The sequence below is a fragment of the Streptomyces sp. NPDC090499 genome (assembly GCF_044769305.1).
Classification (GTDB): Bacteria; Actinomycetota; Actinomycetes; order Streptomycetales; family Streptomycetaceae; genus Streptomyces.
The window spans coordinates 500235-556849 of the sequence record NZ_JBIVXP010000004.1 but is presented as its reverse complement, the minus strand read 5'-3'; the positions used below and the strand labels follow the sequence as shown (position 1 = coordinate 556849).

Here is a 56615-nt window from a genome sequence, read left to right as displayed (position 1 = left end):
GGCGGTACGGCGCTGGAGCTGCTGGGCGTCAACGGCTACGACATCGCCGTCCTCGACCGCGACATCCCCGGGCCGTCGGGGGACGAGATCGCCCGGCGCATCGTCGCCTCCGGGAGCGGGATGCCGATCCTCATGCTCACCGCGGCCGACCGCCTCGACGACAAGGCGTCCGGCTTCGAACTCGGCGCCGACGACTACCTCACGAAACCCTTCGAGCTCCAGGAACTCGTGCTCCGGCTCCGGGCCCTGGACCGCAGACGCGCCCACAGCAGGCCCCCCGTACGGGAGATCGCCGGACTGCGGCTGGATCCCTTCCGCAGGGAGGTCTACCGGGACGGGCAGTACGTCGCGCTGACCCGCAAGCAGTTCGCCGTGCTGGAGGTCCTCGTGGGCGCCGAGGGCGGAGTCGTCAGCGCCGAGGAACTCCTGGAACGCGCCTGGGACGCGAACGCCGACCCGTTCACCAACGCCGTGCGCATCACCGTCTCGGCCCTGCGCAAGCGGCTCGGCGAGCCGTGGATCATCGCCACCGTCCCGGGCGCCGGGTACCGCATCGACGCGCAGCCGGGCACCGGACGCACGGGACGGTGAGCGAGCCGGTTCGCGGGGTCAGTTCACGGTGAAGGAGTAGTAGTAGGTGGCCAGTTGGATGCCGGAGCGGGTGGTGGCGTAGACCTGGAGGCCGTCGGGGCCGGCCGAGTCCGGAGCCCAGTCGACGCTCGCGGTGCCGTCGGCGCCCGCGGCGACCGTGACCTCCGGCTCCGAGTCGAAGGCGTACGTGTAGCTCACGACGCCCTTCGCCTTCGGCGTGAACGTGAAGGTGCCCGGGACGCCCGCACCGCCGCCGGAACCGTTCTCGGGGTAGACGTCGGAGGCGACGGTGGGAGTCGTGTCGTAGTCGATGTCCCAGAACGCCGGATCACTGACCCAGCCGTCGGCGCTCTTGCTGGTCACCTCGACATGCTCGCCGTTGATGCCGTCCATGGTGAGCTCCGTGGTCGCCGTGCCGTCGGCCGCCGCGGCGACGTCGAAGGTCCTGTCGCCGTCCGGGCCGTTGACGGTGTGCACGGAGTAGCTGACGACCGGGCTCCTCGACTGGAGCCCGGCGTCCGGCCGGAGCGTGAACGTGGTCGTGTCGCCGAACTCGGGCGACGGGTCGGCCGGGGTGACGGTGGGCGACGTGGGACTGACGTAGAAGTGGTAGCTGGTGGCTTCCGACGGGTTGAGGGCCCGGTCGAGGCTGCGCACCCACAGGGTCACGGCTCCGCCGTACGGCGGAACCAGGTCGACCGTGGCCGAACCGCCGGTGGCGTCGGCGCGTACGAAGTGCCCCGGGTCCGCGTACGGGTCGCGGGGCTGCGGGATGTGGTGGTCGTCGAAGTCCGCGAGAACGATGGACTCGAACGACCCTGTCCAGGAGTACTGGAACCCGGCGACGTCGTCGGCGCCGTTGGCGTCCAACGTGAACCTGACCGGGTCGCCGCCCTGGTTCCACTGGTTCGGCGGGTAGTTCGGCGAGGCGATGGCCGGCGTGCTCGCGGGGCGGGTGTCGTCGATCGTGACGTAACAGGGGACGGACCAGTCCGAGGCCGCAGTCCCGGCCACGGTCTGCGCCCGCCACGCGTAGGTCTGCCCGTCGGCGAGCATGTCGCCGGGCAGGATGCTGGTGGCCTCGAACCCGGGGGTGGCGCGGTCACGGGTGACCGTCTCGGTCTGCGACGGGTCGGAGACCGGCCAGGCCTGGTACCGGACGCTGACCGGGGGGTTGCCGGTGGCGTCGGTGGTTCCGGGGACGCCCTCGACGACAACGTTGCCGAGAGACGGAAGGTAGGTGGGCCGGTCCGCGTCGGTCGAGCAGTTCCGGTAGCCGTTGAAGAGCTGGGTCGGTGTGGTGGGCGTCCCGTCGGCCGCACTCGCGGGCGAGGCGGCCGCGGCCAGTGACAGGCCGAGTGTGCCCAGCAGAGCGAGGACGGCACGCGGGCGCGCGCCGAAGGACATGGTCAAGTGATCCCTCCCGTTTGGATGCCCGCAACCGCGCTTGCATGCGCACTGGTGTACGGGCGGCGGGAGGATCGTATGGGTGTGCCGCACCAAGTTGCATGGGAATTAAGGAGAGTTGAGCGAGCTGCGCGACCGGCCCCCACCCGCCCGCGGCACAACGGGCGGCCCGAGCAGCGGAGCGCTCACCCGCCGTTCTGCTCGATGTCCAGATGGATCGGACCCCGGAGTACGGGGCTGCGCCGGTACGGCGGTGGGTCGGCGACGAGGGTGGGCCGGTCGAGGCGGCGGACCAGTTCGGTGAGGGCGATCTGGGCCTCGCGTCTGGCCAGGGGGCCGCCGAAGCAGAGGTGGATGCCGCTGCCGAAGCCGAGGTGCTGGTTGTCGTGCCGGTCGGGGTCGAAGCGGTCGGGGTCGTGGAAGCGGTGGGGGTCGCGGCTGCCCGAGGCCAGCATGAGCATGATCTGCGAGCCCTGGGGGATGACGGTGTCGGCGACGGTGATGTCGCTGTACGCGGCCCGCCAGGGGATGATGTGCACGGGTGGTTCGTAGCGCAGGAGTTCCTCGACCAGGGGCACGATCAGGTCCGGTTCGCCGCGCAGCCGTTGCAGCACGTCCGGGTGGCGCAGCAGGGTCAGCATGCCGTTGGTGATGAGGTTGACGGTGGTCTCGTGGCCGGCGATCAGCAGCAGGTTGGCGGTGCTGATGATCTCCTCGTCGGTCATCCGGCCGTCCGGCCCGTCGTCGTTGGCCAGCCGGGACAGCAGGTCGTCGCTGGGGTGGCCGTGGCGCTGCTCCACCAGTCCGCCGAGGTACTGGCGCAGGTCCTGGCGGGCCCGTACGCCGTCGTCGAGCTTCTCCTGCGGGTCGGTCCTGGCGTCGTAGTCGATCGCGTTGATGATGTCGTTGACCCAGACCCGGAACCGCGGTTCGTCCTCGCGCGGCACGCCGAGCAGGTGGCAGATCACCGTGACGGGGAACGGGTAGGCGAGGTCGTCGACGATGTCGATCCGCTCCTTGTCCGTGACGCCGTCCAGCAGCCCGCCGACGGTGTCGGCCAGGGCGGGTTCCAGGCCGGTCACCAGACCCGGGGTGTGCGGGGGGCCGAAGTGACGCATCGCCATCCGCCGCAGCCGGTCGTGCTGGGGCGGGTCCATGTTGATGAAGGCCGGCGTGGTCGTTCCCTCGGCCGAGGGCATCGGGTGCGCCAGGTTGCGGACGTCGGAGCTGAGGTGCGGGTTGTGCAGGATGTCCGCCAGCTCGCGGTACGTGCTGATGACGTAGCTGCCGTCGTCCCGCCGGGCCACCGGCGTCTCGCGCAGTTCGGCGTAGAGCGGGTAGGGGTCGGCGCGGGAGGCGTAGTCGAGGATCCGGCGCAGCGTGTCGGGCGCCTCGGTCGTGGTCATCTCGCTGTCCTTTCCTCGTCCTTTCCTCCTGACGGTGCGCTCCCGCCGCGGTGGACTCCTGGCGGCGGGGTCCTACCGGCAGTGCTGGTGCGCGGCCGTGACGCGTCGTTCGCCCGGGTCGTGTCCGGTGACGACCACGGTGGCGCCCTGGGCGAGCAGCGTGGGGCCGGGGAAGTCGACGGGCACCGGCTTGGTGTCGACGGGCTGGTCCGGCGTGGGGCAGGGCGGCGGGAAGGGCGCGGCCGTCTCGATGAGACGCCGGTAGTGGTCCAGCCACTTCGCGTTGTTGAAGGTCACCGCCGCGGTGACCCGGCCCTGGTAGCCGTACGCGGCGACGAAGCGCTGGTCGGACACCGATCCCTGGGTGACGACCACCTCGTCCGCGAAGGTCGGCACGCCCACGGACTTGATGTTGACGCCGAACTGGATCGACCAGAACCGCGGGATGGACAGGTGGGGCCAGCGCTCCGCCTGGCCGTTGACCATGTTGTGGGCGGCGACCTCGGCCTGCTCCACGGCGTTGGCCCAGTGCTCCAGTGAGATGAGCCGGTACTCGTACACCGGGTTCGGGCAGCGCGCCACGTCCCCGGCGACGAAGACGTCGTCGGTGATCAGCCCGTTGAGGTCCATGGCGCGGCAGCCCGTGTCGCAGGCTACGCCCCAGACGCCCGCGGCCAGTCCGGAGCCCTGCAGCCACTCGGTGTTGCGGATGCCGCCGAGTGCGACGACCGCCACGTCGGCGTCGACGGTGCTGCCGTCGTCGAAGTGGGCGCGGCGCAGCCGCCCCTGCGCGTCGCCCTCCAGCTGCGTGACCTTGACCCCGCACCGCAGGTCGACGCCGTGGGCGCGCTGCATCTCCGCCGCCACCTCGCCGACCATCGCGCCGAGCGCCCCGACCAGCGGGTACGGCGCGAGTTCGGCGACGGTCACCGGGATGTCCCGTTCCCGGCAGATGGAGGCGATCTCGGAGCCGGTGAACCCCGCGCCGATGACCAGCACCCGGGAGGGCCCGGCGGCCAGCGCCCGCTGCAGCCCCTCGGCGTGCTCACGGGTGCGGACGACGAACACTCCGTCCAGCGCCGCCTCGGCCTCCACGAACCACGGCCGGGCCCGCACCCCGGTGGCGATCAGCACCCGGTCGAAGGGAACCTCCCGCCCGTCCGCCAGCCGCACATGGTCGGTGGCCAGATCCAGACCGCTCGCGGGCACCCCCAGCAGCCACTCCGCATCGACGTCCCGCCGCCGCGGCAGCCTGGTACCGTCGGCCGGCACCCACCCCGTCAGGACCTGCTTGGACAAGGGCGGACGGTCGTAGGGCTCGCCCAGCTCGTCGCCGATCATCGTCAGCGACCCGGTGAACCCCTCCGCACGCAGGGACTCCGCAGCCCGCAGCCCCGCCAGCGACGCACCGACGATCACGATACGGCCGTCACGCCTGAACGCACGCAGATTGTCGGCGCTGGTCATGGCCTCGACGCCTCCAACGGCGCGCCCCGCCGCTCCGCCCGGCCCTCCAGCCGGTCGACGAGGATCGCCTGGACCGGACAGGCCGCAGCGGCGCGCAGCACCCGGTCGCGCTGGGCGTCATCGGGCTCGGGGTCGTACATCAACGCCTCCTCGCCGTGCATCCGGAACGCGTCCGGGGCCAGGAACGCGCACTGCGCATACCCTTCGCATCGGGAAAGATCGACGACGACTCGCATCCCGGCCTCCACAGGAAGAATTCGGTGCTCGCGAGAAGGAACGCGAGAGAAAAGCGAGAAAGATCGGTCGTCACGCAAAGGCGACCGGCGGTGCTGAGACCGCCTGTGAATCCTGCTATTTCACCCGCTCAGCGTATTCCGCGCGCACATCGCCCGCACCCCGGGAAGCCGGACGCCCGGGGCCCGGCCGGGCGAAGATCCTGCGCCGCGCGGCGCAACGCGGTCCGCCACGGCATGCCGCCGCCCGGCTCCGGTGCTTGGCTGAGGTCCGGATCTCCGGGCGACGGGCCCGGTGCAGGCGGGCACGCGGCGGAGGGTCAGGACATCGTGAGTTCCACCGAGGGGCCGTCCGCTTCCGCGGCGGCCAAGGGCGTCGTCCCCGCTCATCTGCTGCGCGGCCAGAAGGCCCTGGTGACCGGCGCGAACTCCGGCATCGGCAGGGCGACGGCCGTGGCCCTGGCCCGGGCGGGGGCCGACGTCGTCGTCAACTACGTGGCCGGCCGCGAGGAGGCCGAGGAGGTGGTCGAGGAGATCACCGCCCTCGGGGTCCGGGCCGCCGCCTACGAGGCGGACGTCTCCGACGAGCAGCAGGTCGTGGCCATGACGGACCGGATGGTCCGGGAGTTCGGGACCATCGACATCCTGGTCGCCAACGCCGGACTCCAGCGGGACGCCCCGGTCACCGAGATGACCCTCGCCCAGTGGCAGAAGGTCCTGGAGGTCAACCTCACCGGACAGTTCCTGTGCGCCCGCGAGGCGACCAAGGAGTTCCTGCGCCGTGGTGTCGTACCCGAGGTGTCGCGCGCGGCCGGGAAGATCATCTGCATGAGCTCGGTGCACCAGGTCATCCCGTGGGCCGGACACGTCAACTACGCCTCCTCCAAGGGCGGCGTGCAGATGATGATGGAGACGCTGGCCCAGGAGCTGGCCCCGAAGAAGATCCGGGTGAACGCGATCGCCCCCGGGGCCATCAGGACCCCCATCAACCGCAGCGCCTGGGAGACGCCCGAGGCCCGCGAGGACCTGCTGCGGCTGATCCCCTACGACCGCATCGGCGACCCCGAGGACATCGGCCACGCGGCCGTGGGCCTCGCCTCGGACCTCATGGACTACGTGGTGGGCACCACCCTGTACGTCGACGGCGGGATGACCCTCTTCCCGGGCTTCGCCACCGGCGGCTGACGCCGAGCGGGCCCGGCGGCAGACGGCAGAGAGCAGACGGCAGATCCCGGCGCTTCCGGCGCTTCCGGCGCTTCCGGCGCTTCCGGCGCTTCCGGCGCTTCCGGCGCTTCCGGCGCTTCCGGCGGGGCTACCCGTGCTGGACGAGCCCCGGTCGCCGGCCGTCGAGCGCCTCGTCGAGGGTGAGGGCCGAGTCGATGAGGGCGAGGTGGGTGAACGCCTGCGGGAAGTTGCCGAGCTGACGGCCCGTCGGGTCGATCTCCTCGGAGTACAGGCCCAGATGGTTGGCGTACCCCATCATCTTCTCGAACACCAGCCGCGCCCGGTCGGTCCGGCCCGCCCGCGCCAGCGCGTCGACGTACATGAACGTGCACAGCGAGAAGGTGCCCTCCGAGCCGCGCAGGCCGTCGGGCGAGGCGTCGGGGTCGTAGCGGTAGACGAGGCTGTCGCTGACCAGTTCGTCCTCCATGGCGTCCAGGGTGGTCGACCACATCGGGTCCCCGGGGGTGAGGAACCCGACCGTCGCCATCCGCAGCAGCGAGGAGTCCAGGACCCCGCTGGCGTAGTGCTGGACGAAGGCCCGCCGGTCCTCGCTCCAGCCCCTGGCCATGACCTGCTCGTAGACGGCGTCCCGTTCCGCCTGCCAGCGGCCGGTCGCCGCCGGCCACCCCTTCGACTCGGCGAGGCGCAGCGCCCGGTCGAACGCCACCCATGACATCACCCGGCCGTATGTGAAGTCCTGGCGGCCGCCGCGGGTCTCCCAGATGCCCTCCTCCGCCTGGTCCCAGTGGTCGGCCAGCCAGTCCAGGTCCGTGCGCAGCGAGGTCCAGCCCCGGTACCCGAGCGTGAGGCCGTGCCGGTGCGCGAAGTAGATGCTGTCCAGGGCCTCGCCGTAGACGTCCAGCTGGAGCTGGCCGGCGGCGCCGTTGCCGATGCGGACCGGCGCGGAACCGGCGTAGCCCTCCCAGTGGTCCAGGATCCGCTCGTCCAGGTCGGAGGAGCCGTCGACCTTGTACATGATGTTGAGCGGGCCCGTGGTCCCGTCACCGCCGGCCCCCTCCCTGACCCGGTCGCCCAGCCAGCCGATGAACGCCCTGGCCTCCTCCGTGAAGCCCAGTCCCAGCAGGGCGTACACGGAGAAGGAGGCGTCCCGAATCCAGGTGAAGCGGTAGTCCCAGTTGCGCTCGCCGCCGAGCTGTTCCGGGAGCGCCGCCGTGGGAGCGGCCACCACCGCGCCGCTCGGGGCGAAGGTCATGAGCTTCAGCGTGATCGCGGACCGCTCCACCACCTCCCGCCAGCGCCCGGTGTAGGTGGACCGTGCCAGCCAGGTCCGCCAGAACGCCGCCGTCTCGTCGAAGAGCTGCTCGTGTTCGGCCCGCCGGATCTCCCGGGGCGGGCCGTCGGCGCCCGTCTCCAGGACCAGCCCGCGCTGCTCACCGGCGGCCAGGGTGAGCGAGACCCGCAGGTCGGCGTCCTGGTCCGTCATGACGTCCGCGAGCCGGGGGTCCTCGGGCTCCCGGACGGGGTGCACGGTGAGTTGGGTACCGTCCTCCGCGGCGAAGACGGCTCCGTGCGGGGTGAGGTGCAACTGGTGTTTCATGAGCCCGTAGTCGAACCGCGGGGCGATCTCCACGTCGAAGGTCATGGTGCCGCGCACACAGCGGACCAGGCGCACCAGCCGGTGCCGGTCCGTGGCCGTCGTACCGGTCACGGGCATGAAGTCGACCACCTCGCCGGCGCCCGCCTCGGTCATGAACCGGGTGACCAGGATCGCCGTGTCGGGCAGGTACAGCTGCTTGGTCGAACAGGTCGGGTACGCCGGCCGGACCGTGCAGTGGCCGCCCCTGTCCTTGTCGAGCAGCGCCCCGAACAGGCTCGGCGAGTCGAACCGCGGGGAGCAGAACCAGTCGACCGCCCCGTCGGTGGTGACCAGCGCCGCGGTCTGCAGGTCGCCGATCAGCCCGTGGTTCTCGATCAGCGGGTAGTCGTCCATCGGGGCGCCCCTTCCGGTGTGCGAGTCACCCGAACGCACCCCCCCGGTCAGCGTATGCCGCGGCCCCTGCTCCGGCTCGTCGGGCGGGGCCCCGGACGCCGCCGGCCGGGGTCAGCGCTGCGTCGGCTGCCAGTACCGGGCCAGCGCCCCTTCGCGGTACGGGGCCGGGCTGACGCTGAGGTCGCCGGAGAAGGGGCGGTCCAGGACGAAGACGAGGAGCAGGCTGAAGCCGACGAGTCCGGCGACCGAGGCGACGAACAGGATCTGGACCCTCAGTTTGCGCATGCCGAACAGGAACGTGAGCGGGACCAGGACCAGTGCGCCCCCGACCGCCAGGGCCTGGAGCAGCGGGGGAAGTTCCTGGCGGGCCATGGTGATGCGGGCGCGCCGCTGGGAGGCGACGTCGTCGAGACGGCTGACGGTCTGCTCGTAGAAGACCTGCTCCTGCTCGCCTTTCGGGTCGTACGTCTGCAACACCTTGAAGGCGGCCTGGAGATGGGTCTCCGTGGTCCCGTAACTGGGGTGCCCCGCGCGCATCCGCGGCCACTGGTCCTCGACGACCGCGTGGACGTAGCCGCTCACGGCCGAATCGAGCCGGTCCCGCACCGCCGCCGGGAACGCGGCCGCGTCCCGGGTGATGAGCGCCGCGTCGGTGGCCTCGGCGGCGACGATGGTCTGGGTGTCCTCCAGCTGCGTCCACAGCGTGACGATCACGAACGCGAGGATGATCCCGTAGATGGCGCCGAACATCCCGAGCGTCACTCCGACCATGTCGTTGTGCTCCCCGCCGGCCAGTGACGGATACCTGCGCCGCAGCAGCACGCTGCCGGCGACGGCCAGAACGACGGTTCCGCCGACGGTGACGACGGCCAGCGTGAAGGTACTGAAATGGTTGAGCAGCCAGAGCGACATGGGCCCGGAGTCTAGGGCGGGCGCCACACCCCGAAACCCCGGCTCCGCAAGCAACTGAGGGCTCACCGGGGGAATTTCACACCACGGAGTGAGCGAGTCCTCGCGGTACGGAACCGAACGCCGGCGCCTAGCGGGCGGTGGGGTCGCGCAGCCGCAGGTGGGCGACGACCAGCTTGCCGGTCTCCTGCGCCACGGTGTTCAGCCGCCCGCACAACCGGGTGACCAGGTGCAGGCCGTGTCCGCCGACGCGGCCGGGGTCGTGGGCGGGCAGTACGGGCGGCCGGGGCGAACTGTCGCTCACGACGATGCGCAGCAGGCCGGCGTCGGGCGACACCTCCAGGGCCAGACCGCCCGGTCCGGGTGCGTGGCGCACCGCGTTGGTGACCAGCTCACTGACGACGAGCTGGGCGTCCTGGCTCGGCCGGTGGTCCGGTTGGTACCCGGCCCGCGCCAGCAGGGCGCGTACGGCGACCCGGGCGTCGGCGATCGGGCTGTCCGCGGTGTCCCAGGTGACGCGGTGTCGCAGCGGCGCCCCGGGTTCCTGTCCGTCCGAGGCCCGATTCTTCAGCGGGGTGACCATAGGGCTCTCCGTAGGCGTCCTTGTCGTCTCGTCACAGGCGATCTCACCGTTCTGTGCATTCGCCTACCCGCCGGTTCCCCGTTCATGAGGCGATCCGGCAAAGCGCCGCGATACCGGCACAACCGGTAAGGGCCTTCCCGGTTCGCTTCCGGGAAGGCCCGCTGTCATCACATACCGCATACCGCATACCGCATACCGCTGCCTTCTGTGCGGGTGCGGCCTGGGCTTCGTGTCGTGAACAGGACCACACGGCCCTAATCCGAGGGGCCCCTCATGTTAGCCTGGACGCATGAGCCAGCAGCACGTCCTGTCCGCGGCGAAGGCGCCGGCCAAGCCGCTGCGCCGTGACGCGCAGCGCAACCGGGACGCGATCGTGGCCGCCGCCCGCAAGGCCTTCGCCGAGCAGGGGCTGGACGCGTCCCTGGAGGGTGTCGCCCGCGAGGCGGGCGTCGCGATCGGGACGCTCTACCGGCACTTCCCCCGCAGGCTCGACCTGGTCGAGGAGCTCTTCACCGCGAAGTTCACGGAGCTGCTGGCCGCGGCCGAGGAGGCCGCGGCCATGGACGACGCCTGGGAAGGGTTCTGCCACTACCTGGAACGGCTCTGCGAGCTGCAGGCCTGCGACCGCGCCTTCAACGACCTGGTCTCGGCCCGGCTGCCCGTCCATGCGCTCGGCAGGGGAATGTTCGAGCGCGCGGAGGCGCAGGCCGCCCAGATCTTCCGCGCCGCCCAGGAGCAGGGCGCCCTCCGCGACGACGTCACCCCGGAGGACCTGGCTTTCGTGATCTGGTCCCAGGCCGGGATCATCCAGGCCACGCGCGCCGTCGCCCCCAACGCCTGGCGGCGCCACCTCCACCTGCTGCTCGACGCCTTCCGCGCCCAGTGCGCCCATGAGCTGCCGGAGCCGCCGCTGACCCCGCAGCAGTTCGACCAGACCCTCACCACACTCGAGTGCCCCGAAGAGGAATGCCACGAGTGCCACGAGGAGGCGTGAGCCGCCGCGGGTGAGCCATGAGCTGCCGCGGGTGAGCTATCAGCCACCGCGGGTGAGCCATGAGCCGCCGCGGGTGAGCCATGAGCCGCCGCGGGCGATTCATGATCCACCACGGGTGAGCTATCAGCCACCGCGGGTGAGCCATGAGCCGCCGCGGGTGAGCTATCAGCCACCGCGGGTGAGCCATGAGCCGCCGCGGGTGGGTTCAGTTCCCCGCCAGCAGCTGTGCCAGCTCCGCGTCCAGGTCGAGCCGGGCGGATTCGGACCCCGGCGGCACCGCGGACCACGTCTCGCGCAGGAAGGACTCCACGTCCTGCGCGGGGAACCGGAGCAGGGCCGATCCGGCCGGTGAGCTCAGCGCGACGTGGACCACGTCGTGTCCCGAGTCGGCGCCGGGCCACATGTGCACGTCTCCCTGCCCGGTGTGCCCGCTCAGCGCCTCGGCCAGCATGTCGCGGCCGAAGCGCCACTCGACCGTCCGCTCCTGGCCCGGAGGGTGGAAGACGGTACGGACGGCATAGGGGTCGTCCGTCTCGTACCGCAGTGCCGCGTGCATCGGCACCGACATCTCGGGTGACAGGACCAGCTCCACGGGGAGCTCGCACGCCACGGTTCTGACTGCTCTCACTGCTTCACTCCTGCGTCCCGCCGACGCCGGACCGGCGAACCGGCCGTGCCGGCCTGCGGCCGCATCAGCGCTGGTGGAGGTACCAGTCGAGCTGGTCCAGGTACCAGCGGTCGGCACTTACGGTGACCGCCGGCCGCGCGTGCTCCGCGGGGGCCGAGGTGGTCGCCGCCGACGCCGGGCCGACGGCTCCGAGAAGGGCTCCGCCGGCCACTGCCGTGGTAGCGACGGCGATCGAGACGCGCCTGATCCACCTGTTCATGGTCATTTCCTTGCCGTTTCCGTGTGCTGTGCGGCGCTCCGGAGATTCCGGAGCGGCCGTCGGGTGCCGAACCTCGGGGAGCATCCGGAGGGGTCCCTCATGTTCGACCTTGTCAGCGTACTTGAGGGGTGCCTCATGTTTGCGGTGAAGCCCGTCACAGCACGTCGGAAGCGCCCAGGACGGGGGTGTGCGGTCCGGTCAGGCGGGCCCGTCCGGGCCCCGGGAGAAGGCCGTGTCGCCGGCCGTCGCCACGATCGCGTCCTTGACGAGCAGCACCCGCGGCGGGTAGCTCTGCGCCTTGTCCCCGGGGTCGTCCAGTGCCGAGGTGCGCCAGACCTCCGCTCCGGTGCGGCTGTCCAGCGCCAGCAGCCGGCCGAAGCGGTTGGCGAAATAGACCCGCCGGTACGTCGCCGACACCGCGGGCGCGGACAGGCTCTCCACGTCCGTCACCTTCCGCCACAGCTCCCTGCCGGTGTCCGCCGACACCGCGGTGACCGACCCGTCGGACCGGACGAAGTAGACGACGCCGTCCACCAGGGTGGCCGCGCCGGTCAGCGGACGGGCCAGCGGTGTCCGCCTGACCTGCCCGGTCTCCGGGTCCACCCGCAGCAGCGCGTTGTACGGCCGTTCGTACCCGGACTCGTACACGTCCTTCGCGGTCTGCGGGGCGAGGAACAGGGGCCGCCCGCCGACGGCCCCGAGCGCCTCCGACTTCCTGGGCAGGGTGGCGGATTCGGTGAGGCTGCCGGGTCCGAGCCGCATCAGTTCGACCGGGGCCTGGCCGGCGTCGGCGCCCTGCGAGCACAGGGCGTAGGGGGCGCCGCCGAGCGCGGCCGGAGTGCAGTACTCGTCCAGCGAGGGTGCCCGCCACAGCTCCTTGCCGGAGGGCCCGTAGGCCACGAACGACGCGTAGTCGGGCGACAGGGTCAGCAGCCCGCCGTCGTACAGGACCGCCGCCTCGGACTTGTTGATGTCGCGCTGCCACCGCCGGTGCCCGGTGGTGGCGTCGAGGGCCACCACGCGCCTGGTCCTGTCGTCCGGGTCCTCGTACACGTAGACCAGTCCGTCGCGCACGCCGATCGGCTCAGCCCCCTGCGGGCGGGTGCCGGTCCGCCACCGGACGCGGCCGGAGGAGGCGTCGATCCTGGCAGCGGTGAATCCCGTACCGCCGCAGAACAGGGCGGTTCCCGAGGTCACGCATCCGGGGCTGTCGTAGTCGAGGGGGATGCCCTGCACGCCGTACCGCAGCGCCGTCCGCCACGGCCGCCAGCCGGCGGGCAGTGACGCGGCACGGGCGGTGGCCGTGGCGGTGGCGCCGGAGGCGGGGGCGGGGTCCGAGTCGGGCATGAAGAAGCCCGCTGCGACCCCCAGCGCCGCGACGGCCAGCACCGCGCCGAGGCCGGTGAGCAGCATGCGGGCCCGGCGTCGCCTGCCGGTGCCGGTAGCCGTTCCGGTCGCGCCGCCGCTGCCGGTAGCGGTTCCGGTCTCGGCGCCCGCGGACGTGGCCGCCGCGGAGGAGGTGCCCGCGGACGTGGCCGTGGCCGCCGGGCCCGGAGCGGCGGGGTGGTGCCCGGGCTTCGCGGACCGCCCGGTCGTCCGGGGCGCGGTGCTGCCGGACTCCGGCAGCGCCCGGAGCATGCGGTGAATGTCCGTCAACTCCGGCCGCGCGCCGGGGTCCTTGTCCAGGCAGCGCTCGACGATGTCCAGGAGATCACCGGGCACCCCGTCGAGGTCCGGGGTTCCGTGCACCACCTGGTAGCCGGTGATGTACGGGCTGTCGGCGTCGAACGGTCCCGTGCCGACGGCCGCGAAGACCAGCAGCGACCCCAGCGAGAACACGTCCGAGGCCGGGGTGACGTCCCGGGGGGCGGCCAGCTGCTCGGGCGACATGAAGGGCGGGGTGCCGATCATCCGCCCGGTCGTGGTGAGGCTCTGGTGGTCGTCGGCGCGCGATATGCCGAAGTCGATGACGCGCGGCCCGTCGTCGGTCATCAGCACGTTGCGCGGTTTGAGGTCGCGGTGCACCAGGCCCGCCCGGTGGATGTCGCGCAGCGCCTCGGTGAGCCCCAGCCCCAGCGCGCGCAGCTCCCCCGGGCTCAACGGGCCGTCCTTCTCGACGACTTCGGCGAGGTTGAGCCCCGGCACGTAGAGCGTCGCCATCCACGGCCGTTCGGCGTCCGGGTCGGCGTCCACGACCGGCGCGGTGAAGGCGCCGCTGACTCTGCGCGCCGCCGCGATCTCCTGCCGGAAGCGCGTCCGGAACTCCTCCTCCTGGGCATACGCCCCGCGCACCAGCTTGACCGCGACCTGCCGTCCCGAGGCGGAGACTCCCAGATAGACGACCCCCATGCCGCCCGCCCCGAGCCGGCCGAGCAGGGTGTACCCGCCTATGGACTCCGGGTCCCCGGTGCTCAGGGGCGTCATCGCCGATCATCCTTCCCAGCGCTCGCCTGCCTCACGGGGATCACAGTAGGGCCTGCGGCTCCGGCGGCGGAGCCGCGCCCTCGTGTCCCCGTGCCCGGCTACGACGGCACCGCCGCGGTCCCGACCCGAGGTCACGACGTTCCCCGGGACGTGCCGGCCGTCCCGTCCGGCCGGTAGGGCCACAGGGTGCCGCACATGCGTGGCGTCATCGAAGCGGGCCTGGGGGCGGCGAGTTCGGTCACGGTGGCCTGTTCCAGATGGGAGACGTCTCCGGCCGCCACGGCCTCGGCGCGCGCGGCGAGCCGGGCCAGTGACCCGGCGGGGCCCTCCGCGACGACCCGGGGCCAGGCGGCCGCGCGGTGCCGGACCAGGGTGGCCGCCCGCCGGTAGAAGGCCAGCAGCCGTTCCCGGCCGCGGTCGGGGGAGGCGTGCCAGGCGTCGACGAGCCCGGTGAACCCGCGTACGGCGTGGTCCCGGCGGGCGCGGGCCGCTTCGAGCGTGTCCGCCGCGGCCAGGCCCGCGTACCGCTCCGGGTCGGCCAGGTCCTCGTCCGGGAAGGCGAAGACCACGTCGCCCTCCTCGTTGAGGTGACCGTTCTCCATCACCACCAGGATGCGCAGGGCGGTCTCGGGCTCGGGGCCGGTGATCAGGCGGTGGATCGTCCCCGGAGTGAACTGCACCGCGTCGCCCGGCCGCAGTTCGGTGCGGTGGAGGCCGTCCGGGGTGAGGAACTCGGCGGCGCCCCGCCCTTCGAGGGCGACGTACAGCTCGGTGCAGGCCAGGTGCATGTGGGGGGTGCCGCCGCACTGGCCGTCGGGAGCCTCGCTGGAGTAGACGTGGACACGGGACATGCCGATACCGGCCGGCAGCGAGAAGGTCATGACGTGCTTCCTTGGGGCAGCAGGGAGGGGCTGGACCGGGACCAGGCGTGCAGCAGGGCCAGGTGGTCCAGGGCACGGCCGGGCGGCGCGGGGTTGGGGCCGCGGCCGCTGAAGTGGTCGGCGGTCCGGGCGAAATGACGGGCGAGACTGTCGTCGGCGACGGTGCGGACCGGCCGCCAGGCTCCGCCGGCCCGGCGGACGGAGACGGTGGCCGCGCAGCGCGGCAGCCCGGCGACCGGCTCGAAGGTGCCGACCACCTCCCAGGCGTCTCCCCGGCGGTCGGTGCCCCGGACACCGAGCACCCGGTGACGGGTCGTCCGGTCCTCGGCGGGCAGCCGTGGCGGACGCGGGGCGTGCGGACCGAGCGGGTGGCTGACGAAGCCCGCGACGGAGGTGGACAGGGCGACCTCCAGGCCCAGGGCCGTCGTGTACCGGACGTCGATTCCGGACCGCGGCGGGACGTCCGCCGCCGCCCTGTCGTGGAAGTCGATCCGCGGGGCGCCGGCCGGCCAGGGGTCGACACCCGCGGCGGCGCCGTACTCCGCGAGGACGGCGAGCAGATGGGGGCCTTCGTATCCGAGGGCTCCGAGGGACAGGTCCTGGAAACGGCCCGCGTGGATATCCGCGTCGCGGTGCTTGCTCATCTCCACCACCAGCCGGCGCACCGTCAGCCCCAGTCGCCCGGCGACCTGGGCGACCTCGGCGGTCACGACGGAGGAGTGGTAGTTCTCGCCCACCACGACCCGGCCGCCGTGCCCGGCGAGCAGGCCGCGCACCAGGGCCGTGTCCGACGGCGCGCACAGGGGCTTCTCCACGACGAGATCGGCGTTCCCGTCCAGCCCGCAGACCTCGGCGAGCACGCCGGCATGGGCCTCGGTGGGCACGCAGACGTCCCAGAAGTCCGGCCTGGCCCGCACCGCCTGTGCGGCGGTGGCGGCGACCGGCAGGCCGTCGGACTCCGCGCGGTCACCGGTCCGCGGATCCACCACGACGGCCACCTCGACCCCGAGCGCGCGCCACTTCGCGGCGTGCAGGCGCCCCATCCGACCGTACCCGACCAGTGCACAACGTAGCGTCACAGCGGATCATCCTAGGGTCCCGGTTCCTCTCAACTCCCTTTCTCTCCCACCCACTTGGCGCACACCTCGGCCGACCTGGACCCGTGCGGCAGCAATTCCCGGACTCATCACCGACCGGCCACCGGCCGGTCACCGCCGAGGGCGCCGTCCGGCACTCCGCAGCCTCGGCCACGGCTTCGCGACGCTGCGGGCGGACACCGCCTTCCGGTGGAGTTCCGGCACCGACGCGAGCCTCGGCCGGCCGATCGCCTGCACCGGCCGGGGCCCGCGCGCCATCGCACGGCGCACGTGACGCCCTCGGGCGGCCGTGCCGCGCTAGCGCCCGTCGCCAGGGGGACGGCGGCGACGCGGCGCAACAGCCCGAGCAGCGGCGGCTTCCCCGCCCGGCCCCGTGCCGTCCCCCGGCTTCCGCGGGGTCGACGGAACCGGGCTCGGCCGCCGTTCACCCGTACGGCGTGGTTCCGGTCGTGCGGGCAGGGGCACCGGGCGAGGGTGGCACTGGCCCCGGCCGTCCGGATGGCGGCCCACGCGGTGCCGCCGTCAGCGAGGGAGCCTCCCGATGTCCCCCCACACCGAGGCCGGGCCCGCCGAACCGGCCGTCGCCCAGGCCAACGCGGCCGTCCTGCGCCGGTTCCCCTTCGACGACACCCGGGACCTGGCGGACGCCCGCCGCGGCTTCCTGGGCACCGCCCAGGACAGTGTCGTCAAGGACGCCGACGGGCGGGTGGTGTGGGACCTCGACGCCTACGGGTTCCTGGCCGGGGAGTGCCCGGCGACCGCGAACCCGAGCCTGTGGCGGCAGAGCCGGCTGTGCTCGGACCACGGGCTGTTCGAGGTGACGGAGGGCATCTACCAGGTACGCGGCTTCGACCTGTCCAACATGACCGTCGTGGAGGGCGAGCGCGGGATCCTCGTCATCGACCCGCTGCTGTGCGCCGAGACCGCGGCCGCCGCGCTCGCCCTGTACCGCGCCCACCGTGGCGAGCGCCCGGTGACCGCCGTCCTCTACACGCACAGCCACGTCGACCACTTCGGCGGGGTGCGCGGTGTCATCACCGACGCGGACGTGGCGGCCGGCGTCCCGGTCCTCGCCCCGCGGGGCTTCCTGGAGCACGCGGTCAGCGAGAACGTGTACGCCGGTACGGCGATGGGCCGCCGTGCCGCCTACATGTACGGCGCCGCCCTGCCCAAGGGAGAGCGCGGGCAGATCGGCACGGGGCTGGGGCAGACCACCTCGACCGGCACGGTCACCCTGATCCCGCCGACCGTGTCCGTCACGCGCACCGGGCAGACGGAGACCGTCGACGGCATCCGCATGGTCTTCCAGCTCACTCCCGGCACCGAGGCCCCGGCCGAGCTGAACATCCACTTCCCCGACCGCGCGGCCCTGTGCATGGCGGAGAACGCCACCCACAACCTGCACAACCTGCTGACCCTGCGCGGCGCCCAGGTCCGCGACCCGCGGGCGTGGGCCCGCTACCTCACCGAGGCCGTCGACCTGTTCGCCGGCGCCTCCGACGTCGCCTTCGCCTCCCACCACTGGCCGACGTGGGGCCGCGACCGCGTGGTGGAGTTCCTCTCGACCCAGCGGGACCTGTACGCCTACCTCCACGACCAGACCCTGCGCATGCTCAACCAGGGCCTGACCGGCCCGGAGATCGCCGAGCGGATGGAGCTGCCCCCGGCCCTGGAGCGGGCCTGGCACACCCACGGCTACTACGGCTCGGTCAGCCACAACACCAAGGCGGTCTACCAGCGCTACCTGGGCTGGTTCGACGGCAACCCGGCCCACCTGTGGGAGCACCCGCCGGCCGAGGCCGCGAAGCGGTACGTCGACTTCATGGGGGGCGCCGACCAGGTCCTGCGCCGGGCCCGGCAGTCGTACGCCGACGGCGACTACCGCTGGACGGCGCAGGTCGTCGGCCACGTCCTGTTCGCCGAACCGGACCACTCCGAAGCCCGCGAGCTCCAGGCCGACGCCCTCGAACAGCTCGGCTACGGCAGCGAGAACGGCGCCTGGCGCAACTTCTACCTGATGGGCGCCTACGAACTGCGCAACGGTTCCGCCGGCACGCCCACCGTCACCGCGTCCCCGGACGTGATCGCGGCCCTCACCCTGGACCAGCTCTTCGACGCCCTGGCCATCCGGGTGGACGGGCCGGGCAGCTGGGACGTGGACATCGCCGTGCGCCTGCACATCACCGACGGCGACACCGTGACCGTGCGGCTGCGCAACGGCGTCCTCACCCACGTCACCGGCACCGGACCGGCCGCCGCCGACCCGGACGTCGAGATCACCCTCACCGAGACCGACCTGCGCGCCCTCCTGCTCGGCACCCTCAGACCGGCCGACCTGGCGGCCCGCGACACCGTCGAGATCACCGGCGACCCCCGCCGGCTGACCGAACTCGTCGGCCGGCTCGGCATGCCCGACCCGGACTTCGCCATCGTCACCCCGTGAGCCGAGCCGCCGGCGGAGCGGCCGTACGACACCTCAGCCTAACCACAAAAGTCACCTTGACAGGTTAGATCCAGCGTGCTCGACTGGCCATGTAACCACTCAGGCTCGACAGAAGGGTTAGGGAGATGACACCCGCGGCACCCGCAGTCCACCACCGCACCGCCACCGTCGACGGCCTGGAGGTCTTCTACCGGGAGGCCGGCGACCCGCAGGCCCCCGTGGTCGTCCTCCTGCACGGCTTCCCGACCAGCTCGCACATGTTCCGCAACCTGATCCCGGCACTCGCCGACCGCTACCGCGTGATCGCCCCCGACCACATCGGGTTCGGCCAGTCCGCCATGCCGGGCCCCGGGGACTTCCCGTACACCTTCGACGCCCTCACCGACGTCACGGCCGGCCTGCTCCGGCAGCTGGGCGCCGACCGGTTCGCGATGTACGTGCAGGACTACGGCGCCCCCATCGGCTGGCGGCTCGCCCTCCGGGCCCCGGACCGTGTCACCGCGATCATCACCCAGAACGGCAACGCCTACGAGGAGGGCTTCGTCAAACCCTTCTGGGACGGCGTCTTCGCCTACACCGGCAACCCGGGACCCGAGACGGAGTCCGCGATGCGGGGCGCGCTGACCCTGGAGAGCACCCGCTGGCAGTACGTCAACGGGGTCGCCGACCCCAGCCTGGTCAGCCCCGACAACTGGGTCCACGACCAGGCTCTCCTCGACCGGCCCGGCAACGACGAGATCCAGCTCGGGCTCTTCCGCGACTACCCGACCAACGTGGACCTCTATCCGCGGGTCCACCAGTACTTCCGCGACTCACAGGTCCCGCTGCTGGCGGTCTGGGGCGCGAACGACGAGATCTTCGGCCCCGCGGGCGCGGAGGCCTTCCGCCAGGACCTGCCCGACGCCGAGATCCACCTCGTCGACAGCGGCCACTTCGCCCTGGAGAGCCACCTCGGCGTCATCACCGAGCACATCCGCGACTTCCTCGCCCGCGTCCTCGCCTGACGCGCGGGGCACCGAGGCGGCCGCGTACCGCCACGGCGCCGACCGCGGCCCGGACGTCGCCGGGGCCGGAGCCCGCTGACCCGTACAGGCACACCGAAGGAGGGATTCCCGTGACAACAGCCTTGCGGAACAGGACGGTTCTCGTGGTGGGCCGCGGGAGCGGGATCGCCCGCGCGGTCGGTGACGCCGCCCTGCGGGAGGGCGCCCGCGTCATCGCGGCCGGGCGCAACCGGGCGGCCCTGCAGGAGAGTTACCGGCGGACCGCCGCCACCGTCGCCACGCTCGACGTGACCGACGAGGCGTCGGTCAGGGCCCTGGCGGCAGAAGCCGGCGGCGTCGACCACGTGGTCTGCGCCGCCTCCGCCCGAGCCCGCGGCACCGTCGCGGAACTGGAGGCCGACGCGATCCTGAAGTCGTTCCACACCAAGGTCGTCGGCCCGGTCATGCTCGCCAAGCACCTCGCGCCCGCCATGCCCGGGGACGGCTCCTTCGTCCTGCTCTCCGGGGTGGCCGCGCTCGAACCCGACCCCGGATTCCTCGCGGTCGCCGCGACCAACGGCGCGGTCAACACCGTGGTCCGGTCCCTGGCCGTGGAGTTGGCGCCGATCAGGGTCAACGCCGTCTCGCCCGGCACGATCGACACCGGCGCGTGGGACGCCCTCGGAGACCACGGGAAGGCCGAGTTCTTCGGCCGGCTGTCGGCGACCAACCCCACGCGCCGCATCGGCACCCCCGAGGACGTGGCGCACGCGGTCCTCTTCGCGCTGACGAACACGTTCCTGACCGGCGTCACCCTGCCCGTCGACGGCGGACAGCCGCTCGTCTGACCCCCGGTTCCGGTACCGAGCAGTCCCGGGCCTCCGTCCAGCACGAACGTCGCCCGGCCCAGGGCCATCGTGGACGGCCCGGGGCGCCCGCGCCCGCCTCGCGCCCGCCCCGCGCACGAAGCAGCAGCGGTCTCAGCCGATGGCGTACGCCCGGTACACCGTCTCCACCGAGCGGTCCCCGGCGGAGTCCGTCACCTCCGAGCGCAGGGCGACGGCGCCGGAGGCCGGGTTGTGGACGGACGCCTGCCAGGTCGATCCGGAGTGCTTGACGGTCGCCGCCTTCCAGGTCTTGCCGCCGTCGGCGGACGACCAGACCCGGACGGACTTGGCGGTCACCTTGGTGAGCTTGGTGTCGGGGCCCTGGGAGGCGCGCCCGGCGCTCACGTCGACCGTCGTGGTGCTGTTGGGCGCGGCCTGGTTGTGGCTGTTCAGCCCGGCGGGCAGGAAGCGGGTCAGGAAGACGGGCGCGACGATCGCCTTGGCCGGGTCGGCCACCTTGAAGTGCCAGTCGAGGGTCGCCCGCGGCGACAGCATGCCGGCCGGGAAGGTGATGCCCGGACGGTAACGGTGGGCGTCGACGGTCAGGCGGTACCAGCCGGCCGAGCGGACAGGGGCGTCGAACTCGGCGGGCCCGGTGCGCCAGTCGGTCAGTGTCTGCTTCTTGACGGTGGTGCTGCCCTTGGACAGGACCACCGTCTCCTTCGTCACGTCCCCCCAGCCGCCGCCGATGTCGAGGTCGCCGATCATGGCGTCCGGAGAGAAGGTGACGGACTTCCGCCCGAGCAACGGCAGATTCTGCATGGGGCCCCATGCGGCCCGGCCGAAGGACTGGGTGAGACTCTGCCCCGCCTTCAGCGTCCTGAGCTTCGGAAAGCCCCCGCTGACGTCGTCGCCGTTGCTGCCGAAGATGTCGTCGCGCGGCTGCCAGGTTCCGGGAGTCAGGTGGACGGTGGCGCTGTACGGGGCGTTGTCGTCGCGCACCTGGGCCATCAGGTCGGTCGTGCAGTCGTCGGTCTTCGGCATCGCCTGGAGCGCGGTGTCGACCTGCGTGCCCATCTGCGTTCCGGCGCGCACCGAGAAGCGCATCGTCGCAAGCCCCGACCGCTTGAACGACCCGCCGGGCGCCGCCGGGATGCCCGTGGTCTTCTTCACGGCGACATAGCTGTCGTTGCCGGACCACTGCGCGAGGTACCCGAACTGCAGCAGCTTGGAGGAGTTCGGGATGGCGTAGAGGGCGCCCTCGTCGTTCCAGCCGCCCGCGCTGTAGGCAGAGGGCATGCCCATGCCGGCGGCGCACACCTGCGCGCTGATCCGCGGCGGGCCGGTCACGTCGGCGGGCGTGTCCAGCGAGACCTTGACGGCCTTGCCCTTGCGCGCGTCGAGCGTCACCGACTTGCTGCCCGACACCTGTACGACCTGCGCCCCGATGGTGTCCGTACCCAGACCCTGTGCGTCCTGCTCCCAGATGTCGGTCATCGCGATGTAGCGCCCCGACGGCAGGCTGATCCGCTTGCCGGACTTGGCACTGTACGTCTGGCCGGACGGCACGGCGACGACGGTGACCGTCGTGGAGACCTTGCCGCCGTGCCGCCCCAGCGTGGTGACGGTCAGCGAGCCCGACGCCGCCTGCGCGGAGGCGGCGGAAGCGACCAGCGGTACCAGCACGGCCACACCGGCGAAAGCGAGCGACCTGCGTCGCGTCATCGACAACTCCCCCTTGAAACCCCGAAGTCGGCCAATCATAGGCACGTCACAGACACGCCGGGCCAAGCGAGGAGCTACTCCGGATCAAGGTGTGACAAAAAAGATCACGTGGGGCTGCATGACGGCGCCGACGAGCGCCGGACTCGCGCCGGGACAGCGGCACGCCGACCACCGGGCCGCGGCGGTGTCAGAGACTGCCGACGATCTTCCGCGGAGTGATCCGGACCACCACCCGCTCGGCGTCGTCGGCCGAGGCGGGGTTGAACTCCCGGTACTTCTTGCCGGTGTACTTCACCGACAGCTCGTCGATCAGCTCCTGGCCTCCCTCGGTGCTGAGTTCGGCCGTGCCGCGGATCTCGGCGTATTCGTACGGGCTGTCGAAAGGCTGGAGCACGACCGAGACGCGCGGGTCGCGCCGGAGGTTCGTCTCCTTGCGGCGGCCCACGGTCGTGGAGATGAGCAGGTCGCCGCCGTCCCGCTTCACCCAGACCGGGGACAGCTGAGGACTGCCGTCGGGCTGGACCGTCCCCACCGTCACGAAGACCGGACTGTCGAGGGACTGCTTGAGACGGTCGGAGAGCTCTGCGGTCACGAACGTTCCTTTCCACGGGCCGAACCCACACCTTGTCGATGAACATACCTACCAGAAACACCCTAAACGCCCCCACGCGACGCTGCCGCACGGCCCCGGCCGCGGCCAGCAGCCCGAAGCGGTCCGAGCGCCGTGGCATCCGGGTCCACCACTGGGTGCCGCCCGGCGTGCCGGACCGGCTCGCCGGCTTCCTGACCTCGTCGCGGCCCACTGGTGCCGACGTGTGAACGCCTCCCTCGCCGCCGCGCACAACTCGGGTGACGGCCGGCCCCGGTCGGCGCTAGCGTTCGGCGGTGATCAGCGATGAGGGAGAACGCCTGGGTGCGGACGCCGCACGCCGCCTGGCCCGGACGGGCCGCTACGCATTCGAACCGGGACTGACGGACGCCGAGTTCACGCGCATCGAGCGCGAGTACGGCTTCGAGTTCGCGGACGATCACCGGGCCTTCCTGGCGGCCGGGCTCCCGGTCAACGTCCCTCCCAGGGACGGGCAGGCCTGGTCCAGGCCCTGGCCCGAGTGGCGCGGCGGCGATCTGGACAGCTTGCGCAGTCAGCTCGACTGGCCGGTCGAGGGTGTTCTGCTGGATGTCGAGCACAACGGGTTCTGGTACGAGGGCTGGGGTGAGCGTCCGCCCGACGGGGCGGCGGCTCTGGATGCGGCGCGGCAGCACCTGTCGGGTGTGCCGGTGCTGGTGCCCGTGTACGCCCACCGGTACCTGCCCGCCGGCCGGGGAAGCTTCGGGCACCCGGTGCTCTCGATGTGGCAGACCGACATCATCTATTACGGCCTGGACCTGGCCGACTACATGCACCAGGAGTTCGACGAGGCGCGGGGCGAAGTCGACGAGACCTGGAACCCACGGGCGACGGCCCGCTTCTGGCGGGACCTCCTCTGACTCCTCTGACTCCTCGGAGCGCCAAGGCATGCGCCGGCGCCCCCGGCTCGGGAAGCGACGGCGTACGAGGGGCGCGGCCGGGCCGCGCCGGTTGCCGCCGGGCGTCCTCACGGCGGCAACCGGGCAGGGCGAGCCGTGCCGGTCTCGTGCGGTCCGCGGCTTCTTGCCGAACCGGCCGACCGCACGGGAGCGGGTTCACGTGTCCGGCCCGCTCACGGACCGGGTGCCAGGTCCTCGGCCTTTCAACCGACGAACGGCGCAAGAATGACCGTGACCCCGGAGAACGTCACCAGCCGAGCGCGTCCTCGTCGGCCCGCGCGCCCCGGGGCGGCGCCACCGGGGGCGCGTCGTGGCAGGTGAAGCCGAGCCGGGTCAGGGCGCGGCGCATCTCGAAGGACGTGAAGTCCCGGCGGTTCTGCCTGGTGATCACTTCCCCGACCTGCATCACGGGGTAGACCCGGCTCCCGATGGTCACGGACACACCGGTGACGGGTTCGGGCGTGATGCCGTCCATCGACTGCTCGACCTCGCTCTTGGTGAGGTCGAAGGGGAAACGGGCGATGACACAGCGCATGGATTCCTCCGCGGAGATGGGTGAGAACGCCGGAGAACGACTCCGGGACGGTCAGGGGGTGAGCGCGAGCACACCCAGGGCGTAGCCGTGGTCGTCGACCACGGGAGAAACGTGCAGTATCCGTATCCGCATGGCGGCTTCCGCGTCGCCGAGCACGGCCGTCGACGCGGTGAACGGACCGCGGTCGAGCGGGATGTCCCGCAGCCGGGTCCGGTCGCTGAACCACGAGCCGCCGCGGTGCGCGGTGAGCTGGGCCCGGGTGACCAGTCCCGCGCACCGCCCGTCCTCGTCCTGCAGGAGCAGGTGCGGGACGCGAGCCCCGATCAGCACGGAGAGGGCCACGTCGACCGCCATGTGGTCGTCGACCTGCGGCCCGGGGGCGTACAGCATGGCGTCGCGGGCGGTCAGACCGGTGCCGTCGTCGGCCTCGCCGGACCGGGGGGTCCGGGGCGGCGCCGGTGGAACCGGTGGAACCGGTGGAACCGGTGGAACCGGTGCCATCGGCGTACTCGGTGTACTCGGTGTCAAGGGCTTGTCCTCTTCGTCGGGGCGGGCGGGAGGGCGGCGTCTCGGCCCGAGTGCTGAGAGCGGGCGGGTTCCCCGTGGCCGGGCTATGCGGTCGGCCCGGGGGCGGAGCGCCGCGCGCGGGCCGCGGCACGGCCGTTCCCGCCCCGTCCGGCGGCCGGGCCCCGGCGGTCGCGGCCGGCGGCTCCCCTGGCCTCGCGTGGCCCGGCGGCCGGCGCGGGGACGGCGACCGGCACGCCGGACGGGGTCCGGGCGCCGGTGATGGCCTGCAGTTCGGCCGCGCCGGGGCGGACCCGGGCCGTACGCGGGGTGATGCCGGCGTCGGCCATCAGACGGTCCACCGCGCGGCGCTGGTGCGGCAGGACGAGGGTGACGACGGTGCCGGACTCGCCGGCGCGGGCGGTGCGGCCGCCGCGGTGCAGGTAGTCCTTGTGGTCGCCGGGAGGGTCGACGTTCACGACCAGGTCGAGGTGGTCGACGTGGATTCCGCGGGCCGCGACGTTGGTGGCCACCAAGGCCGTGACGTGGCCGTCCTTGAACCGGGCCAGCGTCCGGTTGCGCTGCGGCTGGGACTTGCCGCCGTGCAGGGCCGAGGCGCGCACGCCGACGGACAGCAGGTGCTCGGTCAGCCGGTCGACCGCGTGCTTGGTGTCCAGGAACATGATCACTCGGCCGTCGCGGGCGGCGATCTCGGTCACCGTGGTGTCCTTGTCGACGCCGCGCACGTGCAGCAGATGGTGCTCCATGGTGGAGACGCTGCCCGCCGGCGGGTCGACCGAGTGCACCACGGGGTCGTGGAGGTAGCGGCGCACCAGGAGGTCGATGTCACCGTCCAGGGTGGCCGAGAACAGCAACCGCTGCCCGCCCGAAGGGACTTGGTCGAGGAGCGTGGTCACCTGCGGCATGAAGCCCATGTCGGCCATCTGGTCGGCCTCGTCGAGGACGGTGACGGCGACCCGGTCCAGCCGGCAGTCCCCCCGTTCGATGAGGTCCTTGAGGCGACCGGGCGTCGCGACGACCACCTCGGCCGCGCCGCGCAGCGCACTCGCCTGACGGCCGATCGACATGCCGCCCACCACGGTGGCGAGCCGCAGTCCCAGCGCGCGGGCGTAGGGCCCGAGCGCGGCGGTGACCTGCTGGGCCAGTTCCCGGGTGGGGACGAGGACGAGGGCGAGCGGCTGCCGGGGCTGGGCGCGCCGCCCGTCGAGGCGGGCCAGCACCGGCAGGCCGAAGGCGAGCGTCTTGCCCGAACCCGTACGGCCCCGGCCCAGCACGTCCCGGCCCGCAAGCGCGTTCGGAAGGGTGGCCGCCTGGATCGGGAAGGGCACGGTCACGCCCTCGGCGCGGAGCGCGGCCAGCAGCCGTACGGGCATGTCCAGTTCGGCGAACGCCTCGACGGCGGGCAGCGGCTCGGTCAGGGTGACGGGCGGAGCGAACTCCTGTCGCCGTGCGGTGGGGCCGGCTCCCTGACGGCTCTTGCGCCCGGCGCCCGGACGAGGACCCTGGTGGCCCGTCTCCTGCTTGCGGAAGCGGCTTCCGCGCGTGGAGTCCGTCGAGTGCGGGGCACTCCCGTTCACGCGGGAGCGACCGGAGGTGCCGGTGGTGTGACGGGTGCGGTTCAAGGTGGAACCTTCCTCGACACGGCGTATCGAGGAATTCCGTCCGACGGCGGGCGGCCGTACGAGGAATCACAAGAATGAGCCGAAGAAAAACGGAACGCCGGGCCTCTCGGTACCGAAGCCGGGGCTGTCATCAATCCGGAGACCCACAGATCCCGGATACCCGAAGGTCCCGGCGCTCCGGAGAATTCGGAAACCCCGGAAAACGAATATCCGGGTGCCGGGGTGCACGGCCAACGCAATGGCTGGGGCCCGCACCCCAAGAGCGCGGGCCCCAGCCACCTGAAGCGCGAGCCACCGGCTCGCGACGCTGAGCGTCAGTCAGTCTCAGGCAGGGACGATGTTCTCGGCCTGCGGGCCCTTCTGGCCCTGCGTGACGTCGAAGCTGACCTTCTGGCCTTCCTGAAGCTCGCGGAAGCCGCCGTTGCTGATGATGTTCGAGTAGTGGGCGAACACGTCAGCGCCGCCACCGTCCTGCTCGATGAAGCCGAAGCCCTTTTCCGCGTTGAACCACTTCACGGTGCCAGATGCCATATTGAATCTCCCTCGGGGGGCAGTATTCGGACCCGCACTTTACGGAGCCGAGTCGCCGCGATGATCACCCCTCCGGAAAGATCCGGAAAGCTATGCAAAGAAAAAACCTCTGGTAACCAAAACTGCAACGCCTATCACGCTAACACAGCCCGGGAGGAACCGGCCATACACTTTCGCGTCCGCCCGGCGATTCTCATCCCGCCGGAGCCAGGATTTCTGCACCGGCGGAACTAGATATTCGCGTCGCCCTCGTCCAGCCTCCGGCGTATTTCGCGGTTCAGGCGGAGGGCGTCGTCCAGCTGGTCCTCGAGGGAGATGATGCGGCACGCGGCCTCGATGGGGGTGCCCTGGCCGACCAGCTCGCGGGCGCGGGCGGCGACGAGCAACTGGCGGCGGGAGTAGCGGCGGTGACCGCCTTCCGAGCGCAGGGGGGTGATCAGCCCGGCCTCACCGACGGCCCTCAGGAACGCGGGCGTGATGCCGAGCGCGTCGGCGGCCCGACCCATGGTGTAGGCGGGGTAGTCGTCATCGTCGAGGTTGCCGACGACGGGGTCGTTCTCGGCGGGCATGACACCTTCGTTCCGGGAGCGCTGCGGAGGACCCAGGTGTGCGTGGCACCCGTGCTCCGAAGGAATCAGCACCATCTGCGTCGTGCCACAACCCTATCTCCGGCGGGCACGGACATGTGGCCCCGCCGTGACAGATTTCCTTCCGGGCCCACTCGATGTCCGTCCGCCGGTCTCCCGCGCGAAACCCGTTCACCCCTCCCGGGCGTCCTGTGCGCCCGTGCGGGGGGGGAAGGCGGTCGGGCCTGCCGGTGCGGCGGAGGACCAGGCCGACCGTGTGGTTGCCGTGGACGACACGGATCCGGCCGGCCGCCCCGGTGTCGTCGACCGCGGCCGGCCGCCGGGCGGCCGTGCCGACGGATTCCGCGGGCGGGACCGCCGGGAGCACCCGGCGTCCCACGGTGGTGCAGTCCAGGGTGATGACGGCGTTGCTCCCGTTGACCGCCGGCACTCCGCAGCACACGTGGGCCGTCCGGCAGGCACCCGGTGGCCGCTCTGCGCGAAACACTTTCGGAAACGTGCCCGTGACACACCGCTGCCGCGTCCCAATACTGTCCTCACCTTCCTCGCCCTTCACCCGGCAATTCCTGCCGGCGGAACGGCCCGGCCCATGCCCCAAAGGAACCGCGTTGATCCCTTCATTGATACGCAAGGCGCTCGCGGCGGCAGCGGCCGCGGGCATCGGTACGGCATTCACCATCGCCTCCGCAGGGACCGCGTCGGCATATCAGCCGAGTCCCGCGAACCTTTACACGGCGACGAATCCGGCCGCGTGCAACAAGACTCCCTGCGTGCTCTACCCGAAGTCGGCCCAGTTGCCGAGCGGCCGGATCGTGGCGACGTTCGAGGACAGCGAGACCGCTCCGGTCGGGCAGACCCTGCCCGTCTACAAGAGCGACGACGACGGCACGACCTGGGCGAAACTGGCCGACGTCAAGGCCCCCGCCTACCTGTCCACCGACTCCGCCTACGCGAGGTACACGAGCAACTGGACGAACCCGTACCTCTACGTCCTCCCGCAGAGCGTGGGCAACCTGAGCGCCGGCACGCTGCTGCTCGCGAGCATCGTCTCGGGGGACGACTCCTACTACGAGGAGCAGAAGGCCGCGAACTCCGGCTGGACGCCGACCAGCGACGGCGACCGCAAGGACGTGGCGCTGGCCCTGTACTCCAGCACGGATGACGGGGCGACCTGGAGCTTCCAGAACATCATCGCCGCCGGCGGCTGGCAGGGCGGCAGCGCGGGCAGCGTCGGACGCACCTCGACCGCCAACACGTACCACCAGGTGGACCCGGTGTGGGAGCCGCATCTGCTCGCCCACGACGGCCGGCTGATCGCCTACTACTCCGACGAGAACGACTACACCGGCTACGACACCGGCACCGGCGCCCCGACCCTCGACCCCGGCAACGCCACGGCGGCGGACTCCGGCGGCCAGGTCCTGATGCACCGGACCTGGGACGGCACCGGCGCCTCCTGGAGCGGCCCGGTCGTCGACGTCCCCGGCTCGACGGTGGACATGGGCGGCGGCAAGACGGAGATCGGCGGCGGACGCCCGGGGATGACGACCGTCGCGCCGACCACCGACGGCAAGTGGATCATGACGTACGAGTACTGGGGCGGCGGCACGAACGTCCGGTACCGGATCGCCGACGACCCGACCAGGTTCTTCGCGGGCACGGACGCCGCGATCACCTCGCTGCCCGTGCCGTCGGGCGGCACCACCCTCGCCACCGGCGGCAGTCCGGTGCTCCTCCCGATGCCCGACGGACGGATCGTCTACAACGCGGCCGGCAGCGGCAGCGTGTGGGTGAACGAGTCGGGCACGAGCACCGGCACCTGGAAGCAGTACCGGACACCGATCGCCGCCGGGTACAGCCGCACCCTCCAGTACGTCGAGGGGACCGGACGTGTGCTGGTCCTCCAGGCGTCCTGGAGCGGCACCAGCGTCGGACCGGTGAAGTACGCCGAGGTCGACCTCGGCCGGTCCGACGGCGCCTACTACACCCTCGTCAACCGGCTGACCGGCCAGGCCCTCGCCCCCGCTTCCGGCAAGACGCAGGACGCCGACCTCACCGGCAACGTCGCCGACCTGGTCACGAGCGCCGTGAGCTCCTCGGACGCCACCCAGCGCTGGCACACCCAGGCCAAGGGCTCCGACATCACCCTGCTCGACAAGGCCGGCGGCCGCGCGGTCGCCGTCTGGACCGGCAGCGCGACGGCCGGACAGAAGCTGGCCCAGTGGGTGGACGACGACGCCACCGACAAGCGCTGGACCCTGGTCGCCGCCTCCACCGGCGGGTACTACAAGCTCCGCTCGGTCCGGAACACCGGCCTCTACATGTCGGGCGCGACCGCGGGCGGCTCCGTCACCCTGGCCGCCTCCGCCGACGACGGCTCGCAGGACTGGCAGCTGGTCCAGGACCCGCTCCCCACGGACTCGGCGTTCACGCTGAAGGGCAGCAACTCGGGCCGCTGCCTCGACGTCCCGAACGGCCAGACCGGCGTCCAGGTGCAGATCTACGACTGCTCGGGCAACGCCAACCAGACCATCACCCGGACCGCCGCGGGCGAGCTGCGCATCGCCGGCAAGTGCCTGGCCGCGAACGGCGACGGCACCACCGCGGGCACCAAGCTGATCCTGTGGGCCTGCAACGGCGGGACCAGCCAGCAGTGGGCGTTCCGCGTGGACGGCACGATCGTCAACCGCTCCAACGGTCTGGTCATCGACGTGACCGACTGGGGCACCGCCAACGGTTCGAAGGTCGAGCTGTGGACCGGCCTCGGCAACGCCACCCAGCAGTGGAGCACGGTCCAGTAGGAGCACCGGCGGGCGCCGGAGTCTTGTCCGCCGGCGCCCGCTGCTGTTGCATGGCGCCGGGTTGCCAAGGGGAGAACGAGGACAGTGACCGTTCAGGACAAGGGGCAGCTGGACGCGCAGTACGGCCTGCTGACGAGCATCGCGCAGGAGGCGGGGGTGTCGCTCAGCACCGTGTCCAAGGTGGTGCACCGGCGCCGTGACGTGGGCGCGAAGACCCGGTCCCGGGTCGAGGAACTGCTGGAGCAGCACGGGTACGTGCGCTCCTGGGACCGTGAGTCCGCCGCGTCCCGGCAGATCATCGCCGTCTTCCGGGACCTGTCGGGCCCGTACACCCTGGAGGTCGTCCGCGGCATCGTGGACGCGGCCGGTGAACTCGACGTCGACGTGGTGACCGGGACCACGAGCCGGCGGTCCATCTCCCAGTGGCTGGAGGAATGTGTGGCGCTCGGCGCCGCCGGGCTGATCATCGTGATCTCGATGCTGGCCGAGGACGACCAGCGGCGGATCGTCGAGCAGCGACTGCCGGTGGTGCTGGTGGACCCGCTGAGCGCGCCGTCGGCCGACATCCCGAGCATCGGGGTGACGAACTGGAGCGGGGCCAGGGAGGCGGTCCAGCACCTCCTCGGCCTGGGCCACACCAGGATCGCCATGGTCGCGGGGCGCTCGCACTCGCTGGCCGGCGCGGCGCGGCTGCACGGCTACCGGGCGGCGCTGGAGGAGGCGGGCATCGGCTACGACCCGGCGATCGTGGGTTCGACCGACTTCGACTACGACGAGGCGCTCGCCGTCGGCCTCAGAATCCTGCGTACCGGGGACCCGCCCACGGCGGTCTTCGCGGCCAGTGACGCCCAGGCGCTCGGGGTGCTGGAAGCCGCCCGGCAGCTGGGGCTGCGGGTGCCGGACGACCTGGCGGTGATGTCCTTCGACGACACCCTGGTGGCGGCCATGGCGTCCCCGCCGCTGAGCGCGGTGCGCCAGCCGTTCGAGGAACTGGGACGCGAGGCCACCCGGGTGCTGCTGTCGGCGGCCGAAGGGCGCCCGCCCGCCTCCCCGCGCATCGAACTGGCCACGGAGCTGATCCTCCGCGCCTCCACGTCCGCCCCGCGCAGCGCGCGCTGAGCGGCACGCAAGCGCGGACGGTCCCGTGTCGAGACCGCCCGCCCCGCGGTGCACGCCCGGCCTCAGTCCCTCTCGACCACCGCCGGCACTCCGTGCTGCCGTACGACGCTCGCGTCCCGCTGCTCGCCCACGAGCCGGACGCCCGCCTCGTTCGGGGTGTCCCCGCTGGAGGACCCGGCGCAGAGCAGGATCTCGCCGGGCTCGACGATGCGTCGGCCGTCCAGACCGGTGAAGGCCAGGCGGTCGGTGTGGACGTCGAAGCGGACGGTCGCCTCCGCGCCCGGCTCCAGCGGCACCTTGGCGAAGGCCAGCAGGGCCCGGACCGGCCGGGTGACCTGGGCGACCGGGTCGGTGAAGTACACCTGGACGGTCTCGGCGCCCGCCACGGCTCCGGTGTTCCGCACCCGCACGGAGACCTTGAACTCGCCGTCCGTGGGCACCTGTTCGCGGTCGACCGCCAGCCCGTCGATCTCGAACGACGTGTACGACAGGCCGTGCCCGAAGGGGAACGCCGGGCTCGGGTCCAGGTTGGACAGCCAGCTCTGCCGGTCGCCCAGCGGCGGGTGCAGGTAGGTGTACGGCTGTCCGGCGGGCGAGTGCGGAATCTGCACCGGCAGCCTGCCGCTGAAGTTCGCCCTGCCGGACAGGAGTTCGGCCACCGCCCGGCCGCCTTCCTCGCCCGGCAGGAAGACCTGCGCCATGGCCGCCGTACCGGCCGCGAACCGCCCCACGGCGTACGGACGGCCGCTGACGACGACGAGGACGACGGGCCTGCCCGTCGCGAGCACCGCCTCGACCAGTTCCTCCTGCACGCCCGGCAGCCGCAGGTCCTCGACGTCGCAGCCCTCGCCCGAGGTGCCGATGCCGAACATGCCGGGCCTGTCGCCGACGACCAGGACGGTGAGGTCGGCCGCGCGACTCGCCTCCACCGCGGCCGGAATGCCGCCCCGGTCCTCGTCGCGTATCGGGCACCCGGGCTCGAACAGCCATTCCACGTCCGGGAGTTCATCGGCCAACGCGGCCCGCAGCGACACCGCCTCCACACCGTTGCCGAGGTCCTCGCGGTCGGAGAGGACGTGGTTGGGGAAGCTGTAGCAGCCGAACATCGTGCGGACGTCGTCGGCGCACGGGCCGATCAGCGCGATCCGGCCGGCCGAGGACAGCGGGAGACCCCCGTCGTTGTGCAGCAGCACGGCACTGGACCGGGCCACGGCGTGTGCGAGTCGTCGGTTCTCCGGCTTGTCCAGATCCAGGGTCCGGGTTCCCTCGCGCAGGGCGGGCGGCTCCGGATCCCAGCCGGCGTCGAGGAGCCCGAGGGCGGCCTTCTGGCGGAGCACCCGCCGCACGGCCCGGTCGACGTCGGCCTCGTCGGCCTCCCCCCTTCCTACCGCGTCGACCAGCGACGCGCCGAATCCGCGCTGGTCGGGCAGTTCGACGTCCAGGCCCGCACGCAGGGCCAGCGCCCCGGCGCCCGGCAGGTCGGCGGCCACCCGGTGGGCGCTCACCAGGAACGGCAGCGACCAGTAGTCGGAGACGACGGTGCCCTGGAAACCCCACTGCTCGCGCAGCACCCCGGTCAGCAGCCGGCGGCTGGCGGCGGGGGCCTCGCCGTCGATCTCGGCGTAGGAGTTCATGACCGAGCCCACTCCGGCGGCGACGACCCGCTCGAAGGGCGGCAGGACGACGTCGGCGAGCTCGCGAGGGCCGATCCCGACCGGAGCGTGGTTGCGGCCGCCCATGGAGGAGGAGTACCCGGCGAAGTGCTTGAGAGTGGCGTACACCCCGGCGCCCTGCAGCCCGAGGACGTACGCCTCGCCCATCTCCCCCACCAGGTACGGGTCTTCGCCGTACGTCTCCTCGCAGCGCCCCCAGCGGTAGTCGCGGATGACGTCGACGACCGGGGCGAGGCCCTGGTGGACACCGGCGGCGGCCATGTCCGCGCCGATGGCGGCGCCGACCCGGCGGACCAGGGCGGGGTCGAAGGTGGCGGCCATGGCCAGGGAGGTGGGGTAGATGGTGGCGCCGTAGGCGGTGAAGCCGGTGAGGCACTCGTCGTGGGCCATCGCCGGGATGCCGAAGCGGCTCCGCCTCATGATCCGGCGCTGGCGTGCGGCCAGCAGGCGGGCGTGTTCCAGGGCGGGGCGGGGGACCGTGCCGTAGGGGCGGGTGAGCTGGCCGAGGCCGTGCCGGGCGGTCTCGTCGAGGTCGCCGACGCGCCCGAACAGGTTCGTTCCGGGGGCTACTTCGGGCCCGGCCGGTTCGACGTCCTCCCAGGCGCTGCTGAGCTGGGCGATCTTCTCCGCCAGGGTGAGCCTCGCCAGCAGCGCCTCGACGCGTTCGTCGACCGGGCGGGTGTGGTCGGACCAGGGCCGGTCGTCTCCCGCCGGGGAGAGATCGGCGTGGTTGTCCGGCGTGGTGGTCGTCATGCACGACTCCTCGTGGGGGTGGTCACTTGGGCATGCCGAGGGCGGCCGGCGACCCTGTGGTCCCGGCCGATTCCCTCTGCGTGTTGGCTACTTGGAGAATCCGGCGGTCAGTCCGGCGACCAACTGGCGCCTGGCGAGGACGAACACGACCAGCATGGGCAGGGTGGAGAGGACGACCGCCGCCATGGTCGCCGGCACGTTGATGCCGAACTGCCCCCGGTAGAGGGTCAGCGCCAGCGGCAGGACGGCCTTGTCGCCGCTCTGGGTGAGGATGAGGGGGAAGAGGAAGCCGTTCCAGACCTGGAGGCCGTCGTAGACGGCGACCGTCACCAGCGCGGGCCGGGCCAGCGGGGCGGCGAGCGAGACCAGCATCCGCCAGTCGCCGGCGCCGTCGACGACCATCGCCTCGAACAGCGAACGCGGCACGTCCCGCAGGAAGCTGACCAGGATCATCACGGTGACCGGCAGCGCGAACGCCGCCGAGGGCAGCACGATCGCGAGCAGGCTGTCGTACATGTGCATGCGGATGATCAGCAGGTACACCGGGATGATCACCGCCTGGAGCGGGATCGCCAGGCCCAGGAGGTAGAGGCGGAAGGTCAGCCGGGACCAGGGGTTGGTGTAGCGGACGATCGAGAACGCGGCCATCAGGGCGACGACCATGACGATCGCCACCGCGGCGGCGGTGACGACCACGCTGTTGAGCAGGTAGGTGGTGAAATCGCCGTCGAGGACGGTCCGGTAGTTGCCCAGGGTCGGACGGCCGGGCAACGCCAGGGGGCTGCCCGTGGTGAAGTCGGCCTGGCCGCGGAGGCTGGTCACGACCACCCAGTACAGGGGTACGACGACCAGCGCGGTCCACAGCAGGGTGGCGCCGCCGGTGGCGGTACGGCGCAGGGTCGCGACGACGGTGCTCACATGCCCTCCTGCTGGCTGTCCATCCGGGTGAAGCCGGACAGGCGGGTGGTCAGCAGCGACAGCCCGAGGCCGAAGACCACCAGAAGCGTCGCCAGCGCGCTGGCCCGGCCCATGTCGTGGACCTGGAAGCCCGTGATGTACATGGCCAGCGGCAGCACCCGGGTCGCGGTGCCCGGACCGCCGGTGCCGCCGGACAGGACGTAGATCAGGTCGAAGTAGGTCAGCGAGCCCACCAGCATGAGCGTGCTCGACGTGACGAACGTGTACTTCAGCTGCGGCAGGGTGATCCGCAGGAACCGGGTGCCGGGGCCGGCGCCGTCGATGGCGGCGGCCTCGTAGAGCGACACCGGGATCTGCCGCACACCGGCCTGGTAGAGCAGCGCGTGGAACGGCACGAACTGCCAGGCGATCACGAAGATCACCGTGTACAGCGCCAGGTCGGGCGAGCCGAGCAGGGGCTTGGCCAGCCAGTGCAGCCCGGGGGCGGCGCCGATGCCGAAGGACGGGTCGAGCAGCGCCTGCCAGGTCAGACCGATCGCCACGGCGGACAGCAGCAGCGGCAGGAACCAGACCACGGCGAAGAACGCCCGCAGCCGGCCCCGGGGGGCCTGGAAGACGCCGAGCGCCAGGGCCAGCGGTGTCTGGACCAGCCAGCTGACCACCATCACCTTGACGGTGAGCCACAGCGCCTGCCAGGTGGAGCCGTCGGTCAGGACGCCGGTCCAGTTGGTGAGTCCGGCCCATCCGATCGAGCCGAGGCCGTCCCAGCGGGCGAGGCTGAGCACCAGCACACCGACCAGCGGGACCAGGCCGAACAGGCCGAACAGGAGCAGGGCGGGCGCGGCCATCAGCAGACCGCTGAAACGGCGGCGGCGCCCACCACGGGCCGTGCCCGGCCGCGCCCTGTGGGACGCGACCGGCCGCGACGTACGCACCACGGTGGCCACTACTGCGCCACCTTGCTCATGTTGGTGCCGAACTGCTCGGGTGTGATCTGTCGCAGGAACGACTTGTCCACGTTGGTCAGCAGCGGGTCGGCCTGGTCGGAGGAGAGGGCCTGGTCCCAGGACAGCTGGAAGTTCGGCGAGTTCTGCACCAGGTCGTAGACGAAGCTGAGCCACTTCTTGTCGTCGGCCGACTTCACCGCCGCCAGCTTGGCGTCCAGCTTGTTGACCGGGGGCACGCTGCCGGCCGCCAGGTAGGCGTCGACCTGGGAGTCGTTCAGGACGTAGTTCTTGAAGTAGGTGAGCGCCGCCGACTTGTTCCTGCTCTTCGAGTTCAGCGACAGGAAGTTCGACGGGTTGCCGACGATGTCCTTCGCGTCGCCCTTGCCGCCCGACAGCGCCGGGAAGGCGACATAGCCGAGGTCCTTCTTCACGAAGTCCGGCGCGGCCTTGACCAGGTTCGCGTACTCCCAGGTGCCCATCAGCTCCATGCCGGCCTTGCCGGTGTAGAGCAGGGCCGTGGAGGCGCCCTGGTCGTAGCTGACGGAGGAGGCGCTGTCGCCGAAGGCACCGGCCTTGGCGAGTTCCTGGAGGCGGGTGTCGGCCGCGGTGACCGAGGCGTCCTTCCAGCCGGCCGCGTTCCCCGAGGCGATCCCGTCGAACACGTCCGAGCCGCCCTCGCGGTCCAGCAGGTACTCCAGGTACATCAGCGTCGGCCACTTGGAGTTCGCCGCGAGGGATATCGGGGTGACGCCCGCGCCCTTGAGCTTCTTCACGTCCGCCAGCAGGTCGTCGTACGTCTTCGGGGGCTCGACGCCCGCGTCCTTGAGGACCTTCTTGTTGTAGTAGAGGACCACCGGGGCGAGGCCGTTGGCGGGCACGCCGTAGACCTGGCCGTCGAAGGTGGCGCTCTTCAGGACGCTCGGCGTGAACCGCAGCAGGTCCACCTGGGCGTCGGTGAGGGTGTCGACCTTGCCGGCCTTGACGTAGTCGTCCAGCGCGCCGCCGCCCCAGCTGAAGAAGATGTCGGGGGCCTGGTTCGCGCCGAAGGCCACGCGCAGCTTCTGCTTGTAGTCGTCGCCGGCGAACAGCCGCAGCGTGATCTTCTCGTCGGGGTGGTCCTTGTTGTAGGCGTCCACCGACTCCTTGAGGATCGTCTGGTCGTTGAGCGCCCACATCGTCAGGCCCTTCGACGACGAACCCGAGGACGAGCCGGCCGGCCCCGAAGTCCCGCACGCGGCAAGGGACATGGCTGCCACGACGACGATCGCGACACCGATCCCGCGGCGCACTCCCGGAATGCCCGCACCGCTTTCCCCGCTCATTCCTGGTGCCGGAAATCCGCGCATAATCTGCCTCTCTTCTCTCGGCATGCCGTAGTCACGCGCCAGGCAGATGGGCGACTGGTGCGAAAAGCTTTCGGACGTCATCACCGCGGACGGCCTGCCTGCTGGACCGGGACACTGACACGGAATTCACGGCCCGGACAAGGAGGAGAAATTCCTCGGTTACGAAACACTTTCGCGTGCCGCCACGGCACACACCGCCGCCGTGAGCACGCCGGCCACCCGGCGGACGGCGCCGAAGAAGAAGGACCGGCCGTCATCGAGGGGGATCGTGTCCGCACGCAGCGGCGAACAAGCATCCCGAGCGAGGGAGCACCAAGACGCGCAAGGCGTACGGCGCTGTGCCGTACGACACCCTTGGGATCGTCCTCGCCAAGGTCAAGGTCATCGCGCGGTACTACTGGGAGACCGGCGATCACAAGTACAAGCTCGCAGACACCGACGACAGGATCGGCGCGATCACGGCGTTCCGGCAGGGTGTCAACACATACCCGGACGCGTTGAACCGAGTATGACGGAGCACTCCATGGCATGGGACGAGACGGGCCTGTCCGGTCTGCAGGCGCAGCTGGCGCACGAAATGCTGAGCCGTGTCACCGCCTTCACGTTCGGACCGGAAGTGCGGCTCGTCCGAGGTGTGGTGGCCTCCCCGGACCGCCCCGGCACGGGCCGCGTCGTCCTCTGGGACGGGCAGCGGCTCGACAGCTCCGTCGCTTTCGACGTGCCGCTCACGGACACCCAGGGCGGGAACATCCCCTCGGAGGATCTCGCCGCCGCCCTGCGCGGCGTGGCGACGGACTGCTCGGAGCGCGAGATCGAGGCGGCACCGCGCGACGCCTTCGGGATCCCCGTGATCGACGCATCCGCCCCCGTGCACGCCTTCGTCGCCGAGCCGCGCTTCACGGTGCCGGACGCACTGCACGCCGCAGCGGCTGTGTTCTCCCTCCCCCCGGAGCCGGAAGAACCCCCGGAACTGCGCCTGCGCGGTTTCCTCCTTCTCGACCGGACGAGGTGCCGCCTCTACCTGGACACCCCCGAATCACAGGACGCACCACCGTTCGGCATCGACCTCCCCCTCCAAGACGAGAAAGGCTCCGTCACGGTCGGGGCAACAGCGCTGCACACCGCACTCCCGGTCCTTCTCCTGAGCGAGCTGGACCGCATCCGCAAGGACGTCCAGGACCCCTACTGCCACACCGTCCACGACTTGGCGGACTGGCTCACAGGCAACTGACCGCAGGGCCCACGGAGCCATCGGCCGACGGAGCGGGCCCGGCCTGCGGGGACCGACGCAGGACCAGGTATCAGCGGATTCATAGCTGCGGCGCCGCCCCACGCAGCCGATCACGCGCGGCCTTCAGCAGGCCCTGTGACCACTCCGCACGCGTGACGCCCTCGGGCGGTCCCACCGACTCGGCCTGGCCGGCACCCAGCGCTCTGGCGATCGCCTCCACCGCGAGACGCCGCATGAGGTCGTCGTCGTACTCACCGCGGCCTTGCTCGGCCGGCTTCAGCAGGGCGCGGAGCAGTTCGGCGTCGAACGCGTCGCGCAGAACTTCCCCGGCGCCCGCGACCGCAGCCATGAACGCGCGGCGTCACCCAGGTCCCACTCGGGAGAGCCCAGCAGCTCGGTGATCTCCTCGGCTCCGGAGGGGTTGGCTTCGCACCGTGCGGGACGTCCCAGGCATGGTGGACTGCAGATGCACACCCGTGTGCTCAACCGAACGCGGCCAGGGAGACCGGCTGCCACTGGCGCCAGGTGTTCAGGCGCTCCTCGTAGAGACCGGCGACATCGGTGAAGGACCTGCCGAGGAAGATCCTCAGTGGAGGCTGGTCCGCGTCGACGATCCGAAGAACGGCGTCGCGGGTCGCGCGCGGGTCGCCGACTTCGAAGTCCGGTGCGGTGGCCGCGTGGACGTCGGTGTAGTCCGGGTGCGGCTCACTGTGCCGGGCCCCGCGGGCCAGCCAGTCGGTGGCATAGGGACCGGGCTCGACGTTGGTGACGTGGATGCCGAAGGCCGCCACTTCCTGCGCCAGGGACTCCGACAGCCCCTCAAGAGCCCATTTGGAGGCGTGGTAGGCGCCGATGCCGGGAAACGCACGTACGCCTCCCTCACTGGTCACCTGCAGGATCCTTCCCGATCGTTGCGACCGCATGAAGGGCAGCACGGCCTGCGTGACCCACACCGCGCCGAAGAAGTTGGTCTCCATCTGGGCCCGGAGGTCGTCCTCGTCCACCTCTTCGACCATGCCGAAATGCCCGTAGCCGGCGTTGTTGACCGCGATGTCCAGCGAACCGAAATGCGAGTGGGCGCGCCGCACCGCCTCATGCACCGCGGCGCGGTCGGTGACGTCGAGCCGGAGGGGCAGTACCGCGTCCCCGTACCGCTCGGCCAGCGGGGTCAGCCGGCTGAAGTCCCGGGCTGTCGCCGCGACGTGATCGCCGCGTTCGAGCGCCGCTTCAGTCCACTCGCGGCCGAACCCCCTCGAACTGCCCGTGATGAACCACGTCTTCGCCATGACCGGTACTCCCTGTGTGCGGCTTGCGGCTTGCCTGCTGTTGCCCCTCCATCGTGTTGCCGACCGAGGCATTCCACCAGCGAAGGTCTTTCATGGAAGACATGCGATTCCGGAATGTGTCAGGGTGACGGCATGGCCGACTTCACCCTCACCGGTCTCCGCGTCGTCCAGGCCGTGGTCGACACCGGATCGTTCACCGCGGCGGCCGACGCACTCGGATACACGCAGTCAGCGGTGTCCCGTCAGGTGGCGGCGATGGAAGCCGCCGCGGGCGCACCGCTGTTCGTCCGGGGCGCCCGCGGGGTGGCCCCCTCCCCCGCAGGCATGATCCTGGCCCGCCGGGCCGCGACGGCCCTCAACGAGATCGACGCCGTCAGCACAGACCTCGCCGGACTCCAGGACCATGTCACCGGACGGGTCACCATCGCGGCGTTCCCCTCGGCCGCCGCCGTGCTCGTCCCCAGGACACTGGCCCGCCTCGGAAGCGAACACCCGGGTCTGATCGTCGAGTTCGGCGAGGCGTCCTCGCCCACGCAGCTTCGCCAACTCCGCGCCCACCGCATCGACGTCGCGGTGATCGGCATGGGACCGGACCTGCCCGCCTACGATGTCGAGGGACTGCGCCGCGACCTGCTCCTCGACGGCGGCCTTCTCCTCGCCGTCCCTGCCGACCACCGGTTCGCCGGCCGCGGAACCGTCCCGGTGACCGAGCTGCGGGACGAACCCTGGATCGTCGGCAAAGGTCTGCGTGACGACCCCCAGTTCGGCGCCTGGCCGACCCTCGACCACCCGCGGATCGCCTACGCGGCCCGCGAATGGCCCACTCGCCTCGGCCTCGTCGCCACCGGTCTCGGCATCGCCGTACTCCCCGAAGTAGCCGCAGCCGCGGTCCCCGCCGGAGTCCGCACCGTCCACGTCGACGACCCCGCCTGGCTCGGCCGAGCCGTCGTCGCCGTCACGGTCCGCGACCGCTCTCCCGAGGTGACGGCCACCGTGGAGGCGCTGCGCCACGAGGCCGCGCAGCTTCGTGCGGCGCCATGACACCGCAGCAGGCGTCTGTCCAGGGTGGCAAGCATCTCCGCGCTGGAGCACGGGTCCTGCCGGCACACTGCCCCGCGGCGCGGTCGCGGAGAACGCACCGACCGTCACCAGCACGGCGGTGACGGAGACGGCATCGAGCTTGGTGCGCATGGCGTGGGGAACCTGCTTGCGACAAGGAGTTCATGGAGTCCGTGGATGACCGTCACAACCGGTCAGTGAGGTCGAGGTCGAGGTCGGCGGCACGGCTCCGGCTAGTCCGGGCGGGGGCCCGCTTCTCCGGCGACCGTGCGCAGCAGCGGGCGGCTCGCCGCGCTCGCGCCGGCCAGCCCCGCGAAGCCCAGCGCCAGGCAACCGGCGAGGAGCAGTGCGCTACGGCCGTCCAGGTGCGGGGCGCCCCCGGCGAGCGTCAGCGGCGCCGCACAGAACACCCCCGTGAGCACCGCGCCGCCCGCGAGCACGGCGGCCGGCAGCACCGACTCCGTACGCCTGGCCGTGTCGAGGACCCGCAACGGCGTGCCCGCGAGGTGCAGCAGGCCGTACGTGCGGCGGCGGTCCAGGACGGAGGAGGCGGCCGTGATGGCCGTGGCGGCGATGGCGATGGCGAAGCTCGCACCGAGCACGGCCGACGTCACGAGGTGGAAATCGCGGTCGAACTGCCGTGACTGCCAGGCGACATCGGTACCGGTGACCGGGTACTGGCCGGGCGCCAGGCCGGTGAGCACGCCGCGCGCCGCGTCCAGTCGGCCAGGGTCGGTGACGGTCGCGGTGACCTGGCGCTCGCCGTCTCCGCCCGCGCCGGTGGCGACCCAGTCGTCGTTCGTGCCGACGGTCGCGGGGATGCCCGCGCGCTCCAGGCGTGCGGTGGCCTGCTGCCGTACGGCGGCGACGCGCTCCTTCGGCACGGACAGCGCGAGCTGGTCCGCACTGCCCCACGGTGAGGCGCCGCCAAGGCTGAACAGCGCGAAGAAACCGGCCACGAAGGCCGCCAGCGTCAGCGCCGACACCGCACGCCACACCGACTTGGGGTCGTCGAGCAGGCGGCGCCCCGCGAGCAGCGTCGCCGGTCGCCGCGCCGACCCGGCGACGAGAGCGCCGAGTACCCCGACCACCCAGGGACCGATGACGGACAGTGCGGCGAAGACGGCTGCGCAGCAGTACACCACCGCGTCGATGTCCATCGACCTGCCCTTGGACAGCAGCCCGTAGCCGGCCAGTACGGCGACGAACAGCAGTGCGCGTACGGCCTTCAGACGGGGGGTGCGCGAGCGGCGTACGACTCCGAGCGGGCCCACGACCACCTGCCGCAGCCCCGCCAGCGCGCTGGCCGCCACCATCAGCACCACGCCGGCGAGCACGGCGAGCAGGACTCCCGTACCGACCCAGAGATCGGAGACGTACCAACTGCCGCCCGCCAGGGGGACCTCGGCCGCGAGCGGCAGCAGAACCGCATAGCCCAGCGCGCCCGCGACGGCCCCTGCCGTGCCGGTCAGCGCCGCCTCGGCCACCGCGATCCCCGCGATGCGGCCCGGCGCGGCGCCCAGCAGCCGCAGCGTGGCCAGCCGGGTGTCGCGACGGGAGACGGACAGCCGGGCCGAGGAGGCGCCGAGCACGAGCAGCGGCACGATCAGCAAGGCCGTGGCGATCTTCACCAGGGCCTGGTACTGCGCGCCGAGGCCGTCCGCCGTGCGCTTCCCCGCGAAGTCCGCGACGGGCGTGGGCGTGACGATGTCCCCCGGACGGCGCGGGTCGGTGCCGCGTCTCACGGTCATCGCCGGGTCGTCGGCGCGGTGCCCGACGACGGCCACCTTCTCGCCGGGGTCGACCAGCGCGGCGCGGCCGAGCGTGCCGGTCGTGCTCCTGCCGCCGGGCAGCTCGCCGAGCGCGGGCGAGGTCCATACCTCGCCCGGCTTCGGGAAGCGCGGCATACCGGGAGGCGCGGGCGCCTCGCCGCTCCGGCCCGGCAGCGCCGCGACATCGACGACGGTCACGGGCTCACCGCCGACGAAGGCGGTGCCCACCGCCTCGACGGCCACCGCGCGCGAGAGCCCGGCCCTGACAGGGGTACGCCAGTCGGCGTGCGCGGCGCGTGAGCCGAAGCCGAGGTTGGCGCCGACGCACAGGAGCAGCAGCGTGGTGCAGATCGCCGCGGCGGCGACGGACAGCCCGGCGCCGAGCCGGCCGAGCCGGCCGCCGCCGCGGAGCAGCCGCCAGGTCAGCGTCCAGGTGGTGCGGTCCAGGGCCCTCGCAGTCCTCATCGCACGACTCCGCCGGTCACGGCAGACGTCACGGCGGCCGTCACGGCGGACGACACGGCGGCCGTTGCACAGGTCCCGGCCGGGCCCGCGTCGGCATCCGCATCCGCATCCGCATCCGCGTCCGCGTCCCGTACGATCCGCCCGTCCCGCATCTGCACCGTACGGTCGCACCAGCGGGCCACCGCCCGGTCGTGGGTGACCACGACCAACGCCGTGTTCTGCCTCCTGGTGACCTCCGTCAGCATCCGGATCACGTCCTGTCCGGTGGCCTGGTCGAGCGCGCCCGTCGGCTCGTCGGCGAAGACGACCTCGGCACCCGCGACCAACGCCCGTGCAAGCGCCACCCGTTGGGCCTGCCCGCCGGACAGCTGGCCGGGACGGCTGTCCTCCTTGCCCGCCAGGCCCAGCGGCCCGAACCACTGGCGTGCGCGCCGCTCCGCCTCGCGCCGCGCGGTACCGCCGAGCATCAGCGGGAGCGCCACGTTCTCCACGGCCGGCAGTTCGGGCAGCAACTGCCCGAACTGGAAGACGAACCCGAAGCGGGTACGGCGCAGCTCGCTGCGGTGCGGCTCGCGCAACTGGTCGATGCGCTCGCCGTTCAGCAGTACCTGGCCGCTGTCCGGGCGTTCGATGTTCGCGAGGCAGTGCAGCAACGTCGACTTGCCGGACCCGGAGGGGCCCATCACGGCCAGCGACTCGCCCGCCCGCACGGCGATGTCCACGCCGTCGAGCGCGCGGGTGGATCCGGTGGGCCCAAAGGACTTGGACAGTCCGATGCCGCTCAGCACGGGCGGCGAAGAGGTGGTGTTCATGCGGTCCAACATCCGCTTCCGGCAGGGCCCGTCACCTCGGTCGGCCGACCGGTTCGGAGCCGCCGCGTCGTCCTTTCGGCCGAGGCCGTACGGCGGGGCCGCCCCTACGCTGCGAGACGTGCGAGACACGAGAGACACAGACGATCACACCCGGAACTCCCCGCCGCCCCACCGCACCGCCCTCACCGCGCTGGGGGTGGTCATGGCGCTGTTGTGGGTGGTCGACGTGGCCGGCGTCGCGTCCGGCGCCGGACTCGAGGGCGACGGCGCGTGGTGGAGGCTGGCACCGGGCCTCGTGGCGGCCGTCGCGTTGCTGCTGCCCGGCAGACGTCTCGCGCCGGCCTGGGGCGCGGGTGCCGCGGTGCTCGTCTCCTGGACGGTGACGCTGGTCTTCTTCACGTCCGTGACGTCGTCGCTGCCGGTCGGCTGGGGTCTGCTGGAGACGGTGTGCCTGCTGCTTCTGCTGGTGCGCACCACGAGAGACGTACCGCGGCCCTGGCTGTCCGCCACGCTGGGCACCGCACTCGCCTCCGCCGTGATCGCGGCACCGATGCGGATGGACGACGAGAGCGGCAACGTCTACTTCTCGTTCCTCCTGATCTTCTTCACGGGCGGCGCCGTGGGCATCGGCTCCTACCTCCGCAGCCTCGACGACCGCAGAAGCCGTGCCGTCACCGAGACACGTCAGAACGAACGTCTGGAACTCGCCCGCGAACTGCATGACTTCGTCGCCCACCACGTCACGGGCATCGTCGTCCAGGCCCAGGCGGCCCAGGCGATCCGCGAGATCGCGCCCGAGCAGGTGGATCCGCTGCTGCGCGGCATCGAGCAGGCCGGGGGCGAGACCCTGCAGTCGATGCGCAAGCTGGTGCGCGTGCTGCGCGACGACAGCACACGGGCGGTACGGCCGGGGGAGCTGTACGCCGAACTGGGCGAACTGGTCGCCACGTTCTCCGAACGCGACGCCCCCGCCACCCTCCAGGTCGCGGCCGAGGCCCGGCAGGCGCGGCCGGCCCCCGAGGTGGAGACCTCCGTGCGCAACGTCGTGCGCGAGGCACTGACGAACGTACGCCGCCACGCGCCGGGATCACCGTCCGTCTCCGTACGGGTCGCCCTGGCGGACGGTGCCGGTGATCACGGTGATCACGGCAGCAGCGGCGACAGCGGCGATCGCGCGGCCGCCCGGCGGCTTCGGGTCGAGGTGCACAACGCACCGCCGCCCCGGCCGGTGGCGCCGAACGCCGAACCTCTCGGCGGGCGCGGCGGCCTCGGCCTCATCGGGCTGACCGAACGCGCCCAGGCCGTCGGCGGCACGCTCCACGCGAGCCGGGCCGAGGACGGCGGCTGGAGACTGACGGCGGAGTTCCCGCTGCGCGGCGCTGTGGCAGGATCCCCCGCATGACCAACGTCGGCGGATCCAGCGCATCGGGCTCCTCGGGCGCATCGGGCGCATCGGAGGGATCAGGCGGATCAGCCGGAGCAGGCGGATCAGGCGGACCGTCGATCCGGGTCCTGATCGCCGACGACCAGGACATGGTGCGCACGGGCTTCCGGTTGATCCTCCAGACACAGCCCGGTATCGAGGTCGTGGGCGAGGCGGCCGACGGCGCGGAGTGCGTGGACCTGGCCAGGAGGCTGCGCCCCGACGTGTGCCTGGTCGACATCCGCATGCCGAAACTCGACGGGCTGGAAGTGACCCGGCTGCTCGCGGGCCCGAAGGCCGTCGATCCGCTGCGCGTGGTGGTCGTGACCACCTTCGACCAGGACGACTACGTCTACGGGGCGTTGGGCAACGGTGCCTGCGGGTTCCTGTTGAAGGACGCCGGCCCCGGACTGCTGGTGGAGGCCGTGCGGGCGGCTGCGCGCGGCGACGCGCTGATCTCGCCCTCCGTGACCGTACGGCTCCTGAGGCGGATCGGCGAGCAGCGGCCCGCCGCCGGCCGCGAGGTTACTTCCGGCCCGCTGACGGACCGGGAGTTGGATGTGGCCCGGCTGGTCGCCGACGGACGGACCAATCAGGAGCTCTGCGCCGAGCTGTGCGTCTCGCTCTCCACCGTCAAGTCCCATCTGACGAACATCCAGGTCAAGTTGGGGGTGCGGAACCGAGTGGAGATCGCGGCCTGGGCATGGCGGTGCGGCGTGGTCGGCGACCGCTGAACCCTACTTCTCCAGGCCGTAGTCGAAGCTCACCCGGTCGCCGTGCACTCCGGTCACGGAGATCAGCATCGTCTTGCTCTCGCCCTTGAAAACGGCGGTGCACCGCACGGTGTAGTCCATCTTCGCGCGCAGCCCGCTCGGGCAGCTCACGGACTGCGGGCCGTCCTGGACGAAGGGGATGCCGTAGTTCTCCTTGGCCAGCTTCTCGACCACCGTGCTCGGAACCGTGTGATCCGCTCCGTCCGCGGTGGCGGTCGAGGAATTGTCGAACACGTTCCACGCCGTCACCACGCCTGCCGCCAGCACGGCCGCCGCGACCAGGGCTATGACGATGCGCTTCATGGGGTGCTCCTTCGGTTCTGAGACGGCCGGACCCTACCGGCTGTTCCTCACGGAGCCTCCTCCGCCAGCTGCTCAACTGCCTCGGTACAACGGCCGGTTGTGGCCACCGAGTCCTGGCCGAAAGGACGACGGCCGTTCGCTGCGCCCGAGGGCCGCGGCGGCCGGCACGGCGGAGCGGGCGGTGTCGTCGGACTTCCCCGGCGCCGATGAACTGGTGGCCGCAGGGCGGGTCGAGGCGCCGTCGGCACAGGCGCTGGAGGGGATCGAGACGGCGATGGCCGCGCCGGAGGCCGGGCACCGCCGCCCAGCGCAAGCGGTGCGCTGTGGTGATCGCACCACTGCGGGGGATGCCGGGACAGGATCGGCTGACACCGGACCGGCGGGGCGGTCCTCGAACGGCCGTCGTTCTTTTGGCCGAGGCCCGGGGGCTGCTACCGGCCGTTGTACCGAGGCAGTGGCGCGGGGTGGGAGAGGAAGCTCTGCGGAGAAGAGCCGCCGACAACCGGCACGATGAGACACCACCTACGAGAGCACCAGCCAGATCCGGCAGGTGATCGGGGCCAAGGCGCCGCCGGCGGAGCAGCAGCGGTTACATCGAACATCAACTCGCCTTTTACGCAAGGATGTTGGGATACTCTCGCGCTGCCCGACATCAGTCGCCATACGTCGCACATGTCACGTGAGAGTCCGGGATTCCCATGCCTGTCCCCCAACCCAGCCGGTCCAGCGCGCTCGCCTACGCGGCGGCCGGGATGGAACCTCCGCCGCCGGTCCCGCTCAGGAAGAACGACCCCGTTCGGGTCGGCCCGTACGTCCTGATGTCGGTGCTGGGCAGTGGAGGGATGGGCCGAGTCTATCTGGGCCAGGACTCCACCGGCGGTCCGGGCCTGGCCGCCGTCAAGGTGATCCGGCCCGAATACGCGGAGGACCCCCAGTTCCGCAAGCGCTTCGCACGCGAGGTCGGTGCACTGGACCGCGTCCAGGGGGCGCACATCGTACGGCTGCTCGGCAGCGGCTGCGACGAGGACCTGGTGTGGGTGGCCACCGAGTACGTCCCCGGGCCCACCCTCGCCGAAGTGGTCGACGCGCGGGGACCGATCGACGCACCGGCCGCCTGGCGGCTGCTGGCCGACCTGGGGCGTGCGGTCGAAGCCATCTGGCGCGCCGGGATCGTCCATCGTGACCTCAAGCCCTCCAATGTGATCCTGGCCGCCGACGGCGCCCGGGTCATCGACTTCGGTGTCGTCCAGGCCACCGACGGCACCTCGATCACCGTCACGGGCCAGAACGTGGGAACGCCGGCCTTCATGTCCCCGGAGCAGGTCAGGGGCAAGGAGGTGACGGCCGCTTCCGACATCTTCGCGCTGGCCTCCGCCCTCGCCTACGCCGTCACGGGGCACGCGCCGTTCGGCGACGGCACGGGTGTCGACGTCCTGCACCGGGTCGCCTTCGAACCGCCGAAGGAACAGGTCCTCGACAAGGTCGCGGCCGTCGACACGGAACTGGCCGCGTTCATCCGCACCTGTCTGGACAAGGAACCCGAGGCTCGCCCGTCACCGGAGGCGGTGTTCCGGACCGCCATCGGGCACCAGCTGCCCGCGCCGACCGAGCCGCCACCACGGCGCGCGCCGCAGCGGGCGCTCCTGCGCGACAGCCGACCCGACGCCTCCGCACCGCCCGTGGAGCCGCCCACCGGCTCCGTCGGCTCCACCGGCTCCGTCGGCTCCGCCGCGCCCGCTCCGGGGAAGCGCAGGAAGCTGGTCGTGGCCGCGGCCGTCACCGCGGGTCTCGTGGCGGCCGCGGCCGTCACCGCGGCACTGATGTCGCAGGGCCACTCCAGCGCGACAGCCGACCCCGGCCATGGCCCCGGGGTGTCGGCGATCGTGACGGACAGCCCTGTCACCACGCCCGGCAGTTCACGGAAAGAGACACCGACGTCCAGCCCGTCGACGACGGACCAGGCGTTCAGGGAGTCGCCGAGCGCGGCGCCCACGAAGGACCCCACCGGCCAGGGCTCCGGTACAGCGGACCTCCGCACCGCCGCATGCCCCGCCGTGCTCGCGTCGGGGGCCACCGGCGCCTGCGTCAAGGCCCTGCAGCTTCTCCTGGCCGACCACGGTCTCTATGTCCCGGCCGACGGCGAGTTCGACGCGGCGACCGTCGCCGCGGTCGAAGCCTTCCAGACCGAGGCCGGCCTCACCGCCGACGGGAAGGCCGACGCACAGACCAAGCGACTCCTGTACGCCCTGGACCGCGGGGCGGTCCGGGCCGGCTCGGTCACGGTGACCGAGAGCGTCAACGCCACCTCCGTCGCCCGATGCCTCGACAACCGTGGGTCGAACGCCCAGGTGTGGGGGTGCAATGCCACGGCCGCCCAGAAGTGGGCGCTGTATCGCGTGGCCGGCCAGGACTCCCAGTACCTCCTCGTCAACCGGGGCAGCCATCTCTGCCTGGACGCCGACGCCGGCACGATCGGCCGGAACGGTCAGAAGGTGCGGGCCAGGAGCTGCGACGGGCTCAGTGCGCAGAGATGGCGGCTCGGCAGCGGCGGGACGCTGGTCAGCGTCCCGGACGGCTTCTGTCTCGACGCCGATGCGCCCTCCTCCGGAGAGGACGGCCAGCCCGTACAGGGCTGGGGATGCGCGGGCAGCGTCAACCAGGTGTGGAACTGGTCCTGACGCCCCCTCGGCCCCCGGCCACTCCACGGACGTGCCGACCACAAGGCGCGCAGCCGGCCGACAACGGGTCGAGTCAGTGCTGGGTACCGGCGGACCAGAGGGTGGTGCCCTGGTAGACCACGCTGACGCCGCCGTCGGTACCGAAGTAGAGAAAGGCGCCGTCGTGCCCGGACGTCACGGAGCTCCAGACTCCCCAGGTGTCCTTGTCGTAGACGACGAGGTTGCCGTCGGCCTGCATGATGGCGAGGTATCCGGTGCCCGAGGTGCCCGAGGACCAGCGCCGGTGGTGATTCTCGTCGTAGACGACGAGGTTGCCGTCGGTCTGCATCGTCATGGTGGTCCGGTTGGTCTGCCAGGACTCGCCCGGCATCAGCTGCTGGTCACGACGCACGGTCAACGTCGTCCATCCGGGCGAGGCCGATGCCGTCCTGCTCGGGTCCGGGTCCGCCGCCTTGCCCGTAGGGGCCGTCGTCTTCGTCGTCTCGGCGCCGGATCCGGCCGGGGAGCTTGATGACGGCGGCACGGCGGACCGCGTGGGTGAAGACGAAGAAGCTCCCGCGGCGGGTGCTCGGTGCGGGGACGGGGATGTCGCGGCGGCAGCCGTCGCGTACGGCACGGCGATCGCCGTGCTGCCCGCCCCGGCGCGGGGCTTCGTGCCGACGGCGGGGTCCGCTTCGAAGGCCGCACGCGTGACCAACCCCGCGGTCACCAGGACGGCGGCCCCGGCGAGTACGGCTCCCGCTCTCCGTGCGCCGGTGCCCCTGCCGGTTACGGCGGTTCGGAACAGGCGGCTGCGGACGGTCGTGGCGCCGGCGGCCTCGAGTGCGTCCGCGAACTCGGCGGCATCGGCCCAGCGCCCCTCCCGCTCCGGATCGAGGGCGCGTCGCGTCACGCGCCGGACAGCCGCCGGCACCCGGGGGCGCGGTGGCCCGGGCCAGTCGAGTTGTTCCGTCGAGCCGGGCAGGCGCCCGGTCAGCAGTTCGTAGGTGAGTACGCCCAGACCGTAGACGTCGGCCCGCTCGTCGACATCGACCAGGCGGTCCTCCGGGACCTGCTCCGGCGCCATGTAGCCGGGTGATCCCACGCCCTGCGTCAGTCCCGAGGCGTGCGCCAGGCTCTTGGCCAGGCCGAGGTCGGCCACCAGCAGCCGTTCACGGCCGCCCGACACGGTCTGCAGCAGAATGTTGGACGGCTTGATGTCACGGTGCACGATGCCGGCCGCGTGCAGGTCGGCCACGCCCCGGGCGGCCTGCACCGCGAACCGCAGCGCCTGGTCGACGGGCAGCGGCCCCTGGGCCACCCGGTCGGCCAGCGTGCCGCCGTCGGCGTAGGTCATGACGAAGTACGGCCGTCCGTCCGGCAGTTCGCCGATGTCGTACACCTGCACCACGCGGTCCGACGCGGCCTGCCGCAGCAGCCGGGCCTCGTCCAGGAAACGCTCCCTGAGGTCGGGCCGGTGAACCCACTTCTCCGCCATGACCTTCACCGCGACCGGGGCTTCGAGCATGTAGTCGTAGGCGAGCCAGACCATGCCGAAACCTCCGCAGCCCAGAAGGCGCTGCAGGCGGTGACGTCCGACAGTGACGAGTGTTGACATGAGGGCGGAACTCCAGCGCAGTTGCCGTTCGACGTTCGACGTTCGACCCGACCAGGAGGTGGCGGGACTCGGCGCCTGCCGCTGCGCCGCCCTTGAGCGACGTCCGGTGCCGGTCGCCTCCTCGTACCGCGGAGACGATGAGGGCACCTTGCCGGGCGCCCTTCCGGCATGCCGGGTCCTGCGACCGCAGATGCCTGCGTGTCAGTGTCGACGCGTGACGCGGCCGCGCACAACGTGCACAGGACCAGCATGACCTCCGTCCTTTGGGCACCGGCACAACGGCCCTGCCGGGAGCGCGGTCTCCGACCACGTGCCCTGCGGGCAGGGGACGCCGCGCAGCACGACCGGCTGCCCGTACGGATGCCGGTCAGGCCGGACGATGCGCTGCTGCCGGGCGTCAGTCCGGGCCCGGGCCGAGCATGCGGCGCGAGAGCTCGGCGAACTGGAGCAGTTCGGGCATGGTCCGGTGCTTGGAGTAGGCCAGGGCGACCATGCGCGGTGCGACGCCCTCCAGCGTCAGGTAGACGACGTCGTCACGGCGGTAGAAGCCGGCCATGCCGGCCGGCATGACATAGCACCCGGACCCGAAGGCGACGGTCTGCAGGCATTCCTCGATCGTCGCCGGGAACCGTCCGGTGTCCCCCGGCGGCGCCACCGGATCGAACGGGACACGTCCGCGCCATTCCGGTACGTCCTTCGGATCCTGCAGCAGGGTCATGTCCCGCAGGTCCTCGACGTGCACCGCCTTGAGTTCCGCGCACGGGTGCTCGCTGGACAGCGCCACCACACGGGGCTCCGGGAAGAGCGGGACCACCTCGAACATGCCCTCGGGCAGGGGCAGTCGGACGTAGCAGACGTCGACCCGCCCGTCGAGCAGGAAGTCGACCTGGTCGGTGATCGCGGTGTGGACGACATCGATGTCGAGTTGCGGCGCCATCCGGGTGAACTCCCGCACGATGGGGGTCACGATGACACCCGGCATGAAGCCGATGGTGAACTGGTTCACCTCCCGGCTCGCCGTCCGCGCCCGCTGCTGCACCGCCTGCGCCATCGCCAGCATCGGCCGGGCGTCCTCCAGCAACTGGTGCCCCGCCCGCGTCAGTACGGTGCCCTGCCGGTCACGCAGGAAGAGGACCACGCCCAGATCCTCCTCCAGTGCCCGGATCTGACGGCTGAGCGCCGGCTGCGTCATGTAGAGGCGGCTCGCCGCCCGCACGAAGCTGCACTCCTCGGCCACGGCCACGAAGTAGCGCACCCGGCGTATGTCGAGGTCCATGCGGCCCATCGTAGCCAGGCCCATCACGGCATATGCCGAAACGGCTTCAGAATCGAACAGATAGGCATTGGCGCGGTCCCCCTCGACCGGTCCACCATGGTCGGACCGAGAGGAAGAACCTCAACGTCCGCCGCTGTCACAGCAGTTGTGCAGGATGCCGGGCTCGCGTGGGCAGCCGGCCGGCGTCGTGGGCCGCGGGTACGCACCCCGCCGGTCGGGAACGGCCGCGGGGCGACCGGCCCTTCGCGCGTCGAGCGCGGACGCGGTCGCACGACCGTCTCCTCGCGGGAGCACGCCCGCGCCTTCGGGCATCGGCCCCGCATCCGGCCCGCGGGGCGGATGGGCCCCACGAAAGGAATCACCATGGGATCGACCCGGCACCGGGGCAGGGGCAGGATCACGCCGTCCACCGGACACACCCCGAGCGCCGCGGCATACGACGGCACGGCACGGCGGTCGGCTCTCTCCCCGGTTCGTGCCTGTCCGGCATGACCGGCAGATCCGAGCGCGCTGCCGCCGCGACGGCGGCATTGCGGGACGTCCTGGAACACATCGACGCCGATGCCGTGGTCCAGCGTATGGACCCCGTACTTCGCCGTACGCCTGAATACATGCGCTGGGCGCGCGAGTGCGGGGCCTCCGCTCTCCGTGCCTCGCTGCGCCGGCACGCCGGCCTGCTCCTGCACTGGATGGTGAGGGGCACACCTCCGGACTCGTACGTCCTGTCCGAGATCTACGAGCAGGCGCGGGAGTGCGCCGCCGCCGGACAGCCGTTGGACGACGGCCTGCTCCTGCATCACCGGGCCGCGAGCGTCTTCTGGGACGCCGTGCTCGGCCTGGCCGCCGAAGAGGAACGCGGACACCTGGCGGACTGGACCGACCAGGGGCGGGGGCATGTCGACAGCTACCTCGACATGGTCACCCGGGTGTTCACTCAGGCGTACGCGGACCAGGCCGACCTGCCGTCCGCACAGGGCGACCGCCGGGCACGCACCCTCTTCGACCGCCTCTGCGCCCACCTGCCCGTCACGGTGGAGGACCAGGAGCGTGCCGCTCGGCTCGGCTTCGATCCGACACCTCCGTACGTGCCCTTCGTCGTGCTGCTCGACAGGTCCGCTCCTGCCGGGCGCGCCGAGCTGGCGGCCCGCCTGCGCGGTGCCGGAGCCCTGGCCTTCGTCGAGGGCGTCCGCGTCACCGGACTCACCGGGCCCGCGTTCGACTGGTCGGCGTTCATGGCCGACCGACGCCTGCTCCTGGCACCGGGCCGGCCGACCGGGCGGACCGGCCTCCGGACCGCCGTCGACGACCTGCGTCTGCTGGTCGCGGTCGCATCGCGGTCCCCTCGGCGTGGGCATGTCCGAACCGAGGATTTCCTGCCTCAGCTGCTCCTGGCGCGCTCTCCCGAACTCGCCGACGCGGTGACTCACCGTGTCTTCGGACCGCTGGCAGGCGGGGACCACGGCGAACTGACGGCGACCCTCGCCTGCCTGGCCGAGAACCAGTTCGACAGCGCCTCCACCACGGCCGCCCTTCACCTGCACCGCAACACCCTGCTGTACCGGATCAAGCAGATCGAGAAGCTCACCGGCCTCGACCTGCAGCGGCACGGCGACCGCGCGCTGGTGTGGCTCGCGGTCATCTGGGCGCAGGTCTCCTCCCGACCGGTCGGATCGCGATCCGTGCGCAACCACCGGCTGCCGGCTGCATCCGACGGCAGCGGCCCAGCAGGCACGTTCACTTCAGAAAGCGAGCAGCGATGACAAGCCGTCCGACGGAAGCTCCGGCAGGGCCGGTGCCGATGCGGCGCCAGGCCGAATCGGACCGGCGTCTTCCGATCAGTCCGGCAGCCACCGACTCGCCGCGCAGCAGGCGTCCGCACCCTGTGGGCAGACCGGGCCCGCGGCCGCACGCCGATGCCGTAAGACGGCTCCCCGCGTCCTCGGTGTCGGTGGCCGTGGACGCCGCGGACCCGGTGACACACGCCGGGCTGGCGGCCGGGCTGAGCCGCGGACCGAACGTGGCGCTCACCGCGGTGCGGGAGGCGGACGTCGTGGTCGCCGCGATCCAGACGGCCGACAACTCCACGCTGGAAGCGCTGAGCAGGCTGCCCATGCCGCCTCCGGCACGGATCGTGCTCGTCGTCAGCGACGGCTGGTACGCCGACCTGACGGTGGCCGCCCACAGTGGGATACGGGCCGTGCTCTGGCGGGCCGAGGCGCAGCCGCAGTCGCTGATCCGTGCTGTGCTGGCGGTCGCCGCCGGCGATGCGCTGCTGCCGTCCGCGGTACAGGGTGAACTGCTCGACCAGGCAGACCGCCTCCAGCGCACCGTGCTGCTGCCCAAGGGCCTGACGCCGTCCGGTCTGAACACACGGGAGATCGACGTGCTCCGGTTGGTCGCGCAGGGCCTGGACCTCGCCGAGATAGCCACCACGATGTGCTACTCCGAACGCAACATCAAGAAGATCCTCTACGGGGTCGTCAACCGCCTCGGACTGCGCAACCGCGTCCACGCCGTCTCCTACGCCATCCGCAACAAACTCATATGAGCCCGCCCGGTGGGCCGTACCCACCGGGAACGTGCGGGTCGCGGGCCTGGTGCGGGTGAGGCTCACCGAGCACGCGCCGCCTCCGCGCGCCGGCCGGCCGAGCGGGCTCCCGCGGGGCGGCCGCGTGCCGGTCTCCGTGTCGGACACGGCGCCGACGGCAGTGGGCCTCGACCCCCGGGTGATCCGTTCGGCGCGGCGAAGGCCCCGAGGCCGGTGTCGGGTGTCGTCGACGATCCCTGCCTCACTGCGAGAGGGCGGTGGCACTCTCCGGCTGCTCGGCCGGGTCGTCCTGACCGCGGAACGACAGCAGGCGTGAGGGAAGAAGCCAGAGGCAGGCAAGGGTTCCGCCGATCGCGCCGACCCACAGCGCCACGGGGATGCCCGCTGTCGCGGCGATGAGGGCGCCGGCGACCGAGCCCAGTGGCCGGAGGCCGAAACTCACGGTCTGGTACGCACCCCGGGTCTGTGAGCGGAGGTGAGGGGGCACCACCAGCGCGAACACCGAGCCGACGGAGATGTCCTGAACGGATTCGCCGACACCGCCCAGCAGTGTCGAGGCCAGGACCAGGGCGAAGACGAGGCTCCCGGTGGCGCCGACCGCGGGGATCACGAGGAGCGGCGCATGCGACAGCACACAGCCGACCAGGAGCATCCGGCCCAGGCCGATGCGGCGGGCGAGCCGGGAGGCGAGGGCCGCGCCGGCGAGTCCGCCGACGGCCTGCACGCTGAACACGAACCCGATCTGGGCGCTGGTCAGGGACAGCTTGTGGACGTAGTACCAGACGAGCACCGACAGGAAGAGCATGTTGAAGAAGTTGCCGGTGGCGGTGACCGACAGGGCCGTCCTGATCAGCGGATTCCGTCGGATGAAGGCCAGGCCCGGCCGACGGTCGCGGCTCTCCGGGGAGCCGGGTTCACGGCGGTGCTCCACCGGACGCAGCCGGAGGAGGAACAGGGCGGCCGTGACGGCGGTGGCCGCGTCCACGCCGACCGCTGCCGGTACACCGGCGAGTTGGACCAGCAGTCCACCGATGGCGGGTCCGGCCAGGATCGCGGCGGTCCGGCCCGTGTAGGAGGCCGCCTGTCCGGCCACGTAGAGCTCGGACGGCAGGGTGGTGGCGAACAGACCGCTCTCGCTGACGTTCGACAGCACCGTGCACAGGCCGATGACGGCCAGGACGACGGCCAGCTGGATGAGCGAGAGCAGGCCGAAGGCTGTGGCGATCGGCACGCTGCTCAGGGCGGCGACCCGCAGGAGGTTGGCGCCGGCCAGGAGCCTGCGGTGGTGTCCCGTACGGTCGGCGAACGAGCCGGCCGGTATGGCCAGGAACAGGCTCGGGAGCCAGATCACGGCCGACAGGACGGCACTTTGGACGGCGTCGGCGCCCAGGACCTCGATCGCGGCCAACGGCAGGGCCACCGAGGAGATGGCATCGCCCAGGGCGGCCAGAGTGGTGGCGGACCAGAGCTTTCTGAACGCCGGATGGCGCAGCGGCGCCGGCACCGAAGGAAGGAGGGCCCGCAAGGTGATGGATCCTGTTTCTCGCGATGACGGATATTGCGCGGAATATGCGACCGCTCCGGCTCCGGAAAAGGGAGCCGGAGCGGTCGATGAATTTACCAGGAGTGCTGCTTCTTCATCTCTCACCTCCGCTGCTCATGAACTCCCCTCCATAAGGGAGTTGCTGGGAAAATTATCGGGGAAGTCGCCGCGTATCGCTAATGCCGATGCTGTCGCCGCTCATGCCGAATCGGCCTGGCGAATTGTCCGGCGATTTCAGAGGAACACGTAGAGAGTGAGCAGAGTGGCGCCCGTGGCCACGACGTACGCCTCGAAGGCGCCGCGGAGGGCCGCCGGGGCGTTGCGCAGCTCCATGAAGTGCAGGCCGACCAGCCGTACCTTGATCAGCGCGATCGCGACGACCGCGCAGCCGACCAGGGTCGACGTGCTGCCCTCGATGCCCAGCAGCCAGCTCGACAGCGTGGCCAGGACGAGTACCGGAAAGACCCACATGTGTCACGCCACCAGGTAGAAGAGCGGGAAGAGGACGAGCCAGAGCAGGTCCACCATGTGCCAGTACGCGGCCGCTCCCTCGGCGGCCAGCAGTTGGCCCCGGCTCAGGGCCGGCCGACGGGACAGGACGATGAGAACCGTGAGCGCGCCGATCCCGATCGCCAGGTGGGCCAGGTGGATGCCGGTGAAGACGAAGTAGTACATGAAGAAGTCGTTGCTGCTCGGTGTGTGTCCGTCGTGGATCACGAGCGCGTATTCGACGCCCTTGACGGCGGCGAACCCGAGCGCGCACAAGAGCGCCCATGGCAGTGTCCGTGCGGGTCTGCCGGACCGCAGTTGCCGCAGTCCGCGGGCCACCAGCGCTGACGCGGTCAGCAGGAGCAGTGTGTTCAGGAGTCCCAGGTCTGGATGGAGGGCCTGCTGAGAGGCCCGGAACATCCTCGGGTGCCGGCCGTGCAGTAC

50 protein-coding genes (2 of these 50 cut by a window edge) are annotated in these 56615 nt (G+C 71.8%); 17 read left to right on the top strand and 33 right to left on the bottom strand.

What is annotated here, in order from left to right; genetic code table 11:
* On the top strand, positions 1-591 hold the 3' portion of the coding sequence (locus ACIQVL_RS18180; protein WP_403439731.1) for a response regulator transcription factor. The gene continues 96 nt to the left of window position 1, outside the view; the window shows 591 of its 687 coding nt (coding positions 97-687); the start codon falls outside the window, past its left edge; its stop codon occupies positions 589-591.
* An 18-nt stretch (positions 592-609) separates the two neighbouring features.
* On the opposite strand, the gene ACIQVL_RS18175 is transcribed toward ACIQVL_RS18180, so the two are convergent.
* From ACIQVL_RS18175 to ACIQVL_RS18160, 4 genes are all read right to left on the bottom strand, one after another.
* Entirely contained in the window at positions 610-1998 is a 1389-nt protein-coding gene (locus tag ACIQVL_RS18175) for a hypothetical protein (protein ID WP_403475784.1), read from the bottom strand.
* Between the two features lie 185 nt (positions 1999-2183).
* On the bottom strand, positions 2184-3404 hold the full coding sequence (locus ACIQVL_RS18170; RefSeq protein WP_403475783.1) for a cytochrome P450: 1221 nt from the start codon (positions 3402-3404) through the stop codon (positions 2184-2186).
* Positions 3405-3476: 72 nt separating this feature from the next.
* Positions 3477-4871, bottom strand: coding sequence for an NAD(P)/FAD-dependent oxidoreductase (locus tag ACIQVL_RS18165; RefSeq protein WP_403475782.1), 1395 nt, complete (start codon positions 4869-4871; stop codon positions 3477-3479).
* Positions 4868-5107 (bottom strand): ferredoxin, encoded by a 240-nt coding sequence (locus tag ACIQVL_RS18160; RefSeq protein ID WP_403429056.1) that lies wholly within the window; start codon positions 5105-5107, stop codon positions 4868-4870. Before ACIQVL_RS18160 ends, ACIQVL_RS18165 begins: the two co-directional genes overlap by 4 nt.
* A gap of 387 nt (positions 5108-5494) precedes the next feature.
* Here ACIQVL_RS18160 and ACIQVL_RS18155 point away from each other — a divergent pair, with 387 nt between their 5' ends.
* The gene (locus tag ACIQVL_RS18155; protein WP_403429085.1) at positions 5495-6289 is read left to right on the top strand and encodes an SDR family oxidoreductase; all 795 of its coding nucleotides are present in this window, start codon (positions 5495-5497) and stop codon (positions 6287-6289) included.
* A gap of 127 nt (positions 6290-6416) precedes the next feature.
* On the opposite strand, the gene ACIQVL_RS18150 is transcribed toward ACIQVL_RS18155, so the two are convergent.
* The 3 genes from ACIQVL_RS18150 to ACIQVL_RS18140 form a co-directional block, all read right to left on the bottom strand.
* A complete protein-coding gene (locus ACIQVL_RS18150) occupies positions 6417-8279 on the bottom strand; it encodes a glycoside hydrolase family 15 protein (RefSeq protein ID WP_403475781.1) in 1863 nt (620 codons plus the stop codon).
* Between the two features lie 111 nt (positions 8280-8390).
* Positions 8391-9191, bottom strand: coding sequence for a DUF4239 domain-containing protein (locus tag ACIQVL_RS18145; protein WP_403429052.1), 801 nt, complete (start codon positions 9189-9191; stop codon positions 8391-8393).
* Between the two features lie 127 nt (positions 9192-9318).
* Positions 9319-9771, bottom strand: coding sequence for an ATP-binding protein (locus tag ACIQVL_RS18140; protein WP_403429051.1), 453 nt, complete (start codon positions 9769-9771; stop codon positions 9319-9321).
* A 289-nt stretch (positions 9772-10060) separates the two neighbouring features.
* On the opposite strand from ACIQVL_RS18140, the gene ACIQVL_RS18135 reads away from it, so the two are divergent.
* A complete protein-coding gene (locus ACIQVL_RS18135) occupies positions 10061-10765 on the top strand; it encodes a TetR/AcrR family transcriptional regulator (RefSeq protein ID WP_403429049.1) in 705 nt (234 codons plus the stop codon).
* Positions 10766-10970: 205 nt separating this feature from the next.
* Here ACIQVL_RS18135 and ACIQVL_RS18130 read toward each other — a convergent pair whose 3' ends face one another.
* The 5 genes from ACIQVL_RS18130 to ACIQVL_RS18110 all read right to left on the bottom strand — a co-directional run bounded on the left by ACIQVL_RS18130 (position 10971) and on the right by ACIQVL_RS18110 (position 16036).
* Complete coding sequence (locus tag ACIQVL_RS18130; RefSeq protein ID WP_403429047.1) at positions 10971-11393, bottom strand: SsgA family sporulation/cell division regulator; 423 nt, start codon at positions 11391-11393, stop codon at positions 10971-10973.
* 64 nt (positions 11394-11457) lie between these two features.
* Positions 11458-11652: a hypothetical protein gene (locus ACIQVL_RS18125; RefSeq protein WP_403429045.1), complete on the bottom strand. Its 195-nt coding sequence runs from the start codon at positions 11650-11652 to the stop codon at positions 11458-11460.
* A gap of 198 nt (positions 11653-11850) precedes the next feature.
* A complete protein-coding gene (locus ACIQVL_RS18120; RefSeq protein WP_403475780.1) occupies positions 11851-14076 on the bottom strand; it encodes a PQQ-binding-like beta-propeller repeat protein in 2226 nt (741 codons plus the stop codon).
* 131 nt (positions 14077-14207) lie between these two features.
* The gene (locus ACIQVL_RS18115; protein ID WP_403475779.1) at positions 14208-14957 is read right to left on the bottom strand and encodes a cupin domain-containing protein; all 750 of its coding nucleotides are present in this window, start codon (positions 14955-14957) and stop codon (positions 14208-14210) included.
* Positions 14954-16036, bottom strand: a complete 1083-nt coding sequence (locus tag ACIQVL_RS18110; protein ID WP_403475778.1) for a Gfo/Idh/MocA family oxidoreductase — start codon at positions 16034-16036, stop codon at positions 14954-14956. Before ACIQVL_RS18110 ends, ACIQVL_RS18115 begins: the two co-directional genes overlap by 4 nt.
* 559 nt (positions 16037-16595) lie before the next feature.
* On the opposite strand from ACIQVL_RS18110, the gene ACIQVL_RS18105 reads away from it, so the two are divergent.
* The 3 genes from ACIQVL_RS18105 (at position 16596) to ACIQVL_RS18095 (ending at position 20328) form a co-directional block, all read left to right on the top strand.
* Positions 16596-18497 (top strand): alkyl/aryl-sulfatase, encoded by a 1902-nt coding sequence (locus ACIQVL_RS18105; protein ID WP_403475777.1) that lies wholly within the window; start codon positions 16596-16598, stop codon positions 18495-18497.
* Between the two features lie 125 nt (positions 18498-18622).
* Positions 18623-19501, top strand: a complete 879-nt coding sequence (locus ACIQVL_RS18100; protein WP_403429035.1) for an alpha/beta fold hydrolase — start codon at positions 18623-18625, stop codon at positions 19499-19501.
* Between the two features lie 110 nt (positions 19502-19611).
* Positions 19612-20328 (top strand): SDR family oxidoreductase, encoded by a 717-nt coding sequence (locus tag ACIQVL_RS18095; protein WP_403475776.1) that lies wholly within the window; start codon positions 19612-19614, stop codon positions 20326-20328.
* 132 nt (positions 20329-20460) lie between these two features.
* Here the strand turns inward: ACIQVL_RS18095 and ACIQVL_RS18090 are convergent, their stop codons facing one another.
* Together ACIQVL_RS18090 and ACIQVL_RS18085 are read right to left on the bottom strand one after the other, a co-directional pair.
* A complete protein-coding gene (locus ACIQVL_RS18090) occupies positions 20461-22032 on the bottom strand; it encodes a hypothetical protein (RefSeq protein WP_403429031.1) in 1572 nt (523 codons plus the stop codon).
* Positions 22033-22219: 187 nt separating this feature from the next.
* Positions 22220-22624: a PPOX class F420-dependent oxidoreductase gene (locus ACIQVL_RS18085; protein ID WP_403475775.1), complete on the bottom strand. Its 405-nt coding sequence runs from the start codon at positions 22622-22624 to the stop codon at positions 22220-22222.
* A gap of 293 nt (positions 22625-22917) precedes the next feature.
* Between ACIQVL_RS18085 and ACIQVL_RS18080 the strand changes: the two genes are divergently transcribed.
* Positions 22918-23520 carry a hypothetical protein gene (locus tag ACIQVL_RS18080; RefSeq protein ID WP_403475774.1) on the top strand — a complete coding sequence of 201 codons (603 nt, stop codon included), beginning with the start codon at positions 22918-22920 and terminating at the stop codon, positions 23518-23520.
* Positions 23521-23806: 286 nt separating this feature from the next.
* On the opposite strand, the gene ACIQVL_RS18075 is transcribed toward ACIQVL_RS18080, so the two are convergent.
* From ACIQVL_RS18075 to ACIQVL_RS18055, 5 genes are all read right to left on the bottom strand, one after another.
* Positions 23807-24094 carry an SCO5918 family protein gene (locus ACIQVL_RS18075; RefSeq protein ID WP_403429026.1) on the bottom strand — a complete coding sequence of 96 codons (288 nt, stop codon included), beginning with the start codon at positions 24092-24094 and terminating at the stop codon, positions 23807-23809.
* A gap of 51 nt (positions 24095-24145) precedes the next feature.
* A complete protein-coding gene (locus ACIQVL_RS18070; RefSeq protein ID WP_403475773.1) occupies positions 24146-24595 on the bottom strand; it encodes a hypothetical protein in 450 nt (149 codons plus the stop codon).
* A gap of 110 nt (positions 24596-24705) precedes the next feature.
* Entirely contained in the window at positions 24706-26241 is a 1536-nt protein-coding gene (locus ACIQVL_RS18065) for a DEAD/DEAH box helicase (protein WP_403475772.1), read from the bottom strand.
* Between the two features lie 324 nt (positions 26242-26565).
* Positions 26566-26772 carry a cold-shock protein gene (locus tag ACIQVL_RS18060; RefSeq protein WP_067116135.1) on the bottom strand — a complete coding sequence of 69 codons (207 nt, stop codon included), beginning with the start codon at positions 26770-26772 and terminating at the stop codon, positions 26566-26568.
* A gap of 230 nt (positions 26773-27002) precedes the next feature.
* Positions 27003-27341: a MerR family transcriptional regulator gene (locus ACIQVL_RS18055; protein WP_403429021.1), complete on the bottom strand. Its 339-nt coding sequence runs from the start codon at positions 27339-27341 to the stop codon at positions 27003-27005.
* 626 nt (positions 27342-27967) lie between these two features.
* On the opposite strand from ACIQVL_RS18055, the gene ACIQVL_RS18050 reads away from it, so the two are divergent.
* Positions 27968-30160 carry an RICIN domain-containing protein gene (locus ACIQVL_RS18050; RefSeq protein ID WP_403475771.1) on the top strand — a complete coding sequence of 731 codons (2193 nt, stop codon included), beginning with the start codon at positions 27968-27970 and terminating at the stop codon, positions 30158-30160.
* Between the two features lie 84 nt (positions 30161-30244).
* Positions 30245-31279: a LacI family DNA-binding transcriptional regulator gene (locus ACIQVL_RS18045; protein ID WP_403429017.1), complete on the top strand. Its 1035-nt coding sequence runs from the start codon at positions 30245-30247 to the stop codon at positions 31277-31279.
* Positions 31280-31341: 62 nt separating this feature from the next.
* On the opposite strand, the gene ACIQVL_RS18040 is transcribed toward ACIQVL_RS18045, so the two are convergent.
* From ACIQVL_RS18040 to ACIQVL_RS18025, 4 genes are all read right to left on the bottom strand, one after another.
* Positions 31342-33705, bottom strand: coding sequence for a glycoside hydrolase family 3 N-terminal domain-containing protein (locus ACIQVL_RS18040; RefSeq protein ID WP_403475770.1), 2364 nt, complete (start codon positions 33703-33705; stop codon positions 31342-31344).
* An 87-nt stretch (positions 33706-33792) separates the two neighbouring features.
* Positions 33793-34623, bottom strand: a complete 831-nt coding sequence (locus ACIQVL_RS18035) for a carbohydrate ABC transporter permease (protein ID WP_403475769.1) — start codon at positions 34621-34623, stop codon at positions 33793-33795.
* Positions 34620-35471 (bottom strand): carbohydrate ABC transporter permease, encoded by an 852-nt coding sequence (locus ACIQVL_RS18030; RefSeq protein WP_403475918.1) that lies wholly within the window; start codon positions 35469-35471, stop codon positions 34620-34622. The genes ACIQVL_RS18035 and ACIQVL_RS18030 overlap by 4 nt, the downstream gene beginning before the upstream one ends.
* 98 nt (positions 35472-35569) lie before the next feature.
* The gene (locus tag ACIQVL_RS18025) at positions 35570-36892 is read right to left on the bottom strand and encodes an extracellular solute-binding protein (protein WP_403475768.1); all 1323 of its coding nucleotides are present in this window, start codon (positions 36890-36892) and stop codon (positions 35570-35572) included.
* A 362-nt stretch (positions 36893-37254) separates the two neighbouring features.
* On the opposite strand from ACIQVL_RS18025, the gene ACIQVL_RS18020 reads away from it, so the two are divergent.
* Both ACIQVL_RS18020 and ACIQVL_RS18015 read left to right on the top strand, forming a co-directional pair.
* Positions 37255-37428 carry a hypothetical protein gene (locus ACIQVL_RS18020; protein WP_403475767.1) on the top strand — a complete coding sequence of 58 codons (174 nt, stop codon included), beginning with the start codon at positions 37255-37257 and terminating at the stop codon, positions 37426-37428.
* An 11-nt stretch (positions 37429-37439) separates the two neighbouring features.
* Positions 37440-38147: a hypothetical protein gene (locus tag ACIQVL_RS18015; RefSeq protein ID WP_403475766.1), complete on the top strand. Its 708-nt coding sequence runs from the start codon at positions 37440-37442 to the stop codon at positions 38145-38147.
* A 79-nt stretch (positions 38148-38226) separates the two neighbouring features.
* Here ACIQVL_RS18015 and ACIQVL_RS18010 read toward each other — a convergent pair whose 3' ends face one another.
* Complete coding sequence (locus ACIQVL_RS18010; RefSeq protein ID WP_403475765.1) at positions 38227-38496, bottom strand: hypothetical protein; 270 nt, start codon at positions 38494-38496, stop codon at positions 38227-38229.
* 133 nt (positions 38497-38629) lie between these two features.
* The gene (locus tag ACIQVL_RS18005; protein WP_403475764.1) at positions 38630-39433 is read right to left on the bottom strand and encodes an SDR family NAD(P)-dependent oxidoreductase; all 804 of its coding nucleotides are present in this window, start codon (positions 39431-39433) and stop codon (positions 38630-38632) included.
* A 132-nt stretch (positions 39434-39565) separates the two neighbouring features.
* On the opposite strand from ACIQVL_RS18005, the gene ACIQVL_RS18000 reads away from it, so the two are divergent.
* Positions 39566-40474: a LysR family transcriptional regulator gene (locus ACIQVL_RS18000; RefSeq protein WP_403475763.1), complete on the top strand. Its 909-nt coding sequence runs from the start codon at positions 39566-39568 to the stop codon at positions 40472-40474.
* Positions 40475-40725: 251 nt separating this feature from the next.
* Here ACIQVL_RS18000 and ACIQVL_RS17995 read toward each other — a convergent pair whose 3' ends face one another.
* Positions 40726-42729, bottom strand: coding sequence for an FtsX-like permease family protein (locus ACIQVL_RS17995; protein WP_403475762.1), 2004 nt, complete (start codon positions 42727-42729; stop codon positions 40726-40728).
* Complete coding sequence (locus ACIQVL_RS17990) at positions 42726-43541, bottom strand: ABC transporter ATP-binding protein (protein WP_403475761.1); 816 nt, start codon at positions 43539-43541, stop codon at positions 42726-42728. Before ACIQVL_RS17990 ends, ACIQVL_RS17995 begins: the two co-directional genes overlap by 4 nt.
* Positions 43542-43659: 118 nt before the next feature.
* Between ACIQVL_RS17990 and ACIQVL_RS17985 the strand changes: the two genes are divergently transcribed.
* Positions 43660-44943, top strand: a complete 1284-nt coding sequence (locus ACIQVL_RS17985; protein ID WP_403475760.1) for a sensor histidine kinase — start codon at positions 43660-43662, stop codon at positions 44941-44943.
* Positions 44944-45074: 131 nt separating this feature from the next.
* Positions 45075-45698 (top strand): response regulator, encoded by a 624-nt coding sequence (locus ACIQVL_RS17980; RefSeq protein ID WP_403429000.1) that lies wholly within the window; start codon positions 45075-45077, stop codon positions 45696-45698.
* 3 nt (positions 45699-45701) lie between these two features.
* Here ACIQVL_RS17980 and ACIQVL_RS17975 read toward each other — a convergent pair whose 3' ends face one another.
* Entirely contained in the window at positions 45702-46040 is a 339-nt protein-coding gene (locus ACIQVL_RS17975; protein WP_403475759.1) for a DUF4333 domain-containing protein, read from the bottom strand.
* 698 nt (positions 46041-46738) lie between these two features.
* On the opposite strand from ACIQVL_RS17975, the gene ACIQVL_RS17970 reads away from it, so the two are divergent.
* Positions 46739-48718, top strand: a complete 1980-nt coding sequence (locus tag ACIQVL_RS17970) for a protein kinase (RefSeq protein ID WP_403475758.1) — start codon at positions 46739-46741, stop codon at positions 48716-48718.
* A gap of 73 nt (positions 48719-48791) precedes the next feature.
* On the opposite strand, the gene ACIQVL_RS17965 is transcribed toward ACIQVL_RS17970, so the two are convergent.
* Positions 48792-50315 carry a protein kinase gene (locus tag ACIQVL_RS17965; RefSeq protein ID WP_403475757.1) on the bottom strand — a complete coding sequence of 508 codons (1524 nt, stop codon included), beginning with the start codon at positions 50313-50315 and terminating at the stop codon, positions 48792-48794.
* Positions 50316-50712: 397 nt separating this feature from the next.
* On the bottom strand, positions 50713-51591 hold the full coding sequence (locus ACIQVL_RS17960; protein ID WP_403475756.1) for a LysR family transcriptional regulator: 879 nt from the start codon (positions 51589-51591) through the stop codon (positions 50713-50715).
* Between the two features lie 488 nt (positions 51592-52079).
* On the opposite strand from ACIQVL_RS17960, the gene ACIQVL_RS17955 reads away from it, so the two are divergent.
* Both ACIQVL_RS17955 and ACIQVL_RS17950 read left to right on the top strand, forming a co-directional pair.
* Positions 52080-53351 (top strand): PucR family transcriptional regulator, encoded by a 1272-nt coding sequence (locus ACIQVL_RS17955; RefSeq protein WP_403475755.1) that lies wholly within the window; start codon positions 52080-52082, stop codon positions 53349-53351.
* 194 nt (positions 53352-53545) lie between these two features.
* Entirely contained in the window at positions 53546-54139 is a 594-nt protein-coding gene (locus ACIQVL_RS17950; protein WP_403428991.1) for a response regulator transcription factor, read from the top strand.
* A gap of 241 nt (positions 54140-54380) precedes the next feature.
* Here the strand turns inward: ACIQVL_RS17950 and ACIQVL_RS17945 are convergent, their stop codons facing one another.
* The 3 genes from ACIQVL_RS17945 to ACIQVL_RS17935 form a co-directional block, all read right to left on the bottom strand.
* Positions 54381-55643: an MFS transporter gene (locus ACIQVL_RS17945; protein WP_403475754.1), complete on the bottom strand. Its 1263-nt coding sequence runs from the start codon at positions 55641-55643 to the stop codon at positions 54381-54383.
* A gap of 273 nt (positions 55644-55916) precedes the next feature.
* Positions 55917-56153 carry a cytochrome C oxidase subunit IV family protein gene (locus ACIQVL_RS17940; RefSeq protein WP_403428988.1) on the bottom strand — a complete coding sequence of 79 codons (237 nt, stop codon included), beginning with the start codon at positions 56151-56153 and terminating at the stop codon, positions 55917-55919.
* Positions 56154-56156: 3 nt separating this feature from the next.
* Positions 56157-56615, bottom strand: the 3' portion of a protein-coding gene (locus ACIQVL_RS17935; RefSeq protein ID WP_403428986.1) for a cytochrome c oxidase subunit 3. 132 nt of this gene lie beyond the right edge of the window; the window shows 459 of its 591 coding nt (coding positions 133-591); the start codon falls outside the window, past its right edge; the stop codon is at positions 56157-56159.

Bases quoted from the DNA above. Each gene is read 5' to 3' on its own strand.
- ACIQVL_RS18175 (WP_403475784.1), bottom strand. From the start codon at position 1,998: ATGTCCTTCGGCGCGCGCCCGCGTGCCGTCCTCGCTCTGCTGGGCACA.
- ACIQVL_RS18170 (WP_403475783.1), bottom strand. From the start codon at position 3,404: ATGACCACGACCGAGGCGCCCGACACGCTGCGCCGGATCCTCGACTAC.
- ACIQVL_RS18165 (WP_403475782.1), bottom strand. From the start codon at position 4,871: ATGACCAGCGCCGACAATCTGCGTGCGTTCAGGCGTGACGGCCGTATC.
- ACIQVL_RS18160 (WP_403429056.1), bottom strand. From the start codon at position 5,107: ATGCGAGTCGTCGTCGATCTTTCCCGATGCGAAGGGTATGCGCAGTGC.
- ACIQVL_RS18150 (WP_403475781.1), bottom strand. From the start codon at position 8,279: ATGGACGACTACCCGCTGATCGAGAACCACGGGCTGATCGGCGACCTG.
- ACIQVL_RS18145 (WP_403429052.1), bottom strand. From the start codon at position 9,191: ATGTCGCTCTGGCTGCTCAACCATTTCAGTACCTTCACGCTGGCCGTC.
- ACIQVL_RS18140 (WP_403429051.1), bottom strand. From the start codon at position 9,771: ATGGTCACCCCGCTGAAGAATCGGGCCTCGGACGGACAGGAACCCGGG.
- ACIQVL_RS18135 (WP_403429049.1), top strand. From the start codon at position 10,061: ATGAGCCAGCAGCACGTCCTGTCCGCGGCGAAGGCGCCGGCCAAGCCG.
- ACIQVL_RS18125 (WP_403429045.1), bottom strand. From the start codon at position 11,652: ATGAACAGGTGGATCAGGCGCGTCTCGATCGCCGTCGCTACCACGGCA.
- ACIQVL_RS18120 (WP_403475780.1), bottom strand. From the start codon at position 14,076: ATGACGCCCCTGAGCACCGGGGACCCGGAGTCCATAGGCGGGTACACC.
- ACIQVL_RS18115 (WP_403475779.1), bottom strand. From the start codon at position 14,957: ATGACCTTCTCGCTGCCGGCCGGTATCGGCATGTCCCGTGTCCACGTC.
- ACIQVL_RS18105 (WP_403475777.1), top strand. From the start codon at position 16,596: ATGTCCCCCCACACCGAGGCCGGGCCCGCCGAACCGGCCGTCGCCCAG.
- ACIQVL_RS18100 (WP_403429035.1), top strand. From the start codon at position 18,623: ATGACACCCGCGGCACCCGCAGTCCACCACCGCACCGCCACCGTCGAC.
- ACIQVL_RS18090 (WP_403429031.1), bottom strand. From the start codon at position 22,032: ATGACGCGACGCAGGTCGCTCGCTTTCGCCGGTGTGGCCGTGCTGGTA.
- ACIQVL_RS18075 (WP_403429026.1), bottom strand. From the start codon at position 24,094: ATGCGCTGTGTCATCGCCCGTTTCCCCTTCGACCTCACCAAGAGCGAG.
- ACIQVL_RS18070 (WP_403475773.1), bottom strand. From the start codon at position 24,595: ATGGCACCGGTTCCACCGGTTCCACCGGTTCCACCGGTTCCACCGGCG.
- ACIQVL_RS18060 (WP_067116135.1), bottom strand. From the start codon at position 26,772: ATGGCATCTGGCACCGTGAAGTGGTTCAACGCGGAAAAGGGCTTCGGC.
- ACIQVL_RS18055 (WP_403429021.1), bottom strand. From the start codon at position 27,341: ATGCCCGCCGAGAACGACCCCGTCGTCGGCAACCTCGACGATGACGAC.
- ACIQVL_RS18040 (WP_403475770.1), bottom strand. From the start codon at position 33,705: ATGACGACCACCACGCCGGACAACCACGCCGATCTCTCCCCGGCGGGA.
- ACIQVL_RS18030 (WP_403475918.1), bottom strand. From the start codon at position 35,471: ATGGCCGCGCCCGCCCTGCTCCTGTTCGGCCTGTTCGGCCTGGTCCCG.
- ACIQVL_RS18025 (WP_403475768.1), bottom strand. From the start codon at position 36,892: ATGAGCGGGGAAAGCGGTGCGGGCATTCCGGGAGTGCGCCGCGGGATC.
- ACIQVL_RS18015 (WP_403475766.1), top strand. From the start codon at position 37,440: ATGGCATGGGACGAGACGGGCCTGTCCGGTCTGCAGGCGCAGCTGGCG.
- ACIQVL_RS18010 (WP_403475765.1), bottom strand. From the start codon at position 38,496: ATGGCTGCGGTCGCGGGCGCCGGGGAAGTTCTGCGCGACGCGTTCGAC.
- ACIQVL_RS18005 (WP_403475764.1), bottom strand. From the start codon at position 39,433: ATGGCGAAGACGTGGTTCATCACGGGCAGTTCGAGGGGGTTCGGCCGC.
- ACIQVL_RS18000 (WP_403475763.1), top strand. From the start codon at position 39,566: ATGGCCGACTTCACCCTCACCGGTCTCCGCGTCGTCCAGGCCGTGGTC.
- ACIQVL_RS17995 (WP_403475762.1), bottom strand. From the start codon at position 42,729: ATGAGGACTGCGAGGGCCCTGGACCGCACCACCTGGACGCTGACCTGG.
- ACIQVL_RS17990 (WP_403475761.1), bottom strand. From the start codon at position 43,541: ATGAACACCACCTCTTCGCCGCCCGTGCTGAGCGGCATCGGACTGTCC.
- ACIQVL_RS17980 (WP_403429000.1), top strand. From the start codon at position 45,075: ATGGTGCGCACGGGCTTCCGGTTGATCCTCCAGACACAGCCCGGTATC.
- ACIQVL_RS17975 (WP_403475759.1), bottom strand. From the start codon at position 46,040: ATGAAGCGCATCGTCATAGCCCTGGTCGCGGCGGCCGTGCTGGCGGCA.
- ACIQVL_RS17970 (WP_403475758.1), top strand. From the start codon at position 46,739: ATGCCTGTCCCCCAACCCAGCCGGTCCAGCGCGCTCGCCTACGCGGCG.
- ACIQVL_RS17965 (WP_403475757.1), bottom strand. From the start codon at position 50,315: ATGTCAACACTCGTCACTGTCGGACGTCACCGCCTGCAGCGCCTTCTG.
- ACIQVL_RS17960 (WP_403475756.1), bottom strand. From the start codon at position 51,591: ATGGACCTCGACATACGCCGGGTGCGCTACTTCGTGGCCGTGGCCGAG.
- ACIQVL_RS17955 (WP_403475755.1), top strand. From the start codon at position 52,080: ATGACCGGCAGATCCGAGCGCGCTGCCGCCGCGACGGCGGCATTGCGG.
- ACIQVL_RS17940 (WP_403428988.1), bottom strand. From the start codon at position 56,153: ATGTGGGTCTTTCCGGTACTCGTCCTGGCCACGCTGTCGAGCTGGCTG.